The sequence below is a fragment of the Roseateles sp. genome (genome assembly GCF_019237615.1).
GTDB lineage: Bacteria > Pseudomonadota > Gammaproteobacteria > Burkholderiales > Burkholderiaceae_C > Pelomonas.
In genome coordinates this window covers 1-53,830 of the sequence record NZ_JAFAGT010000035.1, presented here as the reverse complement: position 1 = coordinate 53,830, position 53,830 = coordinate 1, and the positions used below count along the sequence as shown (strand labels likewise).

The 53,830-nt window shown below is 69.6% G+C and carries 57 protein-coding genes, 1 tRNA gene and 1 riboswitch; of the genes, 29 read left to right on the top strand and 29 right to left on the bottom strand.

Features of this window, described 5'->3' with window-relative positions; genetic code table 11:
* Positions 1-84: 84 nt before the first annotated feature.
* On the bottom strand, positions 85-999 hold the full coding sequence (locus tag JOY88_RS06590) for an aldo/keto reductase (RefSeq protein ID WP_293501394.1): 915 nt from the start codon (positions 997-999) through the stop codon (positions 85-87).
* A 149-nt stretch (positions 1,000-1,148) separates the two neighbouring features.
* Here JOY88_RS06590 and JOY88_RS06585 point away from each other — a divergent pair, with 149 nt between their 5' ends.
* Positions 1,149-1,472 (top strand): polyhydroxyalkanoic acid system family protein, encoded by a 324-nt coding sequence (locus JOY88_RS06585; protein WP_293501393.1) that lies wholly within the window; start codon positions 1,149-1,151, stop codon positions 1,470-1,472.
* 85 nt (positions 1,473-1,557) lie between these two features.
* Here the strand turns inward: JOY88_RS06585 and JOY88_RS06580 are convergent, their stop codons facing one another.
* Positions 1,558-1,809 (bottom strand): acyl-CoA-binding protein, encoded by a 252-nt coding sequence (locus JOY88_RS06580; RefSeq protein ID WP_293501392.1) that lies wholly within the window; start codon positions 1,807-1,809, stop codon positions 1,558-1,560.
* 107 nt (positions 1,810-1,916) lie between these two features.
* Here JOY88_RS06580 and JOY88_RS06575 point away from each other — a divergent pair, with 107 nt between their 5' ends.
* Positions 1,917-3,344 carry a wax ester/triacylglycerol synthase family O-acyltransferase gene (locus JOY88_RS06575; RefSeq protein ID WP_293501391.1) on the top strand — a complete coding sequence of 476 codons (1,428 nt, stop codon included), beginning with the start codon at positions 1,917-1,919 and terminating at the stop codon, positions 3,342-3,344.
* On the opposite strand, the gene JOY88_RS06570 is transcribed toward JOY88_RS06575, so the two are convergent.
* The 4 genes from JOY88_RS06570 to JOY88_RS06555 all read right to left on the bottom strand — a co-directional run bounded on the left by JOY88_RS06570 (position 3,341) and on the right by JOY88_RS06555 (position 5,945).
* The gene (locus JOY88_RS06570) at positions 3,341-3,703 is read right to left on the bottom strand and encodes a hypothetical protein (protein ID WP_293501390.1); all 363 of its coding nucleotides are present in this window, start codon (positions 3,701-3,703) and stop codon (positions 3,341-3,343) included. The two genes, JOY88_RS06575 and JOY88_RS06570, sit on opposite strands and share 4 nt — an antisense overlap.
* A 289-nt stretch (positions 3,704-3,992) precedes the next feature.
* Entirely contained in the window at positions 3,993-4,334 is a 342-nt protein-coding gene (locus JOY88_RS06565; RefSeq protein ID WP_293501389.1) for a hypothetical protein, read from the bottom strand.
* Between the two features lie 161 nt (positions 4,335-4,495).
* The gene (locus JOY88_RS06560) at positions 4,496-5,269 is read right to left on the bottom strand and encodes a tetratricopeptide repeat protein (protein ID WP_293501388.1); all 774 of its coding nucleotides are present in this window, start codon (positions 5,267-5,269) and stop codon (positions 4,496-4,498) included.
* Positions 5,270-5,282: 13 nt separating this feature from the next.
* Positions 5,283-5,945 (bottom strand): TetR/AcrR family transcriptional regulator, encoded by a 663-nt coding sequence (locus JOY88_RS06555; protein ID WP_293501387.1) that lies wholly within the window; start codon positions 5,943-5,945, stop codon positions 5,283-5,285.
* A gap of 225 nt (positions 5,946-6,170) precedes the next feature.
* Here JOY88_RS06555 and JOY88_RS06550 point away from each other — a divergent pair, with 225 nt between their 5' ends.
* The 19 genes from JOY88_RS06550 to JOY88_RS06460 all read left to right on the top strand — a co-directional run bounded on the left by JOY88_RS06550 (position 6,171) and on the right by JOY88_RS06460 (position 20,062).
* Entirely contained in the window at positions 6,171-7,094 is a 924-nt protein-coding gene (locus tag JOY88_RS06550) for an ABC transporter ATP-binding protein (RefSeq protein ID WP_293501386.1), read from the top strand.
* Positions 7,091-7,846: an ABC transporter permease gene (locus JOY88_RS06545; RefSeq protein ID WP_293501385.1), complete on the top strand. Its 756-nt coding sequence runs from the start codon at positions 7,091-7,093 to the stop codon at positions 7,844-7,846. The genes JOY88_RS06550 and JOY88_RS06545 overlap by 4 nt, the downstream gene beginning before the upstream one ends.
* 101 nt (positions 7,847-7,947) lie before the next feature.
* Positions 7,948-8,706, top strand: a complete 759-nt coding sequence (locus JOY88_RS06540; RefSeq protein WP_293501383.1) for a gluconate 2-dehydrogenase subunit 3 family protein — start codon at positions 7,948-7,950, stop codon at positions 8,704-8,706.
* 11 nt (positions 8,707-8,717) lie between these two features.
* Positions 8,718-10,478 (top strand): GMC family oxidoreductase, encoded by a 1,761-nt coding sequence (locus tag JOY88_RS06535; RefSeq protein ID WP_293501381.1) that lies wholly within the window; start codon positions 8,718-8,720, stop codon positions 10,476-10,478.
* 19 nt (positions 10,479-10,497) lie between these two features.
* Positions 10,498-10,863 carry a c-type cytochrome gene (locus tag JOY88_RS06530; RefSeq protein ID WP_293501379.1) on the top strand — a complete coding sequence of 122 codons (366 nt, stop codon included), beginning with the start codon at positions 10,498-10,500 and terminating at the stop codon, positions 10,861-10,863.
* A gap of 48 nt (positions 10,864-10,911) precedes the next feature.
* The gene (locus JOY88_RS06525; RefSeq protein WP_293501377.1) at positions 10,912-11,181 is read left to right on the top strand and encodes a BolA family protein; all 270 of its coding nucleotides are present in this window, start codon (positions 10,912-10,914) and stop codon (positions 11,179-11,181) included.
* Positions 11,182-11,263: 82 nt separating this feature from the next.
* Complete coding sequence (hisG, locus tag JOY88_RS06520; protein WP_293501375.1) at positions 11,264-11,926, top strand: ATP phosphoribosyltransferase; 663 nt, start codon at positions 11,264-11,266, stop codon at positions 11,924-11,926.
* Positions 11,923-13,227, top strand: a complete 1,305-nt coding sequence (gene hisD, locus JOY88_RS06515) for a histidinol dehydrogenase (protein WP_293501373.1) — start codon at positions 11,923-11,925, stop codon at positions 13,225-13,227. Before hisG ends, hisD begins: the two co-directional genes overlap by 4 nt.
* A 63-nt stretch (positions 13,228-13,290) precedes the next feature.
* The gene (locus JOY88_RS06510) at positions 13,291-14,139 is read left to right on the top strand and encodes a substrate-binding periplasmic protein (RefSeq protein WP_293501371.1); all 849 of its coding nucleotides are present in this window, start codon (positions 13,291-13,293) and stop codon (positions 14,137-14,139) included.
* A gap of 55 nt (positions 14,140-14,194) precedes the next feature.
* Positions 14,195-14,413 (top strand): CopG family transcriptional regulator, encoded by a 219-nt coding sequence (locus tag JOY88_RS06505; protein WP_293501369.1) that lies wholly within the window; start codon positions 14,195-14,197, stop codon positions 14,411-14,413.
* Positions 14,410-14,841: a PIN domain-containing protein gene (locus tag JOY88_RS06500; protein ID WP_293501367.1), complete on the top strand. Its 432-nt coding sequence runs from the start codon at positions 14,410-14,412 to the stop codon at positions 14,839-14,841. The genes JOY88_RS06505 and JOY88_RS06500 overlap by 4 nt, the downstream gene beginning before the upstream one ends.
* Positions 14,838-15,917, top strand: a complete 1,080-nt coding sequence (gene hisC / locus JOY88_RS06495; RefSeq protein WP_293501365.1) for a histidinol-phosphate transaminase — start codon at positions 14,838-14,840, stop codon at positions 15,915-15,917. Before JOY88_RS06500 ends, hisC begins: the two co-directional genes overlap by 4 nt.
* Entirely contained in the window at positions 15,914-16,510 is a 597-nt protein-coding gene (gene hisB, locus JOY88_RS06490; RefSeq protein WP_293501363.1) for an imidazoleglycerol-phosphate dehydratase HisB, read from the top strand. The genes hisC and hisB overlap by 4 nt, the downstream gene beginning before the upstream one ends.
* On the top strand, positions 16,507-17,154 hold the full coding sequence (hisH, locus tag JOY88_RS06485) for an imidazole glycerol phosphate synthase subunit HisH (protein ID WP_293501361.1): 648 nt from the start codon (positions 16,507-16,509) through the stop codon (positions 17,152-17,154). The genes hisB and hisH overlap by 4 nt, the downstream gene beginning before the upstream one ends.
* 63 nt (positions 17,155-17,217) lie before the next feature.
* Positions 17,218-17,967, top strand: a complete 750-nt coding sequence (gene hisA / locus JOY88_RS06480) for a 1-(5-phosphoribosyl)-5-[(5-phosphoribosylamino)methylideneamino]imidazole-4-carboxamide isomerase (RefSeq protein WP_293501330.1) — start codon at positions 17,218-17,220, stop codon at positions 17,965-17,967.
* A 4-nt stretch (positions 17,968-17,971) separates the two neighbouring features.
* Positions 17,972-18,733 (top strand): imidazole glycerol phosphate synthase subunit HisF, encoded by a 762-nt coding sequence (gene hisF, locus JOY88_RS06475; RefSeq protein WP_293501328.1) that lies wholly within the window; start codon positions 17,972-17,974, stop codon positions 18,731-18,733.
* Entirely contained in the window at positions 18,733-19,284 is a 552-nt protein-coding gene (gene rsmD, locus JOY88_RS06470; protein WP_293501326.1) for a 16S rRNA (guanine(966)-N(2))-methyltransferase RsmD, read from the top strand. The genes hisF and rsmD overlap by 1 nt, the downstream gene beginning before the upstream one ends.
* Positions 19,281-19,781 (top strand): pantetheine-phosphate adenylyltransferase, encoded by a 501-nt coding sequence (gene coaD / locus JOY88_RS06465; protein WP_293501324.1) that lies wholly within the window; start codon positions 19,281-19,283, stop codon positions 19,779-19,781. The genes rsmD and coaD overlap by 4 nt, the downstream gene beginning before the upstream one ends.
* 2 nt (positions 19,782-19,783) lie before the next feature.
* The gene (locus tag JOY88_RS06460) at positions 19,784-20,062 is read left to right on the top strand and encodes a YfhL family 4Fe-4S dicluster ferredoxin (protein ID WP_293501322.1); all 279 of its coding nucleotides are present in this window, start codon (positions 19,784-19,786) and stop codon (positions 20,060-20,062) included.
* On the opposite strand, the gene JOY88_RS06455 is transcribed toward JOY88_RS06460, so the two are convergent.
* From JOY88_RS06455 to pth, 17 genes are all read right to left on the bottom strand, one after another.
* Positions 20,031-21,074 carry a S1/P1 nuclease gene (locus JOY88_RS06455; RefSeq protein ID WP_293501320.1) on the bottom strand — a complete coding sequence of 348 codons (1,044 nt, stop codon included), beginning with the start codon at positions 21,072-21,074 and terminating at the stop codon, positions 20,031-20,033. The genes JOY88_RS06460 and JOY88_RS06455 overlap by 32 nt on opposite strands.
* A 38-nt stretch (positions 21,075-21,112) precedes the next feature.
* Positions 21,113-21,658 (bottom strand): histidine phosphatase family protein, encoded by a 546-nt coding sequence (locus JOY88_RS06450; RefSeq protein ID WP_293501318.1) that lies wholly within the window; start codon positions 21,656-21,658, stop codon positions 21,113-21,115.
* Entirely contained in the window at positions 21,649-22,422 is a 774-nt protein-coding gene (gene cobS / locus JOY88_RS06445; RefSeq protein WP_367269788.1) for an adenosylcobinamide-GDP ribazoletransferase, read from the bottom strand. The genes JOY88_RS06450 and cobS overlap by 10 nt, the downstream gene beginning before the upstream one ends.
* A gap of 2 nt (positions 22,423-22,424) precedes the next feature.
* Entirely contained in the window at positions 22,425-23,462 is a 1,038-nt protein-coding gene (gene cobT / locus JOY88_RS06440) for a nicotinate-nucleotide--dimethylbenzimidazole phosphoribosyltransferase (protein WP_293501317.1), read from the bottom strand.
* The gene (locus JOY88_RS06435; protein ID WP_293501395.1) at positions 23,459-24,880 is read right to left on the bottom strand and encodes a cobyric acid synthase; all 1,422 of its coding nucleotides are present in this window, start codon (positions 24,878-24,880) and stop codon (positions 23,459-23,461) included. Before JOY88_RS06435 ends, cobT begins: the two co-directional genes overlap by 4 nt.
* A 17-nt stretch (positions 24,881-24,897) precedes the next feature.
* Positions 24,898-25,893: an aminotransferase class I/II-fold pyridoxal phosphate-dependent enzyme gene (locus JOY88_RS06430; protein ID WP_293501316.1), complete on the bottom strand. Its 996-nt coding sequence runs from the start codon at positions 25,891-25,893 to the stop codon at positions 24,898-24,900.
* Positions 25,893-26,813, bottom strand: a complete 921-nt coding sequence (gene cbiB, locus JOY88_RS06425; RefSeq protein ID WP_293501315.1) for an adenosylcobinamide-phosphate synthase CbiB — start codon at positions 26,811-26,813, stop codon at positions 25,893-25,895. The genes JOY88_RS06430 and cbiB overlap by 1 nt, the downstream gene beginning before the upstream one ends.
* Before the next feature lie 4 nt (positions 26,814-26,817).
* On the bottom strand, positions 26,818-27,153 hold the full coding sequence (locus tag JOY88_RS06420; RefSeq protein ID WP_293501314.1) for a DUF1636 family protein: 336 nt from the start codon (positions 27,151-27,153) through the stop codon (positions 26,818-26,820).
* Positions 27,153-27,722, bottom strand: a complete 570-nt coding sequence (cobO, locus tag JOY88_RS06415; RefSeq protein WP_293501313.1) for a cob(I)yrinic acid a,c-diamide adenosyltransferase — start codon at positions 27,720-27,722, stop codon at positions 27,153-27,155. The genes JOY88_RS06420 and cobO overlap by 1 nt, the downstream gene beginning before the upstream one ends.
* A 6-nt stretch (positions 27,723-27,728) precedes the next feature.
* Positions 27,729-29,018: a cobyrinic acid a,c-diamide synthase CobB gene (locus tag JOY88_RS06410; protein ID WP_293501312.1), complete on the bottom strand. Its 1,290-nt coding sequence runs from the start codon at positions 29,016-29,018 to the stop codon at positions 27,729-27,731.
* Positions 29,015-29,779: an ABC transporter ATP-binding protein gene (locus JOY88_RS06405; protein WP_293501311.1), complete on the bottom strand. Its 765-nt coding sequence runs from the start codon at positions 29,777-29,779 to the stop codon at positions 29,015-29,017. Before JOY88_RS06405 ends, JOY88_RS06410 begins: the two co-directional genes overlap by 4 nt.
* Positions 29,776-30,756, bottom strand: coding sequence for a FecCD family ABC transporter permease (locus tag JOY88_RS06400; RefSeq protein WP_293501310.1), 981 nt, complete (start codon positions 30,754-30,756; stop codon positions 29,776-29,778). The genes JOY88_RS06405 and JOY88_RS06400 overlap by 4 nt, the downstream gene beginning before the upstream one ends.
* Positions 30,753-31,607 carry an ABC transporter substrate-binding protein gene (locus JOY88_RS06395; RefSeq protein ID WP_293501308.1) on the bottom strand — a complete coding sequence of 285 codons (855 nt, stop codon included), beginning with the start codon at positions 31,605-31,607 and terminating at the stop codon, positions 30,753-30,755. Before JOY88_RS06395 ends, JOY88_RS06400 begins: the two co-directional genes overlap by 4 nt.
* On the bottom strand, positions 31,600-32,160 hold the full coding sequence (gene cobU, locus JOY88_RS06390) for a bifunctional adenosylcobinamide kinase/adenosylcobinamide-phosphate guanylyltransferase (protein WP_293501306.1): 561 nt from the start codon (positions 32,158-32,160) through the stop codon (positions 31,600-31,602). The genes JOY88_RS06395 and cobU overlap by 8 nt, the downstream gene beginning before the upstream one ends.
* 9 nt (positions 32,161-32,169) lie before the next feature.
* Positions 32,170-34,050 carry a TonB-dependent receptor plug domain-containing protein gene (locus JOY88_RS06385; protein WP_293501304.1) on the bottom strand — a complete coding sequence of 627 codons (1,881 nt, stop codon included), beginning with the start codon at positions 34,048-34,050 and terminating at the stop codon, positions 32,170-32,172.
* Positions 34,051-34,125: 75 nt separating this feature from the next.
* Positions 34,126-34,355, bottom strand: a riboswitch (cobalamin riboswitch).
* Positions 34,351-34,776, bottom strand: coding sequence for a hypothetical protein (locus tag JOY88_RS06380; RefSeq protein ID WP_293501303.1), 426 nt, complete (start codon positions 34,774-34,776; stop codon positions 34,351-34,353). Its footprint overlaps the riboswitch before it by 5 nt.
* Positions 34,773-35,405 (bottom strand): aminoacyl-tRNA hydrolase, encoded by a 633-nt coding sequence (gene pth / locus JOY88_RS06375; RefSeq protein WP_293501302.1) that lies wholly within the window; start codon positions 35,403-35,405, stop codon positions 34,773-34,775. Before pth ends, JOY88_RS06380 begins: the two co-directional genes overlap by 4 nt.
* An 82-nt stretch (positions 35,406-35,487) precedes the next feature.
* On the opposite strand from pth, the gene JOY88_RS06370 reads away from it, so the two are divergent.
* Genes JOY88_RS06370 through JOY88_RS06355 form a run of 4 tightly spaced genes read left to right on the top strand, consistent with a single transcriptional unit; the run spans position 35,488 to position 44,572 of the window.
* Positions 35,488-36,924 carry an efflux RND transporter periplasmic adaptor subunit gene (locus JOY88_RS06370; RefSeq protein WP_293501300.1) on the top strand — a complete coding sequence of 479 codons (1,437 nt, stop codon included), beginning with the start codon at positions 35,488-35,490 and terminating at the stop codon, positions 36,922-36,924.
* A gap of 10 nt (positions 36,925-36,934) precedes the next feature.
* Complete coding sequence (locus JOY88_RS06365) at positions 36,935-40,054, top strand: MdtB/MuxB family multidrug efflux RND transporter permease subunit (protein WP_293501298.1); 3,120 nt, start codon at positions 36,935-36,937, stop codon at positions 40,052-40,054.
* A complete protein-coding gene (locus tag JOY88_RS06360) occupies positions 40,051-43,176 on the top strand; it encodes a multidrug efflux RND transporter permease subunit (RefSeq protein ID WP_293501296.1) in 3,126 nt (1,041 codons plus the stop codon). The genes JOY88_RS06365 and JOY88_RS06360 overlap by 4 nt, the downstream gene beginning before the upstream one ends.
* A gap of 4 nt (positions 43,177-43,180) precedes the next feature.
* The gene (locus JOY88_RS06355; protein ID WP_293501295.1) at positions 43,181-44,572 is read left to right on the top strand and encodes an efflux transporter outer membrane subunit; all 1,392 of its coding nucleotides are present in this window, start codon (positions 43,181-43,183) and stop codon (positions 44,570-44,572) included.
* Positions 44,573-44,622: 50 nt separating this feature from the next.
* On the opposite strand, the gene JOY88_RS06350 is transcribed toward JOY88_RS06355, so the two are convergent.
* The 6 genes from JOY88_RS06350 to JOY88_RS06325 form a co-directional block, all read right to left on the bottom strand.
* Positions 44,623-45,246 (bottom strand): 50S ribosomal protein L25/general stress protein Ctc, encoded by a 624-nt coding sequence (locus JOY88_RS06350; protein ID WP_293501293.1) that lies wholly within the window; start codon positions 45,244-45,246, stop codon positions 44,623-44,625.
* Positions 45,247-45,330: 84 nt separating this feature from the next.
* The gene (locus tag JOY88_RS06345; RefSeq protein WP_293501292.1) at positions 45,331-46,293 is read right to left on the bottom strand and encodes a ribose-phosphate pyrophosphokinase; all 963 of its coding nucleotides are present in this window, start codon (positions 46,291-46,293) and stop codon (positions 45,331-45,333) included.
* A gap of 62 nt (positions 46,294-46,355) precedes the next feature.
* A tRNA-Gln gene (locus tag JOY88_RS06340) sits at positions 46,356-46,432 on the bottom strand.
* Positions 46,433-46,472: 40 nt separating this feature from the next.
* A complete protein-coding gene (ispE, locus tag JOY88_RS06335) occupies positions 46,473-47,378 on the bottom strand; it encodes a 4-(cytidine 5'-diphospho)-2-C-methyl-D-erythritol kinase (RefSeq protein ID WP_293501291.1) in 906 nt (301 codons plus the stop codon).
* A complete protein-coding gene (locus tag JOY88_RS06330) occupies positions 47,362-47,886 on the bottom strand; it encodes an outer membrane lipoprotein LolB (RefSeq protein ID WP_293501290.1) in 525 nt (174 codons plus the stop codon). The genes ispE and JOY88_RS06330 overlap by 17 nt, the downstream gene beginning before the upstream one ends.
* A complete protein-coding gene (locus tag JOY88_RS06325; protein ID WP_293501289.1) occupies positions 47,883-49,643 on the bottom strand; it encodes a tetratricopeptide repeat protein in 1,761 nt (586 codons plus the stop codon). Before JOY88_RS06325 ends, JOY88_RS06330 begins: the two co-directional genes overlap by 4 nt.
* Positions 49,644-49,685: 42 nt before the next feature.
* On the opposite strand from JOY88_RS06325, the gene mutM reads away from it, so the two are divergent.
* From mutM to JOY88_RS06305, 4 genes are all read left to right on the top strand, one after another.
* Entirely contained in the window at positions 49,686-50,504 is an 819-nt protein-coding gene (mutM, locus tag JOY88_RS06320) for a bifunctional DNA-formamidopyrimidine glycosylase/DNA-(apurinic or apyrimidinic site) lyase (protein ID WP_293501288.1), read from the top strand.
* Positions 50,489-51,505: an A/G-specific adenine glycosylase gene (gene mutY, locus JOY88_RS06315; protein ID WP_293501287.1), complete on the top strand. Its 1,017-nt coding sequence runs from the start codon at positions 50,489-50,491 to the stop codon at positions 51,503-51,505. The genes mutM and mutY overlap by 16 nt, the downstream gene beginning before the upstream one ends.
* Before the next feature lie 3 nt (positions 51,506-51,508).
* The gene (locus JOY88_RS06310) at positions 51,509-51,811 is read left to right on the top strand and encodes a hypothetical protein (protein ID WP_293501286.1); all 303 of its coding nucleotides are present in this window, start codon (positions 51,509-51,511) and stop codon (positions 51,809-51,811) included.
* Between the two features lie 86 nt (positions 51,812-51,897).
* Positions 51,898-53,688 (top strand): methyl-accepting chemotaxis protein, encoded by a 1,791-nt coding sequence (locus tag JOY88_RS06305; protein WP_293501285.1) that lies wholly within the window; start codon positions 51,898-51,900, stop codon positions 53,686-53,688.
* Positions 53,689-53,830: the final 142 nt, after the last annotated feature.

Sequence of the window (53,830 nt, the reverse complement as noted above, 5' to 3'; positions counted from 1 at the left end):
CGACGCATCACCTTGGTGCCTGGCATCACTCATGCCTCAGCACATGCCAGTTTCGTGCCAGCAAAGGGCGGTGGAGAAAAACTCTCAGGCTCTCAGCTGAATCCTGGTGGCATCGCCGCAGGCGCGGGTGCGCTCTGCGTTGCCGCTGCCGATGACTGGCTGGATGCCGGCCGGATGGCGCAGCAGCCAGGCCAGCAGCACGGCGTTGACCGTCGTGCGGTGGGCCTCGGCGATCTCATGCACGGCCTGGGCGGCGGCGGATGCTGCCGGGTCGCTGAAGCGCCCCTGCGCCAGCGAGCCCCAGGCCTGCAACTGCACGCCGTGCTGCTGCGCGTACTCCAGCGTGCCGGCCCAGGCGATGCCGCCGGGCCGCGTGGCCGCCTGCGGGTCATTGAAGGTGGTGCCGACGTCGAGGGCGTCCAGCTTGGCCAGGCTCAGCTCCAGCTGGTTGACGACCAGAGGCTCGCCCAGCGCGGTCTGGAGCCAGCGCATCTGGCCGGCATGCATGTTGGACACGCCCAGGTGCCCGACCTTGCCGGCCGCCTTGAGCCGGCCAAAGGCGCGTGCGACCTCGGCGGGCTCCATCAGCGCGTCCGGGCGGTGCAGCAGCAAGATGTCGATGCGCTCGACGGCCAGGCGCTGCAGGATGCCGTCGACACTCTTCTCGATGTGGTCTGCGCTGAGGTCGTAGCGGCCGACGTTGGCGTCGTCACCAAAGCGGATGCCGCATTTGCTCTGCAGCCTGATCCTGGCGCGCAGGCCCGCGTCGCGCCTGATCAGCGCGCCGAACACCGCCTCGGCCTTGCCGCGGCGGTAGATGTCGGCGTGGTCGAACAGCTTCACGCCGATGTCCAGCGCCGCCTCGACGGCCGCGTGGGCCTGGGCGATGTCAGCCTCGGAGACGGGGGCGCCGCCCCAGTCTCCGCCCAAGGCCATGCAGCCGTAGACGAGAGGCCCGACGTCGGTCAGGTGGGCATGCAGGGGAAGGTGTTGGGGCATGGTCGGGAGGTGGAGGTGGGGCCGGCATCTTGCGCCTGCCGAACAGGCCGGCCAGCGCTGCCGCCCGAGTCTCTGTCTTAGGCGCCGCAGTATGCGTGCACCGGGTCGTCGGCGGTAGAGTGCGGGCCACGAGACAAGGAGGGCCGCAGATGGCCGAGATCCGCATCCACCGAGACCATGCGCTGGGCCTCAAGAAGGCCAGGGAGATTGCCTGGAAGTGGGCCGAGAAGGTCGAGCAGAAGTTCGACATGGAGTGCACGGTGCTCGAGGGCGAGGCGAGCGACACCGTCGAGTTCACGCGTGCCGGCGTTAGCGGCGAGCTGACCGTGGCGGCCGACCACTTCGAGCTGGTGGCCCGGCTCGGCTTCCTGCTGGGCGCCTTCAGGCAGACCATAGAGGGCGAGATCCAGAAGGAGCTGGACGGCCTGCTGGCGGCGCAGAAGAAGGCGCCGGCCAAGAAGAAACCGGCCTGAAGCCGGTTGTCTTGCTGACGCAGAGGCCGGTGTCTCGGCCCGCGGCGGCGCGCGTCCGGCGCTGCCAGACCGGGCGAGGGGCTCGCTATTTCAGCGATTCGATCAGGTCGACGTATTGCTGCATCGCGTCGTCGCCGTCAGTGCCCTTGAGCTCGTTCCAGGCATCCCATTTTGCGCGGCCGACCATGTCGGTAAAGCCAGGGCGCTTGTCCTGTACGTCGCCGCTGCTGCCCTGCTTGTAGAGCGCATAGATCTTCAGCAGCGTCATGTTGTCGGGCCGCTCGGGCAGGTTCTTCGAGTCGGCCACGGCAGCTTCGAATTGGTCTTTCAGGCTCACGGGGTTTCTCCAGGCTGAATCAGGGGCGTCGATCTGGTGACAATCGGTCGACGGGCCGTCGAGTTTAGGCCCCGAAAAACAGCTTGCGAGGAGACGCAGTGGGCCAGATGAGCGAACGCATGTCCAAGGTGGATACGGCCTGGCTGCGCATGGATACCGAGGCCAACCTGATGATGATCGTCGGAGTCTGGTCCATCCGCCCGGGCATTCAGCTGGACGCGTTGCGGGAGCGGGTGGCCCAGCGGCTGCTGCAGTACCCGCGCTTTCGGCAGCGCGTCGTCGAGGATGCGCTGCTGGGCGCGCAATGGGTGGTGGACGAGGATTTCGACATCGCCCGCCATGTCGTTGCCGAGGCGCCGCTGCCGCTGCGTGGCCAGAGCCGCGACGAGGTGCTGCGCCAGCGCGTCGGCGAGCTGTGCTCGCAGCCGCTGGACCCGGCGCACCCGCTGTGGCAGTTCCAGCTCATCGAGGACATGGGCGACGGCACGAGCGCGCTGATCGCCCGCATCCACCATTGCATCGCCGACGGCATCGCGCTGATTGCCGTCATGCTGTCCATCACCGACGGTGGCAAGGCGCCGCCCCGGCGGGCCGCCGGGCCCGAGGAGGCGCAGGAGACGGACTGGCTGCTCGACGCTTTCCTGCGACCCATCAGCAACATGACGGTCAAGGCCATAGGCATGACCGGCAAGGGCGTGGCCAAGGGGATGGACCTGGCCCTGAGCGGCGGCACGCCCATGGATTCGTCGCTGGAGATGGCCCGCATGGGCTACCAGGCCGTGTCCGACGTGGCGGCGTTCGCGCTGATGCCCGACGACTCGCCCACGCGGCTCAAGGGCAAGCCCGGCCTGGGCAAGACCGTGGCCTGGGACGACAACCTGGCGCTTGCCGAGGTCAAGGCCGTCGGCAAGGCGCTGGGCGCGTCCATCAACGACGTGTTGCTGGCTTGCGCCGCCGGCGCCATCGGCCGCTACCTTGCGGCCAGGGGCGAGGACCCCGCGGGCAAGGAGATCCGGGCGATGGTGCCGGTCAACTTGCGCCCGCTGGAGCACGCCTGGCAGCTGGGCAACCGCTTCGGCCTGGTGCCGCTGGTGCTGCCCATAGGCATCGCCAACCCCGTGGAGCGGCTGTTCGCGGTGCGCGCGCGCATGAGCGAACTCAAGGGCAGCTTCCAGCCGGTGATGGCCTTCGGCCTGCTGTCGGTCGCCGGCCTGCTGATCAAGCCGGTCCAGCATGCGATGCTGAACATCTTCGCCAGGAAGGCGACGGCCGTCATGACCAACGTGCCCGGCCCGGCCGAGGCGCTGAAATTCTGCGGCTCGACGGTCGAGAAGGTGATGTTCTGGGTGCCGCAGTCTGGTGACATCGGTATGGGGGTCAGCATCCTGACCTATGCCGGCCGCGTTCAGTTCGGCCTCATCACCGACACCGGCCTGTGCCCCGACCCCGAGGCCATCGTCGCCAACTTCGCCCCCGAGTTCGAGAAGCTGCTGCTGCTGTCGATGATGCTGCCCTGGGGTTCGGAGGGGGTTTAGCGCCTGGAGGCGACGCGCCGTGGCGAGTCGAGACCGGTCTCCATGGCCGCCCAGTCAAGTTCGCCGGCATGGCGGGCGCGGCTGATCTCGTCGACCACTTGGCTGCGGCTCAGCGGCCCTTGGCGCAGGCCCGCGCCCGGGGGAGCGCCGGCCAGCATCTTGTCAGGGTCCGGCATGGCGGCGGCGGACATCCGGGCGTCGCAAGCCTTGCTGGTGTTCGGGTCGGCGGGGGCGGTCCGTGTGAACGCGCAGTCGGTCGGGTCCGCGGCCGGCTCCGTCGCCGGCATCGGAGAGGGTGTGCTCTGGGCCAGGGCCTGACCGCAGGCCAGGACGGACAACAGCAGAAATCGGGTCGACATGGGGACCTCCTTGCGGTCACGCCGTGGCGCATGGGCTCATGCGTCACATCGGCGGCGCCGGTCGCCAATGCCAGTAACTTAGTGTTTGTGAAACCGGGTTTCCACGGGAGCGATGCCTCTTGCGTACCCAGTTTTGAGGGCGCCTTCCCCAAAAAAGGCCTTGCAATGTTGCGCGACGTGGGAATCCCTGGCGCCTTGTTTGCCGAAGACGCCGGGCCGAGCTGATTTCCGATCAAAAAAACAAAGGCGCTCCGGGGAGCGCCTTTTGCGTGAAGGAGGGCGACGCGGATTACTGCGCGGCCTTCTTCTTGGCGACGGGGCGGCCGGCGGCGGTCGGGTAGGCTGCCATCACCTTGGCGGGGTCCGCCTTGTTGTCCAGGTAGGCCGCGTACTGCTGCTCGGTGCAGGCCAGCAGCTTGCCGGGCTTGGCTTCGCCCTTGTACTTGCCCTTGGCGTAGACGAACTGGTACTCGTTCGCGGCGACCGGGGTCGAGATGCTGCTGGTGTCGCTGTAGCTCTGGGCGCACTCGGCGCGCAGCTCGGCCTGCTCGGGCGTGGCGTTGTTCGCGGCCTGGGCGGCGCTGCCGGCAAGAGCGGTGAAGGCGGCGAGTGCGGGGATCAGGAGCTTCATGGCGTTGTCTCGTTTGGGGGGTGAGTAATGGGTGCGGAGCTTACGCCGCGATGCCTGGGCTGGCACCCCCGAGGGCGCGGGAGGTTGGATCGTGACGCAGTTCACGAATCGCACGCTCGACCGTGAAATATGCCCGCCCTCAGCAGGCGGGCGGCGCTCGCTCACTCCTCGAGCTCCTCCTTGGCCAGCTCGATGTCGAGCAGTTCCATCGCGTCCATGGCCTCGCATTCGGCCGCGTCGGCGTACAGCTGCTCGGCCTCCTTCATGCGCTTGTCGCCCTCCAGCATGACGAGGCCGTTGGCGCGCTCGATCATCGCGATGGCACTGCTTGGGTTGAGCTTGAGTGCCTGCTCGAACATCTTCAGGCCAGTGGCCGTGTCGGCGCCCTGCGTGCGACCCAGCAGCTTGCCGACCTTGTCGATGACCTCGGCATGGAAGGCGCCCAGCGCGATATGGGCGTCGGCATGCTTGGGCGCCAGCGCGATGGTGGTCTCCAGCGCGTTCTTGACCTTGGTGCCCAGGCCCTGCGCCAGCGCCTTGGCGACGCTGATGCCCTGGCCGTAGCGGCCCAGCGCATAGGCCTGCCAGTAGTGCGCATTGGCGTTCTTGGGTTCCTCGGCCTGCTGGGCTTCCGCGCGCTCGGCGATCTCCAGGAACATCTCCAGCTTCAGCTTCTCCTTCTTCTCGAGGTAGTTGGCGTAGATGCCCTGGGCCTTGTTGGCGACGGTGAGGCCGGCACCGCCGGCGGCCAGGCCCGCGTCGTAGGCGGCCTGGAAGTCACCGGCGTGGAAGTGGATCCAGGCCTGCTGGACGTCGGCATCCTTGGGGAATGGCTCGGCGTCGCCCGCATGCAGCCGGGCCCAGTGCTTCTTCAGCGTGGCCGGCGTGTAGACAAAGGCGCTGTTGTCGTACGGAAAGGCGGTCCACTTGGCCATCGCGTTGTCTCCTTCAGGGTTGTGATTGGTATTGACCGGCGAGCTTGAAGAGGTGGTCCTTGGAGGCGGGTTCGAGGTAGGGTAGCAGCAGGCTCAGCGCGTGGAAGGCGCCGCGCATCAGGGCGCTGCCGGCGCGCTCTGGCTCCAGCGCATGGCGCGGGTCGCGCACATACTCGTAGCTCAGCCAGTAGCTCACCACCACGACCATCGCGTTGGCCGTCGGCGTGGCCTCGCGCAGTTCCATCTTCAGCGAGCCGCCCAGGTGCAGGCCCGACAGCACGTTGCGCATGGCTTGCTCCTTGGCGGCCAGCAAGCTCTGGAAATGGGTCTCGAGGCGACGGTTCTTGAACAGCAGGTCGTTCAGGTCGCGGTAGAGGAATCGGTGCTTCCAGATCAGTTCGAACAGCATGTGGAAGAACAGCCAGGCGTCTTCCACATGGCGCACGTTGTCGGCCGCGGCCAGCAGCTCGCCGAGCTCGGCCTCATAGCGACCGAACAGCGCGTTGACCAGCTCATCCTTGGCCGGGTAGTGGTAATAGAGGTTGCCCGGGCTGATCTTCAGTTCGGCCGAGATCAGCGTCGTTGACACGTTCGGCTCGCCGAAGGCATTGAAGAGGTCCAGCGTGACCTCCAGGATGCGCTCTGCGGTGCGGCGGGGGCGTTTGGGCGTGGGCATGTCAGGAGCGCCTGGCCGCACGGAGCGGCTGGCGCACCCCCTTGGGGGGCTGGGCCCGCGCAGGCAACGCCCGGTGAACGCCGCGTGGCTGGCAAAGAACCGCGCCACTGGCGCGCTGCGGCACGCAAGGCAGCGAATGCAATGGGCGTTGGGGCGCACAAGTCATCGGGGCATTCTGGCAGTGAACCGCGCCCCCAAGAGGCCGACTTCTAGAATCCTGCGCCTATGCCCAGTCCGACCTCATCCCCCCCCGCCATCTCCTTCCAGAACGTCAAGAAAACCTACCGGGGAGGGCAGGTCAGGGCGCTGGACGGCGTGAGCTTCGACATCCATTGCGGCGAGTTCTTCGGCCTGCTGGGCCCCAACGGCGCGGGCAAGACGACGCTGATCAGCGTGCTGGCCGGTCTGGCCAGGGCCACCGAAGGCCGCGTGCGCGTGATGGGCCACGACGTGGTGGACGACTACGCAGCCGCGCGCAAGGCGCTGGGCGTGGTGCCGCAGGAGCTGGTGTTCGACCCATTCTTCAGTGTGCGCGAGACGCTGCGCATCCAGAGCGGCTACTTCGGCGTGCAGAACAACGACGCCTGGATAGACGAGCTGCTGGAGAACCTGGGCTTGGCCGACAAGGCCCACGCCAACATGCGCCAGCTGTCCGGCGGCATGAAGCGCCGCGTGCTGGTGGCCCAGGCCCTGGTGCACCGTCCGCCCGTCATCGTGCTGGACGAGCCCACCGCCGGCGTGGACGTGGAGCTACGCCAGACGCTGTGGCAGTTCATCGCCCGCCTCAACAAGCAGGGCCACACGGTGCTGTTGACCACGCACTACCTCGAGGAGGCCGAGGCGCTGTGCCAGCGCATCGCCATGCTGAAGGCGGGCCGCATCGTCGCGCTGGACCGCACCTCGCAGCTGCTGGCCGGCACCGCGTCGACCATGCTGCGCTTCAAGACCGACGCGGCGCTGCCGCCCGACATCGCGGAGCGCGCCCGCGTGACCGGTCGCATCGTGCAGGTGACGGCGCATGACGCCGCCGAGGTGGAGGCCACGCTCGCCGGGCTGAGAAAGGTCGGCGTGCCGGTCGAAGACCTGGAGATCGGCCGCGCCGACCTTGAAGACGTGTTCCTCGAAATCATGAACGGAGCCTCGGCATGAACGGTGCCTCCACCCTCTTCAAGAAGGAAGTGCTGCGCTTCTGGAAGGTCAGTTTCCAGACCGTCGCGGCGCCGGTGCTGACCGCCGTCATGTACCTGCTGGTGTTCGGCCATACGCTGGAAGACCATGTGAAGGTCTACGACACGGTGGGCTACACGCAGTTCCTCATCCCCGGCCTGGTGATGATGAGCGTGCTGCAGAACGCTTTCGCGAACAGCTCGTCCAGCCTCATCCAGAGCAAGATCACCGGCAACCTGGTCTTCCTGCTGCTGACGCCGCTGTCGCCGCTGGCCTGGTTCGTCGCCTATGTTGGCGCGGCCGTCGTGCGCGGCCTGGCCGTGGGGGTGGGCGTGCTGCTGGTGACGGCCTGGTTCGCGCCGCCGGGGCTGGACAACCTGCTGTGGGTGCTGGCCTTCACGGTGCTTGGCGCCGGGCTGATGGGCACGCTGGGCCTGATCGCGGGCCTGTGGGCTGAGAAGTTCGACCAGCTCGCCGCCTTCCAGAACTTCATCATCATGCCGATGACCTTCCTGTCCGGCGTGTTCTATTCGGTGCAGTCGCTGCCGGGCTTCTGGCAGGGCATCAGCCACCTGAACCCCTTCTTCTACATGATCGATGGCTTCCGCCGCGGCTTCTTCGGTGTCAGCGACGTGTCGCCGTGGCTGAGCCTTGGCGTGGTGAGCGTCAGCTTCGTCGTGGTGTCGGGTGTTGCGCTGGCCCTGCTGCGCCGCGGTTACAAGATTCGGCATTGAGAACTGCAAAGAAGTCCCACGGCAACGTGGCTCCGTCCTAGAGTTGGGACGCCGCGCGGCGCGATGGCGTCGGTGCGCGGTCACCCACCGGGAGACGGACCATGGACAAGGACTCCGATGCGCCGCTGACCCCGCCCGACGCGCGGCGTGGTTTTCTCAAACAGGTGATTGGCGGCGTGGGCGCGCTGCCGTTCGCGCAGGGCCTGGCGGCCGGCAGTGCCGCGGCGCTGGCGACGGTGGCCGAAGCGGCGTCGCCCGGGCCGGTCGTGAACCAAGTGCTGGGCTATGTCTCGTTCAGCCCGGGCGAGGCGGCCTTCGTCGAGGCCATGCTCAACGTGATGTGCCCGGCCGACGAGTTGACGCCCAACGGCGTCGATTGCGGTTTGGCCGTCTACATGGACCGCCAGCTGGCGGGTGACTTCGGCCGCGGCGCAGGGCGCTATATGCGCGGCCCGTGGATGGCGGGTCGGCCGGAGCAGGGTCCGCAGCTGCCGTTGACGCCTTCGGAGTTCTTCAAGGTGGGGCTGGAGGCCGCCAGCTCCGCCTGCACCCAGCGCTTCGGCCGGGCCTTCGACCAGCTCGGCCCGGCCGATGCCAACGCCTTCCTGCTTGACCTCGGCGCCGGCAAGGTCAAGGACGCCCGTGTGCCGCTGGACAGCTGGTTCAACGACCTGGTCTACCCGCTGTTCCAGCAGGCCTGCTTTGCCGACCCGATCTACGGCGGCAACGTCGACAAGGTCTTCTGGAAGCTGATCGGCTATCCCGGCCTGCCCGCGACCAACACCCTCGCCATGGTGCAGTACCGAGGCAAGCCTGTGCCCGGCGCCAGGGACCCCAAGTCCATCGCCGACTTCAGCTGAAGGAGGATGTCATGGTCACGACATTGAACAAGCGCACCGTCGTCATCGTCGGCGGCGGCCTGACGGCGGGCCTGGCGGCGCGCCAACTGACGGCCAAGGGCATAGACGTGCTCGTGCTGGAGCGCGGCGGCGACCACACCAGCGGCGCCGAGGCCAAGCTGCCCAGCCAGCGCGACGAGTTGCGCTGGGACACCCACCAGGGCCTGGTGCAGGACTGGTCGGTGCAGACCTACACGCTGCGCTACAGCGGCGCCGAGACGGCGTTGCCGGTGCGCTGGATGGAGTCGTTCCTGCCCGGCGACGGACTGGGCGGCGCGGCCAACCACTGGAACGGCCACACCTGGCGCTGGGCCGAGTACGACATGACGCTGCGCAGCCGGCTGGAGTCGCGCTACGGCAAGAAGGCCATCCCTGCCGTCATGCCCATCCAGGACTGGGGCGTCACCTACGACGAGCTGGAGCCGTATCACGACCTGTTCGAGAAGCTGTTCGGCCTGGCGGGCAAGGCCGGCAACATCAAGGGCCAGCTGCAGGCCGGCGGCAACCCCTTCGAGGCGCCGCGTCGCGGTGAGTACCCGCAGAAGCCGCTGGAGATCACCGAGGCCGGCCTGATCTTCAAGGCCGCGGCCGAGAAGCTGGGCTACAAGCCCTTCCCGACGCCGGCCGCCAACTCCTCGGGGCCTTACACCAACCCCGACGGCCAGCAACTCGGCCAGTGCCAGTACTGCGGGCATTGCGAGCGCTTCATCTGCGAGGCCAGGGCCAAGGCCTCGCCCGAGGTGCTGCTCTACCCGATGCTGAAGGCGCGCAAGGGCTTCGAGGCGCGGCTGCGTTGCCATGTGCTGGGCCTGGAGTACGACGCGCGCGCCAAGCGCGTGACCGGCGTGCGCTATGTGGACCTCGTCACAGGCCAGGAATACCTGCAGCCGGCGGACGTGGTGATGCTGGGCGCGTTCACGATGACGAACACCAAGCTGCTGCTGATGGGCAAGATAGGCAAGCCCTACGACCCCAAGACGGGGCAGGGCGTGGTGGGCAAGAACTTCTGCTACCAGACCAACTCCGGCATGAACCTGTTCTTCAAGGACCGCTGGCTCAACCCGTTCCTTGCGACGGGCAGCACGCAGACCTACCTGGACGAGTTCAACAACGACAACTTCGACCATACCGGCCTGGGGTTCCTGGGCGGCGGCGGCATCTCGGCCAGCATGTTCCACGGCCGGCCCATAGGCGGACGGCGCCTGCCGCCGGGCACGCCGCGCTGGGGCAGTGACTGGAAGCGCGCCAACGCGCAGTGGTATGCCCATTCGATGTCGCTGGGCGTGCAGGGCAGCTGCTATCCGCATCGGGACAACTATCTGGACCTCGACCCCCACTACACCGACGCCTATGGCCAGCCGCTGCTGCGCATGAATTTCGACTGGCGCGACAACGAGGTCAGGATGTCGGCCTATGTGTCCGGCAAGATGTACGAAATCGGCAAGGCTGCCGGCGCCGACATCGTGACGGCGGCCGCGGCCCGCAAGCCGCCCTACGACACCCGGCAGTACCAGAGCACCCATGTCGTCGGCGGCACGGTGATGGGGCGCGACCCGGCCACCAGCGTCGTGTCGCCGCACCTGCAGCATTGGGACGCGCACAACCTCTTCATCGTCGGTGCATCGGTGTTCGCCCACAACAGCGGCTACAACCCGACCGGCCCGCTGGCCGCGCTGGCGCTGCGCCTGGGCGACGACATGGCGTCCTATGTCGAACGCCCCCGCATGCTTTGAGTCATCCAGGAGTACCGCCTTGAACAAGACCACCTTTCCCTTGGTCCTCGCGCTGCTGGCGCTGGCGGGCGACCCGGCCTCGGCTCAGGATGTGGCCGCGGGCAAGGCTGCGTTCGCGCAGTGCAGCGCCTGCCACTCCATCGACGGCAGCAATGGCGCCGGCCCCAGCCTGGTCGGCATCACCGGGCGCAAGGCCGGCACCTTCCCGGGCTTTCGCTTCAGCCGCGCGATGAAGGGCGCCGGCTTCAGCTGGGATGAGAAGACGCTGTCGGCCTACCTGGCCGACCCGCAGCAGGCCGTACCAGGCAACGTCATGCCCTTCTCGGGCGTGGCGGACGCGCAGCAGCGGCGCGATCTGATCGCCTACCTGGCCACCTTGAAGTGAGGCCGCAGGAGCGGGGGGCTTTGGGTGGCCGGATAGAATCGACGCCAAATGGCCGACCCCACTCCCGCCCTCGTTCAGCAATACATCGCCGCCGGCATGGCCTGCGAGCAAGTCCAGGTCGAGGGCGATGGCCGCCACTTCTTCGCCACCATCGTGTCGACGGAGTTCGAGGGCCTCTCGCGCATTCGTCGCCACCAGCGCGTCTACGCAGCCCTGGGCGAACGCATGCGCGAAGAGATCCACGCGCTGTCGATGAAGACGCTCACGCCGGCAGAGGCTGATGCCGCCCAGCCCGCCATCGCCGCCCACCACCCCTGACCCTCACCCGCACTGGCTGCGGGTGGCCGCGCTGGCACCGCCTTAGTGCCACTCGTCCACCGCAGCGCCGCGACAACGCTGCATGGACAAGACCATTACCCTGGCCCTCTCCAAGGGCCGTATCTTCGAAGAGACGCTGCCGCTGCTGCGTGCCGCCGGCATCGAGGTGCTGGAAGACCCCGAGACTTCGCGCAAGCTCATCCTGCCGACCAACCGGGACGGCGTTCGCGTGGTGCTGGTGCGCGCCAGCGACGTGCCCACCTATGTGCAGTACGGCGGCGCCGACCTGGGCGTGGCCGGCCGTGACGTGCTGCACGAGCAGGCGCTCGCGCAGGGCGGCTCGCACGGCCTCTACCAGCCGCTGGACCTCAGGATCGCCCGCTGCCGCATGAGCGTCGCCACGCGCGCGGACTTCGACTACGCCGCTGCCGTCAAGCAGGGCTCGCGCATCCGCGTCGCCACCAAGTACACCGAGATCGCCCGCCAGCACTTCGCCGACAAGGGCGTACACGTGGACCTCATCAAGCTCTATGGGTCCATGGAGCTGGCGCCGCTGACCGGCCTGGCCGACGCCATCGTCGATCTCGTCTCCACCGGCGGCACGCTGCGTGCAAACAAGTTGGTGGAGGTGGAGAGGATCATGGACATCTCCTCGCGCCTGGTCGTCAACCAGGCCGCGCTCAAGCTCAAGCGCGACGCGCTGCGCCCGCTGATCGACGCCTTCGCCACGGCGGTTGCCGCATGAAGCTCCGCCAACTCTCCACCGCCACCGCCGATTTCGATGCCGAGTTCGAGCGCCTGCGTCATTGGTCGGCGGAAACGGATGCCGCCATCGAGGGACGCGTCGCCGAGATCCTGGCCGACGTGCGGGCTCGCGGCGACGCCGCCGTGCTGGACTGCACCGCCCGCTTCGACCGCGTGACGGCCGACAGTGTCGCCGCGCTGGAGATCTCGCAGGACCAGTTGCAGGCCGCGCTGGCCACCATCACGCCCGCTCAGGCCGCGGCGCTGCGGGCCGCCGCCGGCCGCGTGCGCGCCTACCACGAGCGCCAGCTCGAGGCTTGCGGCCTGAGCTGGAGCTACCGCGACGAGGACGGCAACCTGCTGGGCCAGAAGGTCACGCCCCTGGACCGCGTGGGCCTGTACGTGCCCGGCGGCAAGGCGGCCTACCCGAGCAGCGTGCTGATGAACGCGATCCCGGCCCACGTGGCCGGCGTGCGTGAAATCATCATGGTCGTGCCGACGCCGGACGGCCAGCGCAACCCGCTGGTGCTGGCCGCGGCGGCTGTGGCCGGCGTGCACCGCGTGTTCACGGTAGGTGGCGCCCAGGCCGTGGCCGCGCTGGCCTATGGCACGGCCACCATCCCGCGCGTCGACAAGATCACCGGCCCGGGCAACGCCTACGTGGCCTCGGCCAAGAAGCATGTGTTCGGCCAGGTCGGCATCGACATGATCGCCGGCCCCAGCGAGATCCTCGTCATCGCCGATGGCACGACGCCGCCGGACTGGGTGGCCATGGACTTGTTCAGCCAGGCCGAGCATGACGAACTGGCGCAGAGCATCCTGCTCAGCCCCGACGCGGCGTATCTCGACGCCGTGCGCGACAGCATGGAGCGGCTGCTGCCCACGCTGCCGCGCGCGGCCGTCATCCGCGCGTCGCTCGAAGGCCGAGGCGCGCTGATCCTGACGCGCTCGATGGAAGAGGCCTGCGACATCAGCAACCGCATCGCTCCCGAGCACCTGGAGATCAGCGCGAGCGAGCCGCAGCGCTGGGAGCCACTGCTACGCCATGCCGGTGCCATCTTCATGGGCGCCTACACCAGCGAGAGCCTGGGCGACTATTGCGCCGGCCCCAACCATGTGCTGCCGACGGCCGGAACCGCGCGTTTCTCGTCGCCGCTGGGCGTCTACGACTTCCAGAAGCGCAGCAGCCTCATCGAGGTCAGCGCCGAGGGCGCGCAGGCGCTGGGCCGCGTCGCGAGCGAGCTCGCGCATGGCGAGGGCCTGCAGGCCCACGCGCGTGCCGCCGAGCTGCGGCTGCGTTAGGCGGCGCTGAGTCGCAAGGGCTGCGGGGCTGCGCGTCGCTGCCGCTTAGGCTACGCTGGCGCGATGGAGCTGCACCGTCGCGAACTTCTGCTGTCCATGGCCGGGCTCCCGCTGGTCGCCCGGGCCGCGCCGCGTCGCGTGCGCATCCCGAAGGTGTCGGCCAAGGCCGCGTTGGAGCGCAGCTACGCGGCTGTACTGCTGGAGCAGGCGCTGGCCGCCGCCGGCATGCAGGTTACGGTGGAGCCCACCGCCGAGCTGATCCCGCAGAACCGCGCGCTGCACGAGCTGGGCCGGCAGGCCAGGCTGGACGTGGTCTGGACCATGACCTCGATCGAGCGCGAGCAGCAGGCGCTGCCCGTCCGCATACCCATCTACAAGGGCTTGTACGGCTGGAGGCTGCTGCTGGCCCTCCCCGAGGTCGCGGCGCGCCTGCGCGAGGTGCAGACCCTCGATGAGCTGCGCCGCTTCTCCATGGTCCAAGGTCTGGAATGGCCCGACATCGGCATCCTGCAGAGCAACGGCCTGAACGTGATCGCGTCGCCCAGCTATGAGGCGATGTTCAAGCAGCTGCGCCTGGGGCGGGCCGACGCCTTCCCGCGCTCGGTGGAGGAGGTCTGGTGGGAGCTGGCGCGCTACGGCCAGGGCCTGACCGTCGTGCCCGACATCTGCCTGCACTACCCGGCCGCCGTCTACTACTTCGTCGCACCGGACGAGGCCGCGCTGGCCGCCGCCATCGAGCTGGGCCTGCGGCGCATGCTTGCCAGCGGCGCCTTCGACCGCCTCTTCATGAAGTACCACAGCCAGGACCTGGCCCGCACCCGGCTCGGTAGTCGCCGCGTCATCACGCTGCACAACCCGCTGCTGCCGCCGCTGACGCCGCTGCACAAGCCCGAGTTCTGGCATCGGTTCTGAGGGGGTATTTGACACGAAGTTCGTGTTGCACGAACTTCGTGATACTCTGCGGGACATGAAGAACGTCACCGTGTCCATGGACGACGCCGTGGCCGAATGGGCCCGGCTGGAGGCCGCGCGGCGCAACACAAGCGTGTCGCGCCTGCTGGGTGAGCTGCTGGCCGAGAAGATGCAGCACGACGACGCCTACGAGCGCGCGCTCCAGGACTGGCTGCACCGAGAGCGGTCCTGGTCATCGGACGGCCAACCCTACCCAAGCCGGGGCGTGCTGTGAGCGCCGATCCCGTCTTCGTCGACACCTCGGTGCTGCTGTTCAGCGAGGACGGCGCCCGGCCGCCCGAGCGAGAGCGGGTGCTGGCCTGGCTGCGCGAGCTGTGGGCCACGCGCAAGGGCCGCGTTTCCGTGCAGGTGCTGAACGACTTCTACCTGCTGGCAACCCAGCGCGTGACCCCATCCATGCCCCAGGGCGACGTGCGCGCCGAGGTGCGCCGCTACCAGCACTGGCGCCCCTGGGCGGCCGACCAGGCCACCGTCGAGTCCGCCTGGTCGCTGGAAAGCCGCTTTTGCCTGCCCTTTGCCGACGCCCTCGTCGTCGCCAGCGCCAAGGCCCAGGGCTGCACCCGCCTGCTCAGCCTTGCCCTGCCGCACGACGCCGTCTACGACAGCGTGCAGGTGATCAACCCCCTCGTCATCGCGCCATGACCGCCGCCCTCGACCAAGCCCTCGCCCAGATCCGTCCCGACGTGCGCCTGGCCCATGCCTACGTCGTGCAGCCCAGCGCCGGTCTGCTGAAGCTGGACGCGATGGAGAATCCCTACCGGCTGCCACCCGAGCTGCAGCGGGCGCTGGGCGAACGCCTGGGCGCCATTGCGCTGAACCGCTACCCGGCCGAGCGCACCGCCGAGCTGGGCCGCGCGCTGGCCCGCCATGCCGGCGTGGGCGACGATGTGGGCGTGACGCTGGGCAACGGCTCCGACGAGCTGATCGGCCTGCTGACGCTTGCCGTCGCGAGGCCCGGCGCCACGGTGCTTGCGCCCGTGCCCGGCTTCGTCATGTACGAGGCGCTGGCGCGCCAGCAGCGGCTGGAATTCGTCGGCGTGCCGCTGCGTGCTGACGACTTTGAGCTGGACGAGGCCGCGATGCTGGCCGCCATCCGCGAACACCGGCCGGCACTGATCTACCTGGCCTACCCCAACAACCCTACCGCCACGCTGTGGGACCCTGCCGTCATCGAGCGCATCGCCAGCGCCGCGCCGGGCCTGGTCGTCATGGACGAGGCATACCAGCCCTTCGCCAGTGCCGACAGCCTGGCGCTGATGGCGCGCCAGAAGAACGTGCTGGTCATGCGAACGATGAGCAAGTTCGGCCTGGCCGGCGTGCGCATTGGCTACCTGCTGGGCGCGCCCGAACTGGTCGGACAGGTCGAGAAGCTGCGCCCGCCCTACAACATCAGCGTGCTGAACGCCGAAGCCGCGCTGTTCGCGCTGGAGCATGCCGAGGTCTACGCCGCCCAGGCGGCCGAGCTGCGCCGGCAGCGCGAGCGCCTTTTCGCTGCCCTGCAGGCCATGCCGGGCGTCACGCCTTGGCCCAGCCAGGGCAATATGATTCTGGCCAGGGTGCAGGACGCGGCCGCCACCTTCGCGGCGCTCAAGGCCCGGGGCGTGCTGATCAAGAACGTCTCGGCCATGCATCCGCTGCTCGCGAACTGTGTGCGCATCACGGTCGGAACGCCCGACGAAAACACCCGCCTGCTGGCCGAACTCCCGAGCTGTCTATGAGCACCCCACGCATCGCCGAAGTCACCCGCAACACCCGCGAGACGCGCATCACCGTGCGCATCAACCTCGACGGCACGGGTCAGTCCAAGCTGCACACCGGCATCGGCTTCTTCGACCATATGCTGGACCAGATTGCCCGCCACGGCCTCATCGACCTGGACGTGCACTGCGAGGGCGATCTGCACATCGACGGCCACCACACGGTGGAAGACGTGGGCATCACGCTGGGCCTGGCCGTGGCCAAGGCCGTGGGCGACAAGGCTGGCCTGACGCGTTATGGCCACAGCTATGTGCCGCTGGACGAGGCGCTTTCGCGCGTCGTCATCGACCTCTCCGGCCGCCCTGGCCTGCACATGGACGTCAAGTTCACGGCCGGCAGCATCGGTGCCTTCGATACCCAGCTGACCTTCGAGTTCTTCCAGGGTTTCGTCAACCACGCGCTGGCGACCGTCCACATCGACAACCTCAAGGGCCACAACGCCCACCACCAGGCCGAGACCATGTTCAAGGCTTTCGGTCGTGCGCTGCGCATGGCGACGACGCCCGACCCGCGTTCTGCCGGCGTGATTCCTTCGACCAAGGGGACGCTGTGAGCCGAACGGTCGCAGTCGTCGACTACGGCATGGGCAACCTGCGCTCGGTGTCGCAGGCCGTCATCCATGCCGCCGAAGGCCAGGGTTTTGATGTGGCCATCACTTGCGATCCGGACGTGGTGCGCAAGGCCGAGCGTGTGGTGCTGCCGGGCCAGGGCGCGATGCGCGACTGCATGCGCGAGCTGGCCGACTCGGGTGTCAAGGAGGCTGTGCTCGAAGCTGCTGCCAACAAGCCGCTGCTGGGCGTCTGCGTCGGCATGCAGATGCTGCTAGACCACAGCGAGGAGCAGGACACGCCGGGCCTCGGGCTGATCCCGGGGCGCGTGCAGCGCTTCCGGCTGGAGGGCCGGCTCCAGGAGGACGGCAGCCGCTTCAAGGTGCCGCAGATGGGCTGGAACCGCGTGCACCAGCCGCGTGCGCATCCTGTTTGGGCGGGCATTCCCGACGACAGCTGGTTCTACTTCGTGCACAGCTTCTACGCGACGACCGCCGATCCCACCCACAGTGCGGGGGTGACCGACTATGGCGTGCGCTTTACCTGCGCGGTGGCGCGGGATAACATTTTTGCGACCCAATTCCACCCCGAGAAAAGCGCCGCGCTGGGCCTTGCCCTGTACCGCAACTTCCTGCACTGGAAGCCCTGATCGGCCGCCGCCGGTCCGCACCCTCTCGCCCCCATCCCTTCCTCAGCCTTTCAGCCCCAGGCCATGCTGCTGATCCCTGCCATCGACCTGAAAGACGGTCGCTGCGTCCGCCTCAAGCAAGGCGACATGAACGACTCCACCACCTTCGGCGAAGACCCCGCCGCGATGGCGCGCCGCTGGCTGGATGCCGGCGCGCGCCGCCTGCACCTGGTGGACCTGAACGGCGCCTTCGCGGGCAAGCCGGTCAACGAGCCGGCCATCAAGGCCATCATCCGCGAGGTGGGCGACGAGATCCCCATCCAGCTGGGCGGCGGCATCCGCGACCTGGACACCATAGAGCGCTACCTGGATGACGGTCTCTCCTACGTCATCATCGGCACGGCCGCGGTCAAGAACCCCGGCTTCCTGAAGGACGCCTGCAGCGCCTTCGGCGGCCACATCATCGTGGGCCTGGACGCCAAGGACGGCAAGGTCGCGACGGACGGCTGGAGCAAGCTGACAGGCCACGAGGTCATCGACATGGGCCAGAAGTTCCAGGACTACGGCGTCGAGGGCATCATCTACACCGACATTGGCCGCGACGGCATGCTGACCGGCATCAACATCGAGGCCACCGTCAAGCTGGCCCAGGCGCTGACCATCCCCGTCATCGCCTCCGGCGGCCTGTCGGACATCGCCGACATCGAGCGTCTCTGCGCCGTCTTCGGCGACGGCGTGGAGGGCGTCATCTGCGGCCGCTCCATCTACACCGGCGCGCTCGATTTCACCGCGGCCCAGGTTCGTGCAGACGAACTGATGGCCGCCGCGGGCTGACGCGGTGCTGGCCAAGCGCATCATTCCCTGCCTGGACGTCACGGCGGGCCGCGTCGTCAAGGGCGTCAACTTCGTCGGCCTGCGCGATGCGGGCGACCCGGTGGACATCGCCGCCCGCTACAACGAGCAGGGCGCCGACGAACTGACCTTCCTCGACATCACTGCCACCAGCGACGGCCGCGATCTCATCCTGCCCATCATCGAGGCGGTGGCCAGCCAGGTTTTCATCCCGCTGACGGTGGGCGGCGGCGTGCGCGCCGTGGCCGACGTACGACGGCTGCTGAACGCCGGCGCCGACAAGGTGTCCTTCAACTCCGCGGCGGTGGCCGATCCTGAACTGATACGCGCGGCCAGCGACAAGTACGGCGCGCAGTGCATCGTCGTCGCCATCGACGCCAAGCGCCGCACCGATGGCTCCGGATGGGACGTCTACACCCACGGCGGCCGCAAGAACACCGGCCTGGACGCGGTGGCCTGGGCCAGTCAGATGGCCGAGTTCGGCGCCGGCGAGATCCTGCTGACCAGCATGGATCGCGATGGCACCAGGAGCGGCTTCGACCTGGCACTGACCCGCGCCGTGTCCGACGCCGTGCCGGTGCCCGTCATCGCCTCCGGCGGCGTCGGCTCGCTGGGCGACCTTGCCGACGGCGTCACCGTCGGGGGGGCCGACGCGGTGCTGGCCGCCAGCATCTTCCACTTCGGCCAGCACACGGTGGGCGAGGCCAAGGCTCTGATGGCCGCGCGCGGCATCCCTGTTCGCCAGTGATGGGCGAGGTGAGGATCATCGGCGGGCAGTGGAAACGCTCCAAGCTGCCCGTGCCCGATTCACCTGGCCTGCGCCCCACCTCCGACCGTATCCGCGAGACGCTGTTCAACTGGCTGGGCCAGACGCTGGCCGGCTGGCGCGTGCTGGACGCCTTTGCCGGCAGCGGAGCGCTGGGCTTCGAGGCCGCGTCGCGTGAGGCGGCCCAGGTCGTGCTGGTGGAGCGCGACGCCAGGCTGGCCGCCGGCCTGCGCGCCAGCGCGCAGCGGCTCAAGGCGACGACCCTCACGGTCCATGCGGCCGACGCGCTGGCCTGGATGCGTGCCGCGCCGCGCGCGTCGTTCGACCTGATCCTGCTCGACCCGCCCTTTGCTGCCGATCTGTTCGACAAGGCGGTGGCCGCCGCTGCGCCGCTGTTGGCGGAGGGCGGGCTGCTCTACGTCGAGTCCCCGCACGAGCTTGCGCCGCCGGCCGGATTCACCGTCTGGCGCCAGGGTCGGGCCGGTGCCGTGTACTACCGTTTGCTGCGCCGCGAGGACAATCTGGCCTCATGACCTCGCGCACCACCATCACCGCCATCTATCCAGGCACCTTCGATCCCATCACCCTCGGGCACGAAGACCTGATGCGCCGCGCCGCCGGCATGTTCGAGCGCCTGGTGCTGGCCGTGGCCGTTGGCCATCACAAGAAGACGCTGTTTTCGCTGGACGAGCGGTTGGCCATGGCCCAGGAGGTGGCCGCGCCGCTGGGCAATGTCGAGGTCATCGCCTTCGATGGCCTGCTGCGCGACTTCGTGCGCGCGAACGCGGGCCGGGTCGTCGTGCGCGGCCTGCGCACCGGCGGCGACTTCGAGTACGAGTTCCAGATGGCCGGCATGAACCGCAAGCTCATGCCCGAGGTCGAGACCATCTTCCTGACGCCCGGCGAACGCCACCAGTACACGTCCAGCACCTTTGTGCGCGAGATCGCGACGCTGGGCGGCGAGGTGGCGGAGTTCGTGTCGCCGGCCGTGCTGGCGCGCCTGAACGAGCGTTGCCGAAAGGGGGGCTGACGATGGCTCTGATGATTACAGATGAGTGCATCAACTGCGATGTCTGCGAGCCGGCCTGTCCTAACCACGCCATCTCCATGGGCGAGGAGTTCTACAAGATAGACCCCGCCAAGTGCACCGAATGCGTGGGCCATTTCGATGAGCCGCAATGCGTGATGCTGTGTCCGGTGGCCTGCATCCCCATCAACCCGGCCCATATCGAGAGCCGCGAGACGCTGATGCAGAGGTACCAGCGCCTGACTGCGGTGCTCACTTCGGAGGCTGGGGCCACAGCGCGTTGAGCAGCTGCGCCAGCCTTGCGCCGGCCAGAGTCAGTTCGTGCCGCTTCATCGATGCCATGCGCGCGTCGTAGCCGGCGGGCAGCGTCATGTTCCAGTGCGTGCCTCGCCCCTCGCCGCGGCGGGTTGAGAAGCTCAGCCCGTTGAACGCGTCACGGGCCTGCTCCAGCGACTCGTTGGCCCAGCGTGCGGGCCAGTCCTGCAAGGGGCCGGGCGTGGCGTGCACGTGGCGGGCGGCCTTCAGCCAGGCGGTGCCGACATGCTGCGAGTCCAGCGCCTCGGGGATGTCGTCCCACATCGTGTGCAGCGACAACGGGCGGGCTGGCGGCACGACGGGCAACAGCAGGCGGTTGCCGCCGACGGTGAACTCCGCGTCGCCGGTGGCCACTTTGTCGGGATCCACGGCATGGCCATCGGCATCCAGGTAGACGGCGCCCACGTGCAGTGGCTCGTGCATGTCGCCCACCAGATGGGTCAGCACGATCAGCGCCTCGCGCGGCGATGCGAAGTCCATGGGTGGCGTGGCGGGCCTGCCCTGCAGCACGGCGATGGCCGCCCGCATCGCGCCGACGATGTCGTGCTCACTGGTGCCGGCGAAGCCCTGGATGTAGCGGCTGCGCTGGAACGCCACATCGGTGTAGTGGTATTGCTGATGGCAGCTCTCCTCGCCGGGCTTGGGCTCGCATTGCCGGTCGTTGCGGCGCACATAGTTGGCCATCTCGGCGATGCGCGCCGGGGTCTCCAGCGAGGCGCAGCTCGCGTACTTGCCAGGATTGGGATAGCTGTAGCCCTGGGCCGCCGAGATGCCCTTGGCACAGTCGGGCCAGATGGCCGCCTCCTGAAGCGTCATGTCGCCCAGCAGCGCCTTCACCTGTGCCTCGGCCGGCGTGCCGCGGATGAGGTCGGCGGCCAGCGTGGCGACGGCCTGGTGGCCGTTGGCTCCCCAGGCATGGGCGTTCGGGGTGGTGGCGATCAGCGGAGCGAAGAGGGCGGCGGTGAGCAGGCGGGAGAGCACGGCGCGACAGGAAGAGTCATGAACAGGCTGCCATCTTCCTACAGCTGCCAGGCCTCGCCATAGCGCGGCGGCGCGGGCCAGCGGGCGGCGGTGGGCGGCTCGCTGGGGTGCTGGGCCAGCCAGCGCCGCGCGAGCATCCAGCCACCATGACCGACCACGCTGGCATCGACCTCCGGCCAGGCTGCGCAGCGCGCCAGCAGAGCGGCCAGGCTCTCGCCACCGCCGGGGCGGTGCTGCAGGAAATCGTCCGTCCAGGCGGCGAGCGCGGCGGCGCCGATGTCGTCCCAGCGCCGGCCGTCCCAGGCGCCGAAGTCCAGCTCCAGCAGCCGTACGTCGGTGCGATGGCGCCAGCCCCAGCGCGCCAGCCAGGCGCCCACGTCCGCGCAGCGCGACAGCGGGGAGGTGATGACCTCGTGTGCCAGCCGCTGCCGGCGTGCATGGGCCTGGATGCGGCGCGCCAGCCGCTTGGCGCGGCGCCAGTGCACCGGCGGGTCGCTGCCGGCGCCTATGCACAGGCCCGTCACCCCCTCGGGCCGCGGGTGCCGCCAGACCCAGCGCTGTGCCGCCCCAGGATTCAATGCCATGCCAGCAGCCCCAGCAGCAGCGCGACTTCGCCGAACTGCTGCGTGGCGCCCAGGGTGTCGCCGGTGTAGCCGCCCAGGCGGCGGCGCAGCCAGCGTCCCATCCACAGGCACACGGCCGCGCTGGCAGCAAGGCCCGCCGCCATCGCCGGCAGCAGCGCAGGGCGCAGCGCGGCGACCGCGGCGCACAGCGCCAGCGCGAATGCCGCCGTCAGTGCCAGTCCGCCCGCGCCAGTGCCGCTGGCCAGCGGCTTGGCCTTGGCATGCTCCAGGTCGCCGGCATAGGGCAGGGTGGCCATCAGCGCGACCGGCAGCGCGCGGCTGACGCCCTGGGCCCAGGCCAGCGCCAGCGCGGCGACCCAGGGGTTGGCCTGGGCCAGAGTCCACAGCGCCGCGGCCTTCAGCGCCAGCACCAGGACCAGGCCCAGCGCGCCGTAGCTGCCCAGGCGCGAGTCCTTCATGATCAGCAGCGCCTTCTCGCGGTTCACCGCGCCGCCCAGGCCGTCGCAGGTGTCGGCCAGGCCGTCCTCATGGAAGCCGCCCGTGACGTAGACGCCCGCTGCCATCGCCAGCAGCACGGCGATGACCGGCGGCCAGAGCTGCGCGGCCGCCCACAGCATGGCGCCGCAGAGGATGCCGACCAGGGCGCCCACCGGCACGAAATAGGGCGCGCAGCGCGCCAGCCAGGCCGGCTCGAAGCCCACCCAGCGCGGCACGGGCAGCCGGGTCAGGAACTGCAGCGCGATGAAGAACAGGCGCAGCGGCACGGTCAGGCCTTGCCGCTCACGCCGGCCGCCTCGAAGCTGGCCATGTCGCGCAGCAGGTCGCAGGCCGACACAAGCAGCGGCCAGGCCAACGCCGCGCCGGAACCCTCGCCCAGGCGCAGCCCCAGGTCAAGCAGCGGCCGGGCACCCATGGCAGCCAACATGCTGCGGTGCCCCGGCTCGGCCGAGCAGTGCGAGAACACGCAGCATTGCAGCAGTGCCGGCGCCAGCCGGGACGCCAGCAGCACAGCGCTGCCCGTGATGAAGCCGTCCACGACGACGACGCGGCGCTGTGCGGCGGCCTCCAGCACGGCGCCGGCCATCATCGCGATCTCGAAGCCGCCCATCGCGGCCAGCACATCCAGCGGCTCCTGCACGTCTGCGTGGCGCGCCAGCACGCGCTCCAGCACGGCCGTCTTGCGCGCCAGGCCGGCGTCGTCCAGGCCTGTGCCGCGGCCCACGCAGTCGGCCAGCGGAGCGCCGCTCAGCCTCGCCAGCAGCAGTGCCGCGGCGGAGCTGTTGCCTATGCCCATCTCACCCAGCAGCACGGCGTTGCCGGGCAGGCCGCGCACCACCTCGCGGCCGGCATGCAGCGCGGCCTCGCATTGCTCGCGCGTCATCGCCGGGCCCAGCGAGCAGTCGGCTGTGCCAGGACCGATCTTGCGGGCGATCAGTCCGGCGCGCGGCGCGAAGTCGTGGGCCACGCCGGCGTCGACGACGTGCAGCGCCAGGCCGTGCTGGCGCGCCAGCACGCTGACGGCTGCGCCTCCGGCGAGGAAGTTCTCCACCATCTGCCAGCTGACCTCGCTGGGATAGGCCGACACGCCCTGGGCCGTGAGGCCGTGGTCGCCGGCGAAGACCAGCAGCTGAGGTGCCACGAGTTGCGGCGTCTCGCTGCCAAGGATCAGCCCCAGGCGCAGCATCAGTGTCTCGAGCTGGCCCAGCGCGCCCAGCGGCTTGGTCTTGGTGTCGATGCGCCGTTGCAGCGCATCGGCCAGCCCGTGTGGGTCCAGTGGCGTGATGAGGGGGACGAGGTCGTTCATGAGAGGAGGCCGGCCAGTGCGCCGGGTTTGAAATGGAGGTCGATGAAGTCGGCCAGGCCGTCGAAGACCGCGTCCAGCGGCCGCTGCTGCGCTCCGAACAGCGCCTGCAGCACGGCAGGGTGCTCGAACAGGCCATGGGCGTAGACGCCCAGCACCCGTCCCGCCTGCCAGCCTATGGCCTCGCCGCCGGCATTGCGCAGTGCGATGCGAGGGGCTTCGAAGGCGGGGTGGGCCCGCGTGCGGCCATGGCGGATCTCGTAGCCGTGGGCTCTCACATCGGACAGCGGGCCCCAGGGGCCGTCGAGGGCTTCGAAGCGGACGGCGGCGTCCAGCAGCAGCTTCTCCCGCGCGAACACCGTCACCAGCGGCAGCAGGCCCAGACCCGGCGCATTGCCGTCCACGCCCTCGGTGTCGATCAGCGCCTCTCCCAGCATCTGCAGGCCGCCGCAGATGCCAAGGATGGGGCCGGCATGGGCGTTGATCGCGGCGTCCAGCTTCTGCGCGCGCAGCCAGGCCAGGTCGGCCGCCGTGGCCTTGGAGCCGGGCAGGATGATCCAGTCCGCACCGGCCAGGTCCTGCGGCCGGCGTGCCCAGGACAGGCGCACGCCCGGCAGCTGGCGCAGCGGCTGGAACTCGTCGAGGTTGGAGATGCGTGGGTAGGCGACGACGGCGATGCGCAGGCCGGTGCCGGTGGTCGCGTCGTCGAACACGCCGTCCTCATCCGGCAGCCCGTGGCCGCGCCACATGGGCAGCGTCGCGACCGTCGGCACGCCCGTCAGCGCCTGCAGTTGCTCGGGGCCGGGCGACAGCAGTGCCTCGTCGCCGCGGAAGCGGTTCAGCACGAAGCCCTTCACTTGCGCGCGTACGTCCGCCGGCATCAGCTGGTGCGTGCCGTACAGGTGGGCAAAGGCGCCGCCGCGGTCGATGTCGGTGACCAGCAGGCAGGCGGCCCGGGACGCGCGGGCGGTGCCCAGGTTCACGTAGTCACTGGGCGCCAGGTTGATCTCGGCGGGCGAGCCCGCGCCCTCGATGACGACGATGTCGTTCTCTGCCATCAGCTCATGCAGCGCGCTTTCCGCCAGTGGCTCCAGCAGCGCGCTGCGCTCGCGCCAGGGCATTCGCGACAGCGCGGCGTCCGCCTCGCCCAGCACGACGACCTGGCTCAGCGTGTCGGCCTCGGGCTTGAGTAGCACCGGGTTCATGCGGACCTCGGGCATGCGGCGCGCGGCCAGCGCCTGGAAGTACTGGGCGCTGCCGATCTCGCCCATGCGGCCGCCCAGGCCCGGCACGACGCGCGCGTTGTTGCTCATGTTCTGCGCCTTGAACGGCACCACCTTCAGCCCCTGGCGCGCATACCAGCGGCATAGCGCCGTGGCCAGCCAGCTCTTGCCCGCGCCGCTGGTCGTGCCCAGCACCATCACTGCTTTTGTCCGGCTCACGAATCCTCGCTTTCGATTTCAAGCAGCGCCTGCTGCAGCGCATCCTGACTGCGCCGCGGCTGGGCCGAGACGCGCACCCAGCCGGGCAGGCCGAAGGAGGCCGCATCGCGCACGCGGATGCCGCGCTCGCGCAGTCTCAGCGCGATGTCGGGCCGTGGCGGTCGGGCCAGCCAGAAGGGGGTGCAGCTGGGGCGCTGGTCCGTCCAGTCCAGCGCCTCCAGCATGCGGCGCTGGGCGGCGGTCCATTCGCGCAGCTGCGCGCGGGCATCGGCCAGCCAGTCGGCGGTGGCTGCGTCATGCCAATGCGTCAGCATCGCCACACCCTCGGCCGACAGCACCCAGCTGGGCGCCAGCGCCTGCGCGTTGAACCAGGCCGCGTCCCGCGCCGGCGCGATGAGATAGCCGGCGCGCACGCCCGCCAGGCCCAGCGCCTTGTTGGGGCAGACCAGTTGCCAAGCGCCCGGCGGCAGGGCTGGCGCATTGCCTGTCAAGCGCAGCGGCTCGTAGGCGCGGTCCACGGCCAGCAAGTGTTCATCGCCCAGCCCGGGCCAGGCGCTCAGGCTGGTACCCGTGGGGTTGCAGGGCTCGCAGATCCACACCAGCGCCGGCGCGGCGGGACGGATGCGGGCGATGTCGGCATAGGGCCGCACGGCCAGGCCCAGTGCCTGCGCCGCTGCGGCGTAGTCGCCGAAGCCCGGCTGCGGCACCCAGACCTCGCGGCGGCCCATGAGCAGTGCGGCCAACGTCAGGCGGCGTATGCCTTCGGCGCCGCCGGCTGTGGGCAGGATCAGCTCGGGGTCCATCTCGTGTGCGACGCCGAGCCGGCGGCGCAGCGCGCCATAGGCCGGGTCGGGATAGGCCTGGCGGTCGGCCCGCTGCACGGCGCTCATCAACGCGGGCGGCGGACCCAGCGGGCTGGCGTTGGTGGAGAAATCGTGCGCTGCTTCAGGGCCGCCGTCGGGGCCGCCATGGTCCGGTATTGGGAGGTGCATCACAGTCCGCTCCTGAGGCCCCAGGCGAGCCCGGCCAACAGTGTCGCGCCGGCGATCACGGCCCGCAGCGCGGCGCCGCGCGCGGCCTGCAGGTCGCCCGCCTGCACGGTCCGGCCTTGCGCATGCAGCGTGTAGACGCCGGGCTTGGACAGCCGCCGGTCCAGCCGCAGCGCCATCGCGGCCATGGGCCAGCCACTGTTCGGCGAGGGCGTGCGGCGCGCTTCGCGCGGCAGCCGGTGCCACGATGGCGGCAGCAGCAACATCGCCGTCAGCCGCGCCGGCAGCCAGGACAGCAGGTCGTCCGCGCGCGCCGCCCACTTGCCGCACCACTCGCGCTCGTCACGGTAGCCCCACATTGCGTCGGCCGTGTTCGCGAAGCGATAGATCGCCGCGCCCGGCAGGCCCGCGATGGCGAACCAGAACAGCGGGGCGATGACGGAGTCGTTGAGGTTCTCGGCCAGCGTCTCGATGGCAGCCTCGCGCACTTCGGTGTCGGTCAGCCGGGATGTGTCGCGGCTGACCAGGCGCGACAGCCGCACGCGGCCGGCGTCCAGCGATTCGGCCAGCGCCGTCTCTACGGCCTGCGCCTCGTCCGCCAGCAACGCCCAAGCCAGCAGCGGCTTCAGCAGCAACCCGATCAGAGCTGCGGCGCCGACAAGGCGCAGCGGCGACACCCAGGGCTGCAGCGCGATCAGCACCCAACCTTCCAGCCACAGCGCGATGAAGGCGACCAGTGCCGCGCCCAGCAGCCAGACCAGCGCGCCGGCGATGAAGGCCAGCGCCGGCGGCAGGTGGGTCAGTCTGAACAGGCCCAGGTAGCGGCCCATGCCCACGACCGGATGCGCCCAGGTGGGTGGTTCGCCCAGCGCGCGATCCACCAGCAGGGCCACGCCGATCGCGATCGCCAGCAGCAGCGCCATCGCGTCAGCCCAGCGGCGGCAGGCGCGCGATCAGGCCGCCTTTCAGCCGCTCCGGCCGGCGCGCCCAGGCCAGCTGACCGTCGCCGGGTTCGGCATGCTCGGCAGCCACGGCCAGCAGCGCGTCGACGCCGGCCGCGTCCGGCGCCAGCCGCCCGAACAGGTAGCTGTGCTTGCCCGCGCCCTGCAGCGCTGCCGTGCAGCCCTGACTGCAGGCCGCCATGCAGGCTTGGCCGCGGATAGCTTGAGCGATGTCGCGCGCAAGCGCCTCGTTCTCGACGGCTTCCAGCAACGCCTGGCCCTGGCCGTCGGCGCAGGTCGTGCAGATGATGAGGACGCTCATCAGTCCTCGATGCCGCGCTGCGCCGGCACCCCTGCCTTGTAGTGGTGCTTGACCATCGTCATCTCGGTTACCGTGTCGGCAAGCGCGATCAGCTCGGCGGGCGCACCGCGGCCGGTCAGCACGACGTGCACGTGGGCGGGTCGCTCGCGCAGGCATGCCAGAACCGCATCCAGCGGCACCCAGCCATAGCGCAGCGGGTACATGATCTCGTCCAGCACGACGAGGAAATGCTCACCGCCACGGATGCTGCTCTCGGCACGCGCCCAGCCTTCGCGGGCCAGGTCGGCGGAATGCTCCAGGTCCTTGCTCTTCCACGAGAAGCCGTCGCCCAGGCCGATGATGGGCACGCCGAGCTGCTCGAAGACGCGATGCTCGCCAAAGCGGGCGCTGGGCACTTTCATGAACTGGTAGATCAGCACCGGCTTGCCGCGGCCGTGCGCGCGCAGCGCGAGGCCGAAGGCGGCGGTGCTCTTGCCCTTGCCGTCGCCGGTGTGCACCAGCACCAGGCCGCGGCGCTCGCCGGTGGGAATGACGCGTTCGCGGTTGACGGGTGGTTGTTCGATGTCCATCGGCGTTCAGCCTGCGAAGAAGGCTGCAACAGCCTCGGGGTTCGACGGGAAGTAGTGGTGCACGAAGCTCGCGCGCAGCGAGCCCCGTTGGTACAGCGACTCGGCGGTGTGGCCGCCGTTGGGGTTGCTGGCTTGCGCGATTGGCTCGAGCGGCGTGTCCAGCGTCGAGTAGTGGAAGCTGTGGCCACGCAGCGCGCCTTCCGGCCAGGCGATGGCCTGCAGGCCCAGTGCGGCCAGGCGCGGCTGTACGCGGGCTTCGCCGGGCATCAGGCCGGCCATCGCGTGCCGGCGACCTTCGCCGTCGGTCAGCGCGTCCAGCAGTGCCAGCATGCCGCCGCATTCGGCCAGCAGCGGCCGGCCCGCAGCGACATGTGTAGCGAGCGACGCGGCCCAGGTCGGATGCGCGGACAGCGCCTCGGCATGCAGCTCGGGGTAGCCGCCGGGCAGCCACAACGCGTCGCAGGCGGGCAGCGGCTCGTGGTGCAGCGGCGAGAAGAAGGCCAGCTCGGCGCCGAGTGCACGCAGCAGGTCGACGTTGGCCGGGTAGAGAAAGCCGAACGCGGCATCGCGCGCAACGGCGATGCGACGGCCCTGCAGCAGCGGTGGCATAGCAGCCTCGGCCACGTCGTCGATGTGCTGAAACTGCAACGCGAAGCCCGGCCGCAGCGCGGCTTCCCACGCATCGGCCCAGGCGTCGAGCTGTGCGTCCAGCGCGGGCTGTTCCAGTGCCTGTACGAGGCCCAGGTGGCGCTCGGGCAAGCGCAGCGCGGCGTCGCGCGGCAGTGCCGCAACCAGCGGCAGGTCGTCTGGCAGGCCTTCGCCCAACATGCGGCTGTGCGCCGCACTGCCGACGCGGTTGGCGACGACGCCGCAGTGCTGCAGGCCGGGCCGGAAGCGCTGCAGGCCGGTGGCCAGCGCGGCGAAGGTCTGGGCCATGGCCGACGCGTCGATGACGCAGAGCACCGGCAGGCCGAAGGCGGCGGCGAGGTCGGCGCTGCTGGGGGCGCCATCGAACAGGCCCATGACGCCTTCTACGAGGATGAGATCGGCCTCGCGTGCTGCGGCCGCCAGCAGCGCCCGGCAGTGTGCGAGGCCGCCCATGAACAGGTCGAGCTGGTAGACCGGGTGGCCGCTGGCGCGTTCGAGGATGCCGGGGTCGAGGAAGTCCGGCCCGGTCTTGAACACGCGCACCCGCTCGCCGCGACGCGCGCGGCTGCGCGCGATGGCGGCCGTCACGCTGGTCTTGCCGGAACCGGACGATGGCGCGCTGATGAAGAGGGCCGGGCAGGAACTCATAGCGGCAGCGCCACCCAGCGACCTTCGAGCTGCACGATGCGCAGACTGGGGCCAAAGACGCGCCGCAGCGCGTCGTGCATGGCAGGGTCGGCCGGCGCGCCTGAGTGCAAGATGCGGCCGTCGGCCATCAGCACGAGGTGGTCGGCCTGTAGCGCGAGGTGCAGTTCGTGCAGCACGCTGACGATGGCGTGGCCGGCTGCGACGCGGGCGCGAACCAGCGCCATCCACTCGGCCTGGTGCGGCGGGTCGAGGTGGGCCAGCGGCTCGTCCATCAGTGTCAGCGGTGCCTGCACGGCGAGCGCCCGCGCAAGCAGCACGCGCTGGCGCTCGCCGCCCGACAGCGAGCCCAGGCGGCGCTCGCGCCAGGCCCAGCTCTGCGTGGCGTCCATCGCCTGTTTTGCGGCGGCATGGTCGGCCGATGTCGGCGGCGCCAGCCAGGGCCGGTGTGGCAGGCGGCCCAGCAGCACGACGTCCAGCGCGGTCAGATCGTCCGCGCCGGTCTCCTGCTGACCCATCCAGGCGAGCTGGCGGGCCCGTTCGCGCGCGGGCCAGTTGGCCAGCGGCCGGCCGGCCAGCCTCGTCTCGCCGTCGCAGCGCTGCAGGCCGGCGATGGCGCGCAGCAGCGTCGACTTGCCGGCGCCGTTGGGGCCGACGATGGCCGTCCAGCGGCCTTGCGGAATCGACAGCGCGATGTCGCTGAGGAGGTCGCGCTCGCCGATGCGGACGCGGGCGATGCGGGCCTGCAGCGCGATGGCACTCATTTCCCTGGCGCTCCGCGGCGGTGCATCAGTATCAGCAGGTAGATGCCGCCGACCAGCGCCGTGACCAGGCCGACGGGCAACTCCTGTGGCCGGATGACGGTGCGGGCGATGACGTCGGCGGCCAGCAGCAGCGCGCCGCCTGCCGCGGCGGACAGCAGGATCAGCCAGCCGTGCAGCGTCGGGCACAGCGTGCGCACGAGGTGGGGCGATACCAGGCCGACGAAGGCGACGATGCCGGTTTGCGCGACTGCAGCACCCGTGGACAGCGCGAACGCGAAGATCAGCAGCAGCCGCACGGCCGGCAGTTGCACGCCCAGCGACGCTGCAGTGAATTCGCCCAGCGTCAGCGCGTCCAGCGCCGGGCTGGCGAGCAGGCCTACGACGAGGGCCATCACGCCGCAGGCGGCCATCACGGCGACGCTGTTCCAGCCCAGCAGGCCGGTATTGCCGAGCAGGAAGGCCTGCATCGCGCGGAGTATGTCCGGCGCCCACAGCGTGGCGAGGTTGGTCAGCGCGTTCAGCACGACACCGACGACAACGCCGGCCAGCAGCAGCCTCAGCGTCTGCTCCACGCCGCGCGCCAGCACCAGGGTCAACCCCACGCCGGCCAGCGTGCCGACGAAGGCGATGCCGGTCAGGCCGAGGCTGGCGAGCAGCGACGAGTGCTGTGCCGACACGCCGGTCAGCGCCAGCGCGATGGCCACGGCCAGTTGCGCGCCGGACGCGCTGCCGAGCAGGTAGGGGTCGGCCAGCGGGTTGCGGAACAGGCCTTGCGAGATCGCGCCGGCCATACCCAGCAGCGCGCCTGCGCACCAGGCGCCCAGCGAGCGCGGCAGGCGGATCTCCCACAGGATCAACGCCATGCCGTCGTCCCGCAGGCTGGCCAGGCCGGTGCTGCCGGTCAGCACGCCGGCCGCGACGGCGAGGGCGCCGACGGCGAGCAGCAGCGCGAGCAGGACGCCGGGGCGGAAGTTCACTGCACCTTCTCTCTGAGGCAGCGCGCCATGATCTGCGCAGCCTCGGCCATGCGTGGGCCCGGGCGGGCGAGGATGTCACCCTCCTCGGGCTTGAAGACGCAGATGCGGCCGCGCCTGACGGCGTCAATCTGGGCCCAGCCCGGCCGTTCGGTCAGTCCTTGCGCGCCGCGCGCGCCGACCATGATGAGGGCGGGATTGGCCTTCACGACGTACTCGGGGTTGATCTTGGGGAAGGGCCCGAGCTCGGGAGGGATGATGTTGCCCGCGCCCAGTCGCGTCAGCGTCTCGCCCATGAAGGAGACGGTGCCGGCCGCGTAGATGCCGGGCGCCACCTCGTAGTAGACACGCAGGCCGCGGGCCTTGGCCGGCACGCTGGCGGCGGCCGCGTTGACGCCGGCCTCGATGTAGCGCCAGACGCGCTGCGCGTCCGGCACGCCCAGCACGGTGCCGATGGTGCCCAGCACGCGCTGCACATCCCGGTAGCTGCGCGGCTCCAGCGCGATGACCTTCATGCCCAGCGCGCGCAGCCGCTCCGCGACGCGCGAGGACACGGCGACGAACACGACATCGGGCTTCAGCGCGGCGATCAGCTCGACGTTGGTGTCATCCATGCCGCCGAGCTTGGGCAGTGCGTTCACCTGCGCGGGGAAGTTGGAGTAGCGGTCCACGCCGACCAGCCTGGCGCAGGCGCCCAGCTCGCACACGGTCTCGGTCAGCGAGGGCAGCAGGCTGACGATGCGCTGCGGCGGCGCGGGCACCGTGGTCGTGTAGCCCAGGTCGTCCTTGATGTCGACGGCGGTGGCGGGCAGCGCGACGGCGAGCAGCAGCAGCGCGATGAGTCGTTCAAGCATGGGGGGAGTCCTCGACGGGCCGGGTCCAGGCCTGGCCCGCGACCATCAGTGTCAGACGGCCGCAGCACCGAGCCACGTCCTGGTTCAGCCGGCCGAGTTCATCGACGAAGTCGCGCACCTCGCGGCCCAGTGGCGACACGCCCCAGCCGACCTCGTTGGAAACGAAGATGACGCTGACCTTCAGGCGTGGCAGCAGGTCCAGCAGCGCGTCGCGCTCGGCCTGCCAGGCGTCGGCGTCGCGGGTGCCGCTCACGGGCATCAGCCAGTTGGTGAGCCACAGCGTCAGGCAGTCGACGACGACCAGCGTGCCGGCATCGTCGAGCTGTTGCAGGGCCGTACTCAGGGCCAGCGGGGCTTCGAGCGTGTCGAAGCCCGCCGGCCGCGTGGCGCGGTGATGGGCGATGCGCGCACGCATCTCGTCGTCAGCGGCCAGGGCGGTCGCAATGACGGCCACGCGGCCGCCAGCGGCTTGCCAGCGCAGCGCCAGCCTTTCGGCCTGGCGCGACTTGCCGCTGCGCTGACCGCCGACGATGAGTTGGTGCGCGTGCGTCATGCCCGGAGCTTAGAGCTGCGGGCTCCAGCGCAGCGAGACCAGCATCGTGCGCGGCGCAGAGGCATAGCCGAAGGCCGTCGTGTAGTCGCGGTCGAAGGCGTTGTCGACGTTGAACTGCATCTTCAGCTCGCGGCTGATCCTGTACTGCGCGCTCAGGTTCAGAAGCGCGTAGCCGCCCAGCATGCGCGTGTTGGCCGCGTTGTCGAAGCGCGCGCCCGAGGCCTGCACGCCCGCGCCCAGCACCCAGTCGCCCAGCTCGGTGTCGGCGTTGATGGTGCCCAGGCGCTTGGCGCGGCGGGCCAGCAGCAGGCCGGTGCCGGCGTCCTTGGGGGCCTGCAGGTCCAGCGAGGCCTTCAGGTTCACCATTGCGAGCTTGGTGGCACCGGCCAGGGTCAAGCCTTGCAGTCGGGCCAGCGACACGTTCTGGTAGCAGCCGAAGGTGCTGTTGCAGGTGCCGGCGGCGCCGAAGATGATGAGGTTGCTGACGCGGTTGCGGTAGGCGGTGGCGGACAGCTCGGTGTCGCCGGCGCCGTACTTCAGGCCGAACTCGACGTTGTGGCCATGCTCGGCGTCCAGCGGCTTCACGCCGGGTTTGCTGAGGTCGGGGCCGTAGACGGTGCCCTGCTGGTACAGCGTTGGCGCGCGGAAGGCGCTGCCGACGGAGCCGACGATGCGCAGGCCTGGGGCCACCTCGTAGCCGGCCAGCAGCGTGCCGGTGTCGACGCCGCCGAACTGGCTGTCGTCGTCATGGCGGCCATGTGCCTGGAAGCTGAACGCGCCAGCGTTCAGGATGTAGCCCAGGCCCACCGCGTTGCGGTGGCGCTTGCCGACACCGGCCGTCACGAGGCCGCTGTTCTCCAGCTTGTCCTCGGCGCGCTCGCCGGTGAAGTTGATCTGCTGGCCCTGGCCCAACTGGTAGTAGCCGGTCAGCGCGAGGTTCTTGATATGCGTGATGGTCAGGTAGGGCGATGGCGTCGTCTCGTAGCGGTCGCGCGATTCGCCGTAGCTCAGCTGCGTCTGCAGCGCGGGCGCCCATTGCGCGGTCCAGGCCAGGCGGGCGGCGTCGGTGTCCTGTAGCGCGTGGTCGTCCACCAGCGGCTTTGACCTGGAGGCGTCGTACTGCGCATTGACATGGCTGCGCAGCGCGACGAGTTCGGCGCGGTGGCCCTCGGCGATCTGTGCGCCCAGGCGCAGGCTGCCTTCGTGGCGGCGGTAGCCGTCGCGGTCGGGCACGTAGCTGAATGCGTTGTCGGGGGTGGTCGCGTTGAAGCCGGTGCTGCGGTCGATGGCTGCGGATACGGCGTAGTCGAAGATGCCGGCGCTGCCGGACATGGCGCCGTCGAGCTTGGCGGTGCCGAGGTTGCCGGCAGCGACGCCCAGATCCAGGCTGGTCTTGCTACCGCCCTTGCGGGTGAAGATCTGCACGACGCCACCGATGGCGTCGGAGCCGTAGATGGCGCTGGCCGGGCCCTTCAGCACTTCCACGCGCTCGATCTGCGCGAGCGGGATGCCCTGCCAGCTGGCGCCGCCGGTGGACTGCGAGTCGATGCGCACGCCGTCCACCAGCACCAGCGTGTGGCGGGTCTCGGCACCACGCAAGTACAGCGACGTGGTGGCCGCGGGGCCACCGTTGCGGACCATCTCGGCGCAGCCGTTGTTGCGCAGCAGGTCGGCGAGGCTTGCCGAGGCTTGTCGCTCGATGTCGGCACGGGTGATGACGGTCAGGTCGGCCAGCACCTCGGACAGCCTCTGCGGCGTGCGCGTGGCGGTGGTGACGACGGTGTCGAGCTTGTTCTGGACTTGGGCCTGGGCGGACGCGGCCAGCGTCAGGGCAGACAGGGCCAATGGGAGGGACGCGAGCCGGCGGGCCGCGAGGAGGGAGTGAGACATGAGATGAGACGCGAACGAACACTCAGCCGCGCTGACCCCCGCAGCACCGCTGAAAAACGGCCGCTGGCTGGTTGCACAGCGGCCCCGTCGTTGGCCGGTATCCGGGCTGATGGCGCTGCATTCGAGACCTTCCCAGCCGTGAGGCCAGTGGTCGTGGATCGAACGTTGAGGCGGGAGCCTCGTCCACTTACCGTTGCGGGGACAGCTCAGGTTAGGTTGGCCGCGTGGCGGTTCCCCCTCCTGATTCCCGTTGAACTGCGGCCGCCGTGAGGGCGGGCGCGAGCACCAACGGGGCGGATTCTATCGGCCGCCGCTGGCCGCCCCGTGCGGCTTGTGGGGCCTGCTGAGCGGCCAGGTCGGATGGGGCGGCCTCAGGTGCACCACCTGCGGGGCGCTGGCCGCCTGGGCTGGGGGCGGCAGCACCTGCAGGCCTACGGCGTGGCCGTGCGGGAGGCGGGCCTCGGCCTCGCTGGCACGGCGCGCCTGCGCGAGGGCGGCGGCCTGCCTGGCGTCGGCGAGGTGCCGCTCGCGGGCGGTCTGGACGTCGGCGCCGCTGGGCTGGTCGAAACTGACGCTGCTGGCCCCGCTGCCATCCGGGCAGGGCGAGTCGCGCAGGTCGCGGCCGTCCGGGCCGCATCGAAAGACCTGGGCGCTGCGGGACTGGGTCTGTGCCAGCGCAGGCAGGGTGCAGCCGAGGACGGCGAGGACCAGCAGCAGGTGTTTCATGAGGCTGGAGTGTCCACCGGCGGCAGGGGTTTGGGAGGCTTGGGCCGCGGCGGTCTGGCGTGAATCTTGGCCAAGGCCTTGTCCATCTGGCCGCTCAGCATCAGTTCGACGGCACCATAGCTCTTCTGGATGCAGTCCTCCACCGCCTGGCGCTCGGCCAGCGGGGGCTTGCGCAGCACGTAGTTCGCGACCTCGGCCTTGTGGCCAGGATGGCCTATGCCCAGGCGCAGCCGCCAGAACTCGCCGCTGCCCAGCTGGGCCTGCATGTCTTTCAGGCCGTTGTGGCCGCCGTTGCCGCCGCCCCGCTTGAACTTCATCTCGCCGGGGGGGAGGTCCAGCTCGTCATGGATCGCCAGGATCTCCTCCGGCGCGATCTTGAAGAAGCGCGCCAGCGCCGCGACCGACTTGCCGGACAGGTTCATGTAGGTCATGGGCTGCAGCAGCCAGACCGGGCCGCTGGCGCCGGGCGCCCCGTTCACGCGGGCGACGAGGCCGTGATAGGCCTTGTCCGGGGCGAGGTTCGCCTTGAGCCCCCGGGCCAGGCCGTCTATCCACCAGAAACCGGCGTTGTGGCGCGTGTCTTCATATTCGGCGCCGGGGTTGCCCAGGCCCACCATCAGCTTGATCATGGGTGTGATCGTAGCTTTGGGCCTCAGCAACGCTGCAGCTACATTCGGCCGGGAAACTTGGCCGCCATCAGGAGTGGACCGAATGCAGAACAAGGATTCCAAGCGCAGCAGGATCTGGGTCTTGATCGCCGTGGTGGTTGCCGGCCTGGCCCTCGCCGGCTGGTGGTGGAAGGGGCGGGGCGGCGCCAGCGCCGCCGAGAGGACTGCCGGCGCCGCGTCGGCCGCCTCGGACGCGGGCCGGGCAACCGGCGGGCGTTTCGGTCGCAGCGGGTCGCAGCCGGTCTCGGTCGCCACGGTGCAGCGGCGCGACATGAACGTCATCGTCGACGCCATCGGCAGCATCGCCTCGGACAACATGGCCGTCGTGCGGGCGAAGGTTGGCGGCGAACTCAAGGCCTTGTACTTCCACGAGGGCCAGCCGGTGAAGGCCGGCCAGGTGCTGGCGCTGATCGACCCCAAGCCCTACGAGATCGCGCGCGACCAGGCGCTGGCGACGTTGGCCCGTGACCGGGCTCAGCTGGACAACGCCCGCGCCGACCTGGTCCGCTACAGGGATCTCGTCGCCAAGGATGCCGCGCCGCGCCAGCAGCTCGACACCCAGGAGGCCCTGGTGCGCCAGCTCGAGGCCACGCTGCTGTCCGATCAGGCCGCCGTGGACAACGCGAAGCTGCAGCTCTCCTACACCCGCGTGACGGCGCCCATCGCCGGCCAGGCCGGCCTGAAGCAGGCCGACCTCGGCAACAACGTGACGCCAAGCGACGTCAACGGCCTGCTCAGCATCGCCCAGACCCAGCCGGCCGCGGTCGTCTTCGCCGTGCCGGACGTGCGCCTGCCACGCATCCGCCAGCAGCTGGCCGACAAGCAGCCGCTGGCCGTGCAGGCCTGGGACCGCGAGCGCAAGCAGTTGCTGGCTTCGGGGCGTGTCGCCAGCACCGACAACGCCATCGACGCGACGACGGGCACGATCAAGGTCAAGGCGTTGTTTCCCAACCTGGACGGCAGCTTGTTCACCAACCAGTTCGTCAACGTGCGCCTGCAGTTGGACCGGCTGAAGGATGTGCTCGTCGTGCCCAGCGCCGCGGTGCAGCGCGGCGCCCCGGGTGTCTACGTCTACGTCGTCGCCGACGGCCAGGTGGCGCTGCGCAAGCTGCAGATCCTGACGGTCGACGGCGACTGGACGGCCGTGCAGGGTGATCTCAAGCCCGGCGAGCAGGTCGTCACCGACGGCGCCGACCGCCTGCGCGACGGCGGCAAGGCCGAGGTCATCAAGGTGCCGGCCGCGGGGGCGTCGGGTGCCGGCGGGCGTGGCCGGAGCCATGGCGCCGCCGCCAGCGCTGCCAGCGCTGGCGCGAGCGCCGCGTCTGGTGGCACCGACGCGGCCGGCGGCGACCGCCCTCGCTGGCTGGACCGTGTGCCGCCCGAGATGGTCGACAAGCTCAAGGCCATGAGTCCGGAGGACCGCCGCGCCTGGCTGCAGGAGCACCGCGCTGCCGGCGCCGGTTCAGCGCCCGCCAACTGAGGCAGCGGCAATGAACCCGTCACGCCTGTTCATCACGCGGCCGGTCGCGACCTCGCTGCTGATGCTGGCCATCGTGCTGGCCGGTGCGCTGGCCTACCGGTTGCTGCCGGTGTCGGCCCTGCCCGAGGTGGACTACCCGACCATCCAGGTCACGACCCTCTACCCCGGCGCCAGCCCGGACGTGATGACCTCCTCCGTCACCGCGCCGCTGGAGCGCCAGTTCGGCCAGATGCCGGGCCTGGCGCAGATGTCGTCCACCAGCTCGGGCGGCGCCTCGGTTATCACGCTGCGGTTCGACCTCAGCCTGTCGCTGGACGTGGCCGAGCAGGAGGTGCAGGCGGCCATCAACGCCGGCAGCAACCTGCTCCCCACTGACCTGCCGATGCCGCCGGTCTACAGCAAGGTCAACCCGGCGGATGCGCCGGTGCTGACCATCGCAGTGTCGTCGGCCACGCTGCCGATCACGCGCGTGCACGACCTCGTCGAGAGCCGTCTGGCGCAGAAGATCTCGCAGGTGCCGGGCGTGGGCCTGGTGGGCATCGCGGGCGGGCGCCGGCCGGCCGTGCGCATCCAGGCCGACCCGGGCGCGCTGGCCGCGCTGGGCATGTCCATCGACGATGTGCGCACGGCCATAGGCAACGCCAACGTCAACCAGTCCAAGGGCAGCTTCGACGGGCCGCTGCGAGCGTCCACGGTGGACGCCAACGACCAACTGCGCAGCGCGGCGGAGTACGCCGGCCTCGTCATCGCCTACAAGAACGGCAACCCGGTGCGGCTCAAGGACGTGGCCCGGCTCGTCGATGACGCCGAGAACCTGCGCCTGGCGGCCTGGGCGGGGCAGGCGGGCAAGCCGTCCGTCGCCGCCGTCATCCTGAACGTGCAGCGCCAGCCCGGCGCCAATGTCATCGACACCGTCGACCGCGTCCAGGCCGTGCTGCCGCAGCTGCAGGCCAGCCTGCCAGCCTCGCTGGACGTGAGGGTGCTGTCCGACCGCACGACCACCATCCGCGCCTCGGTGCGCGACGTAGAGCACGAACTGCTGTTCGCCATCGCCCTCGTCATCGGCGTCATCTTCGTGTTCCTGCGTAGCCTCCCGGCGACGCTGATCCCCGCGGTGGCCGTGCCGGTGTCGCTGGTGGGCACCTTCGGTGTGATGTACCTGGCGGGCTTCTCCATCAACAACCTGACGCTGATGGCGCTGGTGATCTCGACCGGCTTTGTCGTCGACGACGCCATCGTCATGATCGAGAACATCGCGCGGCATATGGAGGAGGGCGGCGAGGGCGTCAGCGCCTATGACGCGGCCCTGACCGGCTCCCAGCAGATCGGCTTCACCATCATCTCGCTGACGGTGTCGCTGATTGCCGTGCTGATCCCGCTGCTGTTCATGGGCGACGTGGTCGGCCGGCTGTTCCACGAGTTCGCCATCACGCTGGCCGTGTCCATCCTGATCTCGGCCTTCGTGTCGCTGACGCTGACGCCCATGATGTGCGCACGCCTGCTCAAGCATGAGCATGACGAGGACCATGGCCGGCTGTGGCGCTGGGTGGGCCGGGCTTTCGACGACACCATTGCCGCCTACGGCCGCGCGCTGGACTGGGTGCTGGACCGCTCCGCCGCGACGATGCTCGTCTTCATCGCGACGCTGCTGCTGACCGGCGTGCTCTACCTGATGGTGCCCAAGGGCTTCTTCCCGGTGCAGGACACGGGCCAGCTGCAGGGCATCACGGAGGCGGCGCAGTCCACGTCCTTCGCCGCCATGGCGGACCACCAGCAGCGCCTGGCCGAGCGGGTGCTGAAGGACCCGGCCGTGCAGAGCGTTTCATCCTTCATCGGCGTGGACGGCGGCAACACGACGCTGAACCAGGGCCGGCTGCAGATCACCCTCAAGCCCAAGGAGGGGCGCGGCGCGAGCGCGGCCGAGGTGGCGCGCCGCCTCGGCGACATGGCGGCTGACGAGCCCGGCATCGCCCTCTATCTGCAGCCGGTGCAGGACCTGACCATCGAGGATCGCATTGCCAAAACGCAGTACCAGTTCACGCTGTCCTCGCCCGACGCCGCCGAGCTGAGCCGATCCACCACGGCCGTGCTGGAGCATCTGCGTGGCGTCAAGTCCATCGCCGATGTCGCCAGTGACCAGCAGGACCTGGGTCTGCAGGCTTATGTGGACATCGACCGCGACGCGGCCGGTCGCCTGGGCGTCACCGTTGCCGCCATCGACAGCGCCCTCTACAGCGCCTTCGGCCAGCGCCTGATCTCGACCATCTTCACGCAGAGCAACCAGTACCGCGTCGTGCTGGAGGTGGCGCCCGATTTCCGCGTGGGCCTGGACGGCCTCAGGCGCCTGTACGTGCCCGGCGCCAACGGCGCGCAGGTGCCGCTCAGCTCCGTCGCCCGCTTCGTCGAGAAGCAGGCGCCGCTGGTCGTCAACCATGTGGCTCAGTTCCCGTCGTCGACGATCTCCTTCAACCTCGCACCGGGCGCCTCGCTGGGCGAGGCGGTGAAGGCCATCAAGGCCGAGGTCGACGCGCTGCAGCTGCCGCTCAGCGTGGAGACGCGCTTCGAGGGCGCGGCGCTGGCCTTCCAGGCGTCCCTCACGAGCACGCTGTTGCTCATCCTCGCGGCCATCGTGACGATGTACATCGTGCTGGGCGTGCTCTACGAGAGCACCATCCACCCGCTGACCATCCTGTCCACGCTGCCCTCTGCCGGCCTGGGCGCGCTGCTGGCGCTGCTGGCCTTCAAGCTGGACCTGGACATCATCGCCATCATCGGCATCGTGCTGCTGATCGGCATCGTGAAGAAGAACGCGATCATGATGATCGACTTTGCGCTGGAGGCCGAGCGCGACCTGGGGATGAAGCCGCGCGACGCCATCCACCAGGCCAGCCTGCTGCGCTTCCGGCCCATCCTGATGACGACGATGGCGGCCCTGCTGGGTGCGCTGCCGCTGATGCTGGGCACGGGCGTTGGCAGCGAGTTGCGCCATCCGCTGGGCGTGGTGATGGTGGGGGGGCTCATCGTCAGCCAGCTGCTGACCCTGTTCACGACGCCGGTCATCTACCTCGGCTTCTCGGCGCTGGCGGCACGGCTCAAGCGCGGCGGCCGGGGCGAGGAGGTGGCGGCGTGAACCTGTCGCGCGTCTTCATCGAGCGCCCCATAGGCACGGCGCTGATCACCTGCGGCATCGCGCTGGCGGGGGCCATAGGCTACCTGCTGCTGCCCATCGCGCCGCTGCCCCAGGTGGAGTTCCCGACCATCTCGGTCAGCGCCTCCCTGCCCGGCGCCAGCCCCGACACCATGGCCGCGACCGTCGCCACGCCGCTGGAGCGAACGCTGGGCAGCATCGCCGGCGTCACGGAGATCACCTCGTCGTCGTCGCTGGGCAGCAGCCGCATCACGCTGCAGTTCGACCTCAGCCGCAACATCGACGCCGCGGCGCGCGAGGTACAGGCCGGCATCAACGCCTCCCGCGCGCTGCTGCCCAGCGGCCTGCCCAGCAACCCGACCTACCGCAAGGTCAACCCGGCCGATGCGCCCATCATGATCATCGCGCTGACGTCGGACACGCTGACGCGTGGCCAGATGTATGACGCCGCCTCTACCGTGCTCGCGCAGCGGCTGTCGCAGGTGGACGGCGTGGGCCAGGTGACCGTGGGCGGCGGCGCGCTGCCGGCCGTGCGCATCGAGCTGGACCCGAACAAACTGGCCTCGCAGGGCATCTCGCTGGACCAGGTGAGGGCAGCCGTCGTCGCGACGAACGCCAACCGGCCCAAGGGCCAGCTGGAGTCGGAGGACCGCTACTGGCAGATCACCGCCAACGATCAGGCCAAGCGCGCGGCCGAGTACGCGCCGCTGGTGCTGAGCTACCGCAACGGCGCCGCAGTGCACCTGCGCGACGTGGCCGACGTGCAGGACAGCGTGCAGGACCTGCGCAACGACGGGCTTGCGGACGGCCGCCGGGCCGTGCTGCTGATCATGAACAAGGCGCCCGGCGCCAACATCATCAAGACCGTGGACACGGTGCGCAGCCTGCTGCCGCAACTGCGCGCGTCCATCTCGCCGGCCATAGACGTGAGCGTCGTCATGGACCGCACGGCCACCATACGCGGCAGCATCGTGGAGGTGCAGCGCACGCTGGTCATCGCCTTCGGCCTCGTCATCGTCGTCGTCTTCGTGTTCCTGCGGCGCTTTCGCGCGGCGCTGCTGCCGGCCGTGGCCGTGCCGGTGTCGCTGGCCGGCACTTTCGGCGTCATGTACCTGCTGGGCTACAGCATCGACAACCTGTCGCTGATGGCGATGACGGTGGCCACCGGCTTCGTCGTCGACGACGCCATCGTCGTGCTGGAGAACATCTCGCGCCATATCGAGCGAGGCGTGCCGCCCCGCGAGGCGGCGCTCAAGGGGGCCAAGGAAATCGGCTTCACCGTCGTCTCGATCTCGCTGAGCCTGATCGCCGTCTTCATCCCCATCCTGGCGATGGGAGGCATCGTCGGGCGGCTGTTCCGCGAGTTTGCCGTCGTGCTTTCGGTGGCCATCCTGGTGTCCATGGCGGTGTCGCTGACGACGACGCCCATGATGGCCGCGACGCTGCTCAAGCCGCAGGCCACCGCGCGCCGGCCAGGGCGCCTGGTCCGCTTCCTGACCCGCCTCCAGGTCGGCCTGATGCGCGGCTACCGCCGCTCGCTGCGCTGGACGCTGCGCCACCAGCCTCTGGCGCTGCTGGCCCTGGCCGGCGTCATCGCGCTGAACGTGTCGCTATACGCCACCATCCCCAAGGGCTTCTTCCCGCAGCAGGACACCGGGCTGATGATTGGCGGCGTGCAGGCCGACCAGGCCAGCTCCTTCCAGTCCATGCAGCTGAAGCTGCGCACCTTCCACGACATCGTGCGCACCGACCCGGCAGTGGCCAACGTGACCGGCTTCACCGGCGGCGGGCAGCGCAACAGCGCCAACATGTTCATCAGCCTCAAGCCCCGCAGCGAGCGCAAGGAGAGCGTGGATGACGTCATCAACCGGCTGCGCGGCAAGCTCGCCAAGGTGCCCGGTGCCAACCTGTTCCTGGCGCCGGTGCAGGACATCCGCGTCGGCGGCCGGCAGGCCAACGCGTCCTGGCAGTACACGCTGCAGGCCGACGAGCTTTCCGATCTGCGGACCTGGGAGCCGCGCATCCGCGGCGCGCTGACCCAGGTGCCCGAGATCACCGACGTCAACACGGACCAGCAGGACAAGGGTTTGCAGACCTCCCTCGTCGTCGACCGCGACGCGCTGGCCCGCCTGGGCCTGACGATGAACGCGCTGGACAACACGTTGAACAACGCCTTTGGCCAGCGCCAGGTGGGCGTCATCTACAACCCGCTGAATCAGTACCGCGTCGTGCTGGAGCTGGCGCCCGAATGGCTGCAGAGCCCGCAGACGCTGGACCGGTTGATGCTTACCAGCAGCGGCGGCCAGCAGGTGCCGCTGTCGACCGTGGCCCGTGTCGAGACGACGGCCACGCCGCTGGCCGTCAGCCACCAAAGCGGCACGCCGGCCAGCACCATCAGCTTCAACCTCGCGGCCGGCGTGTCGCTGTCGACGGCCGTCGACGCGATCAACGACGCGGTCGCCGGCAGCGGCGCGCCGGTCTCGGTGCGCGGCAGCTTCCAGGGCACAGCCCAGGCCTTCCAGGCCTCACTGAAGTCGCAGCCGCTGCTTATCCTCGCGGCCATCGTCACGATCTACCTGGTGCTGGGCATGCTCTACGAGAGCCTGATCCACCCCATCACCATCCTGTCGACGCTACCGTCGGCCGGCGTCGGCGCGCTGCTGGCGCTTATGCTGTTCAAGACCGACTTCACCATCATTGCGCTGATCGGCGTCATCCTGCTGATCGGCATCGTGAAGAAGAACGCCATCATGATGCTGGACTTCGCCATCTCGGCCCAGCACGCGGCTGCCGAGCGAGGCCGGCGCCTGAGCGCTGGTGCTGCCATCTACCGCGCGGCGCTGCTGCGGCTGCGACCCATCCTGATGACGACGGTGGCCGCGGTCTTCGGCGCCGTGCCGCTGGCCCTGGGCCGTGGCGAGGGCGCCGAGCTGCGCGTGCCTCTGGGCATCTCCATCGTCGGCGGCCTGCTGCTGAGCCAGTTGCTGACGCTCTACACCACCCCTGTCGTGTTCTGCTGCATGGACAGGCTCAGCCGCAAGCGCACCAAGCCCGGGCCGGCCGGCGCCCCTGTCCTCCAGACCGCGAGCCGAAGCCATGTCTAAGACCATGCTCCCCCCACTGGCCCTGGCCCTCCTGATGGCCGGCTGCGCCGTCACCGCAAAGCACCCGCCCGTCGAGGCGCCGCCACCGGCGAGCTTCAAGGGGGCGGCCGAATGGCAGCGCGTGGCACCGCAGATGGCCGTGCCCGAGGCCTGGTGGACGATGTTCAAGGACCCGGTGCTGGACGGCCTGCAGGCCGACCTTGTCGTCGGCAACCAGAACCTTGCCGTGGCGCTGGCCCAGGTCGCCTCGGCCCAGGCCGTGCTGAAGGCCAGTCAGTCGGCCATCTTCCCGACGCTGTCCGTCGGCGCCGGCAGCACGCGCTCGGCGACGCCCCAGAGCGGCAATGTCCAGGGCGGCGTGTCGACGAGCAACTCGCTGACTGCCAATGCGGCCTGGGAGATCGACCTCTGGGGGCGGCTTTCCGAAGGCGTCAAGGCGGCCGGCGCGAGCTATCAGGCCAGCCGGGACGACCTGGCCGCGCTGCGCCTGTCCGCTCAGGCCACGCTGATGCAGAGCTACCTCGCGCTGCGCGTGGCCGAGGCCCAGCAGGCGCTGCTCGAGCGCACCGTCGCCGCCAACCAGCGCGCGCTGGACCTGACCGAAGCGCGCTATGCCGGCGGTGTCGTCGCGCAGACCGACGTGCTGCAGGCGCGCACCCAGTTGCGCAGCGTGCAGTCCCAGCTCAGCGACACCCGCGTGACCCGGGCGCAGCTTGAGCATGGCATCGCCCTCCTGCTCGGCAAGTTGCCGGGGCAGTTCCAGCTGCCGCCCAGCGCCATGCTTCCCGAACTGCCGCCGGTTCCCGAGCTGGTGCCGTCCATGCTGCTTGCGCAGCGTCCCGACATCGCCGCCGCGCGGGCGCGCCAGACGGTGGCCTACGCGCAGATCGGCATCGCCGACGCGGCTTTCTTCCCCTCGGTCACGCTGTCGGCCAGCGCCGGCTACCGCGGCGCCTCCTGGTCCAAGCTGGTGTCGGCGCCCAACCTGCTCTGGTCGCTGGGCGCAGCCGTGGCTGAGCCCCTCTTCGATGGCGGCCAGCGCCGCCTCGCCAGCGACCAGGCGCGCGCGTCGGCCGACGTGGCGACGGCGAACTACCGCCAGGCGGTGCTGACGGCCTTCCAGGAGGTTGAGGACAACCTCGTGCAGTTTGCCGAGTCCGGCGTTTCGCTGGCCTTGCAGCACGACGCCTTCGAGGCGGCCCAGCGCAACCTCGAGCTGGTGCTGGACCAGTACCGAGCCGGCACGGTCAGCTTCCTCAACGTCAGCGCCGCGCAGACCTCGGCGCTGTCGGCTGAGGGCAATGTGCTGACGTTGCGCAACCGCCAGCTCGTGGCGGCCGGCCTGCTGCTCAAGAACCTGGGCGGGCGGCTGCCGCCGCCTTCGACGCAGCAATGAAAAGGGCCCCTTGCGGAGCCCTTGTCTTGGCTTGAGGCCGGCGAGAAGAATTACTTCTTGCCTTTCTTGCCCTTCTTGTCGTCGGCAGCCGGAGCGGCGGCCACGACGATTTCCTCGACCTTGGGCTCGACCGGCGTCGCGATGACGGGGTTGGGCTTGCCGTGGGTGACGACCTTGACGCCGGCAGGCAGCTTGATGTCGTTGACGTGCAGCGAGTGACCCTTGGTCAGGCCCGACAGGTCGATCTCGATGAACTCAGGCAGTTGCTGGGCCAGGCAGGTGATCAGCAGCTCGGTGACGACGTGGTTGACCGTGCAGTGGTCGGTCTTGACGGCCGGCGAGGCGTCTTCGCCGATGAAGTGCAGGGGCACCTTCTTCGTGATCTTGGTCGTGCCGTCCACGCGCTGGAAGTCGCAGTGCAGGACTTGCGGCTTGTAGGGGTGCATCTGGAAGTCACGCAGCAGCACTTGCGTCGTGGCGCCGTTCAGCTCCATGTCCAGCAGCGAGCTGTGGAAGGCTTCCTTCTTGAGGGCGTGGAAGAGCGCGTTGTGATCGAGCTCGATCATCGTGGGCTCACCGGCGCCGAAAACAATGCCGGGCACCTTGCCGGCGATACGCAGGCGGCGGCTCGCTCCGGTCCCCTGCAGCTTGCGCTCAAAAGCGACGAACTTCATGGTTTATCTCCAAAAGAGAAACGGCGCCCGCGACCAGGCACCGTGTTGAAAAGCGGCCGTTCAAAGGCCGCGACGAAACCCGGATCAGAAGTTGTTGTTCTGTTCCGAGAAGAGGGAGGTGACCGACTCGCCATCGGAGATGCGGCGGATGGTCTCGGCGAACAGGAAGGCCACCGACAGCTGGCGGATCTTCTTGCAGGCCTTGGCCGCGTCGGTCAGCGGGATGGTGTTGGTGAGGACGACCTCGTCCAGCGCCGATCCGGCGATGCGCTCGATGGCCGGGCCCGACAGGATGGGGTGGGTGCAGTAGGCGAACACGCTCTTGGCGCCGCGGGCCTTCAGCACCTCGGCCGCCTTCACCAGCGTGCCGGCGGTGTCGATCATGTCGTCCATGATGACGCAGTTGCGACCGTCGATCTCGCCGATGACATGCATCACCTCGGAGACGTTTGCGGCCGGGCGGCGCTTGTCGATGATGGCCAGGTCGCAGCCCAGCTGCTTGGCCAGCGCGCGAGCGCGCACGACGCCGCCGACATCGGGGCTGACGACGACCAGGTCGCTGTAGTTGCGGGCCTTCAGGTCCGACAGCAGCACCGGCGACGCGTAGATGTTGTCGACCGGGATGTCGAAGAAGCCCTGGATCTGGTCGGCGTGCAGGTCCATGGTCAGCACGCGCTCGACGCCGACGGTCTCCAGCAGGTTGGCGACCACCTTGGCCGAGATCGGCACGCGCGTCGAACGCGGGCGGCGGTCCTGGCGGGCATAGCCGAAGTAGGGAATCACGGCGGTGATGCGGCGGGCGCTGGCGCGCTTGAGCGCGTCCACCATGATCAGCAGCTCCATCAGGTTCTCGTTCGTCGGCGCGCATGTGGGCTGAACGACGAACACGTCGCGGGCGCGAACGTTCTGCTGGATCTCGACGGTGACCTCGCCGTCGGAGAAACGGCCGACGACGGCCTTGCCCAGCTCGAGGCCGAGATGGGTGGCAATTTCCTGGGAGAGAACCGGATTCGCGTTGCCGGTGAAGAGAACCGTATTGAGCAGCACTGGGAGCCTCTGATGTCAGTGGCCCGCTGAATGCGCAGCCGGTTCAGCGAAGTACAGAAATCTGGCAGGGGAGGAAGGACTCGAACCCTCGCATGTCGGAATCAAAATCCGATGCCTTGACCAACTTGGCGACTCCCCTACACAGGACCCGGCCGAGCGGCCGAACCCTTGAAACTTCTTCAGTCAGCCCAGCCCGCGAGCGGGTGTTGAGCCAGACTGCGGCAGATCCGACCCGTCCACGCTCCAGGACCTCCATTCGGAAGCCCTTGAAGCAGTGTCGCCATGAACTGGTCGTCCTTGCCATCTTTTCCATCCCCGGCCAGTACGGAAAACACGGCGGCTCCTGAGCCCGTCATCCGGGCGTTGCCGAAGGTCTTCGACAACAGAGTCAACGCGTCTCGCACTTCGCTGCTGATCGACTCGGCTGCTGGCTGGAGGTCATTCTGACCAAAGCCTGCGATGAGTCTTTCTGCAGTTCCTGCTGAGGCGGGAAAGCCCGTGACTATAGCCAAGTTTTCGGACCTTGCCAAGAGTTTGCTCGAAAAGATCTCTTGGGTGGACAAGCCGGACGGTCCCTTGAGCACCGCGAAGCGCTGTTCCGGCAGAGTCAGCGGGTGCAGTATCTCGCCTATGCCCTCGACCAGGGCCGGCCTGCCGCCGAGGAAAAAGGGCACGTCCGCACCAAGCTTCAGGCCCAGCGCCAGCAGTCGCTGCAACGACAGGCCGCAGCCCCAGAGCCGGTTGAGCGCGAGCAGCGTCGTTGCCGCATCGGACGAGCCGCCGCCCATGCCGGCGCCGGCGGGCAGGCGCTTCTCCAAGTGGATGTCGGCGCCCAGCGTGCAGCCCGTCTCAGCCTGCAGCAGGCGGGCGGCGCGCAGGCAGAGGTCGTCCGCCGGCAGATCGCCTCCCAGCACATCGTGGCGGCTCAGCTGCCCGTCGGCACGGCGCTCGACATGCAGCGTGTCCGCCCAGTCGACCAGCACGAACAGCGATTGCAAGAGGTGGTAGCCGTCCGGCCGCTTGCCGACGACATGCAGGAAGAGGTTGAGCTTGGCCGGAGCGGCCAGATCATGGAGTGCCTTCATCGCTTCCGTCCAGTTTGGCGCGCAGTGTGACGACGGGCTCGGTCAGGCGCGTGGCGACGAGGGCGGGCAGCCGCGGCTCGATGCGCCAGCCCAGTTGCTCGAAGCCGTTGGTGGTCTTCTGATGCGGCGCGGCGGGCCAGGGGCGGGCCTTCAGCCAGTCGAACAGCGCGGCCACGGGCACGGCCTCGCCAAGCAGCTCGCGGGTCAGCGCGTCCAGGTCCTCGAAGCGACGCTCGTCGCCCGGCGTCTGCAGCGTGACCAGGCCCGGCCGCCAGTCTGCGCGCGCCATCAACGAGCCCAGCGGCGAGGTCAGCTCCAGCCGGCCGGCCTCGGGGCTGCCGAACAGCTCGAAGCTGGCCGCACCGCCAGTGCCGCGGTTGTGCTGGTCGCCGGCCACGGTGACGCTGATGCGGCCGCTGAGCCGGGCCTCATGGCCGGCCGGCGTGACCTGGGGCAGTTGCGCGCAGCCGGCGACTGCCAGCGCGAGGCAGGCGAACGCCAACCTCACGGCTTGACCTTCAGCCGCTCGAGCGTCTCGCGCAACGCCTCGTTGCCGGGGTCGCGCCGCGCAGCATCGGCGAACACTCGCCGGGCTTCGTCATGCGCGCCGCTGGCCCACAACGCCTCGCCCAGGTGGGCGGCGATCTCGGCGTCGGGTCGGCCGGCATGCGCCTGGCGCAGCAGCTTGACGGCCTCGGCGAAATTGCCGAGGCGGAACTCGACCCAGCCCAGGCTGTCGACGATGAAGGGCTCGCCCGGCGACAGCTTGAGCGCTTGCTCGATGAGCTGCTTGGCCTCAGGCAGGCGCTGGTTGCGCTCGGCCAGCGAATAGCCCAACGCGTTGTAGGCGTGGTGGTAGTCGGGCTTGATCTCTATGACCTTGCGCAGCAGTGTCTCCATCTCGTCGAACTTGCCGACCTTCTCGGTCATCATGGCCTGTTCGTAGAGCAGGTCGGCATCGTTGCCGAAGCGGGCCGTCGCGGTCTTCAGCACCTTGAGCGCTGCGGCGTAGTCGCGCTGCTCGCGCATCAGCTGCGACTCGGCCAGCAGTGCGGCGCGGGCGTCGGCATCGCTGGCGTCGGCGGCCGGCTGCAGCAGCTTGCGGGCCTCGGCCTGCTTGCCCTGGCGGGCCAGCAGGCTGGCGCGGCGGTAGCGAACATCCAGGCCGTTGTTGTCGACCTTCTGCAGCGCGGTCTCGGCGGCCTTGAGGTCGCCGCGCTGCTCGGCCGCCTGGGACAGCATCAGCCAGGCCTGCCGGCGCCCGTCGGCGCGGGCCTTGATCTCGGCATCGGTGCCGGCGGCCGGCGTGTCCAGGCGTTTCAGGCCCTCGTGCAGCGCGTCCTCGGCGGCGGCGGCGTGCTGGAGTTCCAGCTCAAGCGCGCCCAGCGCCAGCCAGGGGGCGGGGTTGTCGGGCGTGGCCACGGTCAGCAGCCGGAACTCGCGTGCGGCGTCGGCCGGGCGCTGGGCCTGGATCAGCGCCCGGCCATAGGCCTGGCGCAGCGCGTGCTGGTCGGGCTTGCGTTGCAGGCGCTCGGTGATGAGCCCTTCGGCCTGTGGTTCGGCGGGCATGAGGTCGACGGCCAGCTGCATCGCGTCGTCGCCGTCCGGCATGGCCTGGCTGAGCTCGCGCGTCAGCGCCAGCGCGCGGGCGTTCTCGCCGGCGTTGATGGACAGGCGGGCCTCGGTGTAGAGGGCGGCGGGCCTGAGCGGGCCGCCCTGCGCGCGCAGCACCGGCCCGAGGGCGGCGAGTACGGCCTTGGGGTCGGGTGCGCGCTGGAACAGGCGCGGCAGGGCCAGGATGAGGCCAGGGCGTTGCGGCGTAGGCGCGATGCGCAGCAGCGTGGACAGTGGCTGCGGCACCTCGGCGGGCTTGTTCATCAACGCCAGCAACTGCACGGTGCTCTGCAGCGCGTCGACCGACGTCGGCACGGTCTCGGCCCAGCTGCGCGCGGCCATCAGCGCCTGGTCGCCCGCGCGGGCCTGGATGGCGATGTTGACGACGCGCTTGAACAACTCCTCGTCGGCGGTGCGCCGCGCGGCGTCCAGCAGCACCTGGAAGGCGACGCCCGCCTGGCCGTTCTGCAACTCGATCTCGCCGATCAGCAGCTGGTAGAACAGCGGCGCGTCCATCGCCGAGTTCGTCGGCGCCTCCGCGGGTGCAGCGGGTGCAGCGGGTGCAGCGGGTGCGGCAGCATCCTGGGCATGGGCTTGCAGCGCGGCCAGCAAGGCGGCGGCAATCATCACTCGGCGAAAAGGCAGGGGCATTCGGACTCCGGCAAACAACGGCCTGATTATGATTTCGCTCCCATGCCCGAGTTGCCCGAAGTCGAAGTCACGCGCCGCAGCTTTGCCGCCGCCATCCAGGGGGCCCGGGTGACCGGCCTGCGCCTGGGAAAACCGCTGCGCTGGCCCATCGGCGTGGACCCCGAAACCCTGCTGGGCAGCCGCGTCGGCAGCGTGCAAAGGCGGGGTAAATATTTGTGGCTTCCGCTGGAAGGCCGAGGCGGGTTGCTGCTGCACCTTGGCATGTCGGGGTCGTTGGCCTTCCTCGACGCGACGCCCGCGCCGGGCGCGCATGACCACTTCGATCTGCACACTGATCGCGGCCTGCTGCGGCTGACCGACCCGCGCCGCTTCGGCGCCGTCGTCTGGGCCAGTGCGCTGGAGGCTGAGCCTGTGGCGACGCTGCTTGGCGGCCTGGGCCTGGAGCCCTTCGACGAGCGCTTCGATGGCCTGCATCTGCACGCGGCGCTGAGCGGCCGGCGCGTCGCGATCAAGCAGGCCCTGCTGGCGGGCGATATCGTCGTCGGCGCAGGCAACATCTACGCCTGCGAGGCGCTGTTCATGGCCGGCATAGACCCGCGCTTGCCCGCGGCGAGGCTCAGCCGGCCGCGCGCCGACAAGCTTGCTACCGCCGTGCGCACCGTGCTGGGCCAGGCGCTGGAAGCCGGCGGCACGACGCTGCGCGACTTCCGTGACGCCCACGGCGTGGCTGGCAGCTTCCAGATGCAGGCCCAGGTCTATGGCCGCGAGGGCGAGTCCTGTCGGCGCTGCGGCACGGCCATCCGGCGCATCGTGCAGGGCCAGCGCTCCACCTTCTTCTGCCCGTCATGCCAGAAGCGTTGATAGAGGACTTCGGCAAGACCGTCGTTGCCTGGCAACGCCGCCATGGCCGCCATACGCTGCCCTGGCAGAACACGCGCGACCCCTATCGCGTCTGGCTGTCGGAAATCATGCTGCAGCAGACGCAGGTTGTGACGGTGCTGGGCTATTACGAGCGCTTTCTGGCGCGCTGGCCCAGGGTCATCGACCTGGCCGCGGCGACGCTGGACGAGGTGCTCGCGATGTGGGCGGGCCTGGGTTACTACAGCCGCGCGCGCAACCTGCATGCCTGCGCCAGGGCCGTGGCCGAGCTGCATGGCGGTGAGTTCCCTTCCACGGCGGCCGCGCTGCAGACGCTGCCGGGCATAGGCCGCTCGACGGCGGCCGCCATCGCAGCTTTCTGCTTCGGCGAGCGAGTCGCCATCCTTGATGGCAACGTCAAGCGCGTGCTGGGTCGGGTGCTCGCCTTCGATGGCGATCTGGCCAGCAGCGCCGCCGAGAAGCGGTTGTGGGACCGCGCCACCGAGCTGCTGCCCGAGCGCGACGTCGACCGCTACACCCAGGGCCTGATGGACCTGGGCGCGACCGTCTGCACCGCGCGCTCGCCCGACTGCCTGCTCTGCCCCGTGCAGCCGCTGTGCCGCGGCCAGCAGGAGGGCGACCCGACGCGCTACCCCGTCAAGACCCGCAAGCTCAAGCGCGGCCGGCGCGAGAACTGGTGGTTGTGGCTGGAGTCGGCAGAGGGGCGGGTGCTGCTGCGGCAGCGGCCGGCGACCGGTGTCTGGGCGGGCCTCTGGACGCTGCCCATGTTCGACGACGAGGCCGGCGCGCGCGCAGCGCTGCCCGATGTCGACTTGGAGACTTTGCCGCGCATCGAGCATGCGCTGACCCACTTCGACTGGGTGTTGCACACGGTGCGGGCCGAAGTGGCCGAGGAGCAACTGCCGGGCACCTGGGTGGCCCGCGAGCAACTCGCCAGATACGCGCTGCCCGCACCGCTGAAAAAGCTGATCGACGAAAGCTGAGCCATGAAAGCAGATATCAAGAGTGGCGTCGAATACGCGCTGATCACGCTGGTCATCGCGGGCTTCTGCCTGTGGCAGCTCATCAGCGGCGCGCAGGACGGCGAGCCGCCGGCCAGCCTGCTCGCGATCTCGGGCCTGGGCCTTATCGTGGCCGGCTCCATGCATTGCGTCTTCATGATGCAGCTGGTGCGGCGCACGGGGCGCGCCTTCTGGCCCTGGTTCATCGCCGTGGTGATCTTCATGCCCATAGGTACGGCCGTGCTGCTGGCGTTGCTCCTCGGCGAGTCCGACGCACCAGAAGCCTGACTTCGTGCAGTCTGCACGCCCCGCGCGTTGCCCGCCCGGGGCGAACAAGGCACAGTTCTTCGAGTCGAAGACAAAGAAAGATCGTTGTGGATGTCGTGAAGAACCTGCGCGTTGGGGCGCGGCTTGGCCTTGCATTTTTCGTGTTGCTGGCGCTCATGCTGGTGATGGCGGGGGTCGGGGCGATGCTGGTGAAGTCGATCAACTATTACGCCGAGTACTACCCCAACAATATCCTGCCGTCGCTGCGCACAATCCACCAGATCGACGGCGCCGTCTCCGACGCGCGCAGGCTGGAGCAGCAGCACATCCTGACCGATGACGACAGGGAGAAGAAGGTGCTGGGCGAGCGCATCGCCCAGACTCGCGAGGACCTGAAGAAGCAACTCAGGGCCTACGAGCCCCTGGTGTCGGACGACGAGGACCGCGCACTGCTGCACAAGGTCGGTGAGGGCCTGAAAGGCTACCTCGCGGCCCAGGACAAGGTGCTGAAGGCATCCAGCGACAGCGCATCCGACCCGACGCAGGGCACGGCGGCCAAGGAGATGAGCTTCGGCATGGCGCAGGCGGCCTTCACGCCGGTGCGCGAGTCGGTCGACCAATGGTGGGCTTACAACGAGAGGCTTGCCGCCACCACGACGGCGTCGGCCGAGGCCACCTACCAGCGAGTGCTGTGGATCTTCGCCATCGTCTCGCTCGTGGCCCTGTGCATTGGCGTGGGCGCGGCGCTGGCCATCACGCGCTCCATCACCCGCCCGATGCAGCTCGCCGCGGCGGCCGTCCAGGCGGTGGCCGGCGGCGACCTGACGCAGCGCCTGCGCAGCAACTCGCGCGACGAACTCGGCCAGCTGCTCAACATGCTGGACGAGATGACGCAGAACCTGGCGCGCATGGTGTCCGGCGTGCGCCAGGGTTGCGACCAGCTCAACGTCGCAGCGGCCGAGATCGCCCAGGGCAACGCAGACCTCTCCGCGCGCACCGAGAGCCAGGCCTCCAGCCTGGAGGAGACCGCGGCCTCCGTCGAGCAGATGGCGTCGCAGATCAAGGCGAATGCCGACAACGCCCGCCAGGCCGACCAGCTCGCCAACCATGCGTCCGAGGTGGCCGGCGCGGGCGGCAACGCCGTCGGCGAGGTCGTCGCGACGATGGACGCCATCTCGACTTCCAGTCGCAAGATCGGCGACATCATCGGCACCATCGATGGCATCGCGTTCCAGACCAACATCCTCGCGCTGAACGCCGCGGTGGAGGCGGCGCGCGCCGGTGAGCAGGGTCGCGGCTTCGCCGTCGTGGCCGGCGAGGTGCGTGCGCTGGCGCAACGCAGCGCCGAGGCCGCCAAGGAGATCAAGAGCCTCATCGGCGACAGCGTCGGCAAGGTCGAGAGCGGCAGCGCCCAGGTGCTGGCCGCGCGCGAGACCATTGGTCAGATGGTCAACGAGGTGCGCAAGGTGACCGACCTGGTCGGCGAGATCACGGTGTCCAGTCGCGAGCAGTCCGAGGGCGTGGGGCAGATCAATGCCGCCGTCAGCCAGCTCGACCAGGCCACGCAGCAGAACGCGGCGCTGGTGGAACAGACCGCCGCGGCGGCCGAAAGCATGCGCCTGCAGACGGCCAAGCTGTCGGAGGCCGTGGCGGCCTTCCGTGTCGACGCCAGCCTTGTGCACGCAGCTCCGGCCGCGCCGCGCACCACGCCCAAGCCGGCCCCGCGGCCGGTCATGCCGCTCAAGCCGGCGGCTCCCAGGGTGATGGCCAAGCCGGACGCCAAGCCCGGGCTGGCCGTCGCGCCGCGCCAGGCGTCCGCGGCGGCCACGCCGGCCCCCGCGCCCAAGCCCATGGCCCCCGCCATGAGCGAGGCCGAGGGCGACTGGGAAACCTTCTAGGTGCCCGCGCGGCAGAAGTTTTGCGCTAACGACAGGCCCCCGGCAATCGTCGCCGGAGGTCATTTCGGCGAGCTGGTTTGATTGCCGTCGCGATTTGATCGTTGCGCTGTCTGTTTCGGTCCTCTGGATGCGCTCCTTGCGT

Bases quoted from the DNA above. Each gene is read 5' to 3' on its own strand.
- hisD (WP_293501373.1), top strand. From the start codon at position 11,923: ATGAAGCTCCGCCAACTCTCCACCGCCACCGCCGATTTCGATGCCGAG.
- JOY88_RS06525 (WP_293501377.1), top strand. From the start codon at position 10,912: ATGGCCGACCCCACTCCCGCCCTCGTTCAGCAATACATCGCCGCCGGC.
- JOY88_RS06380 (WP_293501303.1), bottom strand. From the start codon at position 34,776: ATGAAACACCTGCTGCTGGTCCTCGCCGTCCTCGGCTGCACCCTGCCT.
- JOY88_RS06405 (WP_293501311.1), bottom strand. From the start codon at position 29,779: ATGAGTGCCATCGCGCTGCAGGCCCGCATCGCCCGCGTCCGCATCGGC.
- JOY88_RS06535 (WP_293501381.1), top strand. From the start codon at position 8,718: ATGGTCACGACATTGAACAAGCGCACCGTCGTCATCGTCGGCGGCGGC.
- mutY (WP_293501287.1), top strand. From the start codon at position 50,489: ATGCCAGAAGCGTTGATAGAGGACTTCGGCAAGACCGTCGTTGCCTGG.
- JOY88_RS06435 (WP_293501395.1), bottom strand. From the start codon at position 24,880: ATGGTGCTGGGCACGACCAGCGGCGCGGGCAAGAGCTGGCTGGCCACG.
- cbiB (WP_293501315.1), bottom strand. From the start codon at position 26,813: ATGGCGCTGCTGCTGGCGATCGCGATCGGCGTGGCCCTGCTGGTGGAT.
- JOY88_RS06365 (WP_293501298.1), top strand. From the start codon at position 36,935: ATGAACCCGTCACGCCTGTTCATCACGCGGCCGGTCGCGACCTCGCTG.
- cobO (WP_293501313.1), bottom strand. From the start codon at position 27,722: ATGGACATCGAACAACCACCCGTCAACCGCGAACGCGTCATTCCCACC.
- hisG (WP_293501375.1), top strand. From the start codon at position 11,264: ATGGACAAGACCATTACCCTGGCCCTCTCCAAGGGCCGTATCTTCGAA.
- JOY88_RS06550 (WP_293501386.1), top strand. From the start codon at position 6,171: ATGCCCAGTCCGACCTCATCCCCCCCCGCCATCTCCTTCCAGAACGTC.
- coaD (WP_293501324.1), top strand. From the start codon at position 19,281: ATGACCTCGCGCACCACCATCACCGCCATCTATCCAGGCACCTTCGAT.
- hisB (WP_293501363.1), top strand. From the start codon at position 15,914: ATGAGCACCCCACGCATCGCCGAAGTCACCCGCAACACCCGCGAGACG.
- JOY88_RS06590 (WP_293501394.1), bottom strand. From the start codon at position 999: ATGCCCCAACACCTTCCCCTGCATGCCCACCTGACCGACGTCGGGCCT.
- JOY88_RS06350 (WP_293501293.1), bottom strand. From the start codon at position 45,246: ATGAAGTTCGTCGCTTTTGAGCGCAAGCTGCAGGGGACCGGAGCGAGC.
- JOY88_RS06460 (WP_293501322.1), top strand. From the start codon at position 19,784: ATGGCTCTGATGATTACAGATGAGTGCATCAACTGCGATGTCTGCGAG.
- hisA (WP_293501330.1), top strand. From the start codon at position 17,218: ATGCTGCTGATCCCTGCCATCGACCTGAAAGACGGTCGCTGCGTCCGC.
- JOY88_RS06570 (WP_293501390.1), bottom strand. From the start codon at position 3,703: ATGTCGACCCGATTTCTGCTGTTGTCCGTCCTGGCCTGCGGTCAGGCC.
- JOY88_RS06565 (WP_293501389.1), bottom strand. From the start codon at position 4,334: ATGAAGCTCCTGATCCCCGCACTCGCCGCCTTCACCGCTCTTGCCGGC.
- JOY88_RS06505 (WP_293501369.1), top strand. From the start codon at position 14,195: ATGAAGAACGTCACCGTGTCCATGGACGACGCCGTGGCCGAATGGGCC.
- JOY88_RS06325 (WP_293501289.1), bottom strand. From the start codon at position 49,643: ATGCCCCTGCCTTTTCGCCGAGTGATGATTGCCGCCGCCTTGCTGGCC.
- JOY88_RS06310 (WP_293501286.1), top strand. From the start codon at position 51,509: ATGAAAGCAGATATCAAGAGTGGCGTCGAATACGCGCTGATCACGCTG.
- JOY88_RS06450 (WP_293501318.1), bottom strand. From the start codon at position 21,658: ATGGCATTGAATCCTGGGGCGGCACAGCGCTGGGTCTGGCGGCACCCG.
- JOY88_RS06385 (WP_293501304.1), bottom strand. From the start codon at position 34,050: ATGTCTCACTCCCTCCTCGCGGCCCGCCGGCTCGCGTCCCTCCCATTG.
- JOY88_RS06555 (WP_293501387.1), bottom strand. From the start codon at position 5,945: ATGCCCACGCCCAAACGCCCCCGCCGCACCGCAGAGCGCATCCTGGAG.
- mutM (WP_293501288.1), top strand. From the start codon at position 49,686: ATGCCCGAGTTGCCCGAAGTCGAAGTCACGCGCCGCAGCTTTGCCGCC.
- rsmD (WP_293501326.1), top strand. From the start codon at position 18,733: ATGGGCGAGGTGAGGATCATCGGCGGGCAGTGGAAACGCTCCAAGCTG.
- cobU (WP_293501306.1), bottom strand. From the start codon at position 32,160: ATGACGCACGCGCACCAACTCATCGTCGGCGGTCAGCGCAGCGGCAAG.
- JOY88_RS06540 (WP_293501383.1), top strand. From the start codon at position 7,948: ATGGACAAGGACTCCGATGCGCCGCTGACCCCGCCCGACGCGCGGCGT.
- ispE (WP_293501291.1), bottom strand. From the start codon at position 47,378: ATGAAGGCACTCCATGATCTGGCCGCTCCGGCCAAGCTCAACCTCTTC.
- JOY88_RS06395 (WP_293501308.1), bottom strand. From the start codon at position 31,607: ATGCTTGAACGACTCATCGCGCTGCTGCTGCTCGCCGTCGCGCTGCCC.
- JOY88_RS06510 (WP_293501371.1), top strand. From the start codon at position 13,291: ATGGAGCTGCACCGTCGCGAACTTCTGCTGTCCATGGCCGGGCTCCCG.
- JOY88_RS06370 (WP_293501300.1), top strand. From the start codon at position 35,488: ATGCAGAACAAGGATTCCAAGCGCAGCAGGATCTGGGTCTTGATCGCC.
- JOY88_RS06355 (WP_293501295.1), top strand. From the start codon at position 43,181: ATGCTCCCCCCACTGGCCCTGGCCCTCCTGATGGCCGGCTGCGCCGTC.
- JOY88_RS06430 (WP_293501316.1), bottom strand. From the start codon at position 25,893: ATGCACCTCCCAATACCGGACCATGGCGGCCCCGACGGCGGCCCTGAA.
- JOY88_RS06560 (WP_293501388.1), bottom strand. From the start codon at position 5,269: ATGGCCAAGTGGACCGCCTTTCCGTACGACAACAGCGCCTTTGTCTAC.
- JOY88_RS06410 (WP_293501312.1), bottom strand. From the start codon at position 29,018: ATGAGTTCCTGCCCGGCCCTCTTCATCAGCGCGCCATCGTCCGGTTCC.
- JOY88_RS06575 (WP_293501391.1), top strand. From the start codon at position 1,917: ATGAGCGAACGCATGTCCAAGGTGGATACGGCCTGGCTGCGCATGGAT.
- hisC (WP_293501365.1), top strand. From the start codon at position 14,838: ATGACCGCCGCCCTCGACCAAGCCCTCGCCCAGATCCGTCCCGACGTG.
- pth (WP_293501302.1), bottom strand. From the start codon at position 35,405: ATGATCAAGCTGATGGTGGGCCTGGGCAACCCCGGCGCCGAATATGAA.
- cobT (WP_293501317.1), bottom strand. From the start codon at position 23,462: ATGAACGACCTCGTCCCCCTCATCACGCCACTGGACCCACACGGGCTG.
- JOY88_RS06585 (WP_293501393.1), top strand. From the start codon at position 1,149: ATGGCCGAGATCCGCATCCACCGAGACCATGCGCTGGGCCTCAAGAAG.
- JOY88_RS06545 (WP_293501385.1), top strand. From the start codon at position 7,091: ATGAACGGTGCCTCCACCCTCTTCAAGAAGGAAGTGCTGCGCTTCTGG.
- JOY88_RS06420 (WP_293501314.1), bottom strand. From the start codon at position 27,153: ATGAGCGTCCTCATCATCTGCACGACCTGCGCCGACGGCCAGGGCCAG.